Below are 57671 nucleotides of genomic sequence, written 5' to 3' on the forward strand. Positions count from 1 at the left end.
TACCGTTCGGCTTGTATTTTTAGAATCAGGCTGTGCATTGATAAATGTACCCGACACTTGGAATTTATTATTCTCTTTCACTTCATAAGCAAGTGCGATTAATATCGACTGGTCTTCAAGAACCGTTGATCGTTGACAGGCGCATAATGCGATCAGAAGAATCAGAGCGGCGCTTAATCTTAATGTTTTCAAGATGCACCTCCTCCTCTGTCTCCAGCTTTGCGTGCACGAACTTTGAGCACTATCAATGCGATTAAGCTTAATAAAAAAGGATATAAGAATGACAGCACCGAACTACCTAGCCCGACCCACTCCCCTAGTTTATCTATGTTTTTACGCCCCTCCATCATAACGGTAACCGTTGACGCTATTAGAATGACTGTAAGAAGCACTAACTTCTGATTCCAATTCCACATGCGTTTAAACCCTCTCGAAATTGCCCAAGCATTGATTAATATCCCAGTTAATACCATCAACATCCATATCGAAATGACTATAAACTCCAAACGTTCTGAAAACGGAAATTTCAATATTTTCAACATATTAAATGTTGGCCAAATTGAGCGCTCTAACTGTGACGAGGAGAAATACGCTACGGAAAGAATCATGATTATAAGATAAATCAAGTTCCCAGTTAATAAGGAAAACTGAGAGTGATACATCGCTCTTTCCTTATTTCTAACATAAGGATAGATGAGCATAATAAATTCAAACCCAGCCAACGTAAAACTCATTCTAAAGGCACCTCTGAGAATATCTTTCATGTTACTTTCCATGATCGGTAACAATTGGGTCCATATGGAATATCTTAAAGTCACCAGACAAAAAATAACGGTGACTAGGATAACAACAAAGCCCAATAAACACATTCCTATAATAACCCGAACACCACCAAATCCCGCATAGATGATAAGAATAGCCAGAAGTGAAACAATCAACCAACTGCTCATATCCGGAAACATCCACACCTGAATAACCAGTACATAGGATCTCATTATTAATATTGAGACTAGTAGATAAAATATTATGTAAATACAGTTGAATAATGTCCCTATATACTTGCCAAACAAATCATATTGAATTCCAAATATATCGGCAGATTCGTATTTATTAAGCATACGAATGATTAACCAAAGCACCGCATGGGCACATAGGCAGGCAATCAATACTGAGATCCATGCATCATGCTTCGATACATGAAATATATAACGTTGAAAACTGAAAATTCCTACGCCGATCTGCACATTGCAAATAAAGAAGAACAGGAGATAAGCATGAATTTGACTATTCTTTGGTGGATATGTTTGAACCTTCATAAGCTTAACCTCCTGTTATTCTTCTTCACTGTCTTGGAACCATTTCGACAAACGTGATTTGAGATTGATGCTATTGACACTCGTCAGATCCGTTGTAAATTCTGTCTCTGAATGCTCAGTCACAAGCATGGTGTTAAGAAGCCCTTTACGATCTGGTGGATATAAAGGGTACATATACGGTTTTCCATAACTTGTCATACGTAACAAGTGAATAAGTATAAACCCTGTGAAGAAGGCAATTCCCGGAAATCCCAAAAGTCCTGCTGCAAGAAGCATAGGAAAACGGACAAAACGTATGGTCGAACTCATCATATAATTAGGTGTTGTAAACGAGCCGAGTGCCGCAAGTGCCACAAGCATAATTAATATGTTACTGGTGAATCCGGCTTGTACAGCAGCTTGTCCGATTACAATACCTCCTACAATCCCCATCGTTTGTCCAACTTTCGTTGGAAGCCTAGCTCCAGCTTCTCTTAGCAATTCAATTGAGACCTCCATGATCAAGGCCTCCATTAATGGTGGGAATGGAACACGGAACCTTGATGTAATAAGTGGCTCCAGTAAAGGCATTGGGATCATTTCATAATGATAAGTTAACGCAGCCACATAAATAGGCGTCAAAAATATCGAAATGACAAGCGCTATTGCCCTTAAGAATCGATTAAACATCCCTATTCCCCAAGTGGAATAACGATCTTCTACCGATTGAAAAAAGTCCACAAAAGAATTGGGCCCTATAATAACCTGGGAATTCCCTTCAACCATAACGACAACTTTTCCTTCCAATATAGCTTGTGCCGTACGGTCAGGACGTTCAGACAAACTCATCTCAGGAAACAATGAGTACTTGTTATCTGCCAGCAGCTTCAGAAATAAAGGGCTTCCGATAAGCCCCTTTATCCTGCGGTTCCCTACACGCTTACGAATCAGTTCAACAAATGGATTTTTCTCATGCTTATCATCTAAATATAATAAACTAGCGGTCGTATGCGTTTCAGAGGCAAGCTGCACTTCCTCTTGAATAAATTTTTCACTCGTAATGTACGCACGAAGTAAAGCGATATTACTCTCCATAGATTCTGTAAAAGCAATTTCCGGTCCATATATGGTGGATTCAATATCTGCATTCGAAGGAGAACGAGAAGGGATATTGGCGATATTAACAACCAAGCCACCATCTACTCTATCCAATAGTACAAGAGCAAATCCACTGATCAATTGCTGAATGGCATCGGGTAGTTTATCAAATGGTTTACAATCACCAATGGCTATCATTTTAGATATTTGATCTAATGACTCATATTGATCATTCCCTGCCAACCGAGCTAACACATTCAAATTCAACTGAGCTTGATCAATCATTCCGGTCATGTAAGCGACAACCAAACGATCACTTAGTGCTTTTATGACAATACCCTCACTACCATGTAAAAGCGATTTGAGTTCACTCTCTATACGATGACTAAAATCAGACATGATGAACCCACTTTCATCTTTAATAGGATATTACATAACTAATGACCTAATCTTCTCCAATTAAGTTGTAAAATTAATATGTCCTTTAGCTATGAATTCAATGCATAAAATAACCACTTTAAATAGGTTTTTCGGATTGTTGCGATGAAAAAACACTTGTACTTCATAGACCTTTCCGATTTAATTAGATCAGAGAAAGGAGCAAATTCAAATGATAAACGAGAAACAAGATTCTTTGTCCAAACTATTTGAGGGCACACGAGCAAATCTAACGGCTGACTGTACAAGTTGTTTTGGTCTTTGCTGTGTTGCACTCCCCTTCTCAGCCTCTATAGATTTCAGCATAGATAAACCTGCGGGAGAGCCTTGTACCAATCTGCGCTCAGACTTTCGGTGCGGTGTACATAAAGAACTTAGAGAAATCGGATATCGAGGATGTACCGTATATGATTGCTTAGGTGCAGGACAGAAGGTTTCCCAATTTACCTATGCAGGACAAGACTGGCGTCATCATCCTTCTTCTGCGAAACAAATGTATGAAGTGTTTCCAATCATGTGGCAACTCCACGAATTATTGTGGTATCTTTCAGAGGCGATTACACGAAGCTCTGCATTCCCCATCTTGGAAGATCTTAAGTTGTCTCTCCAAGAAACACTTGATCTTACTGATCTTAGTCCACAGGAACTCTTGGAACTTGATGTATCCTCTCACCAAGCAAACGTCAATTTACTTCTTCTAAGAACGAGCGAACTTGTTCGTGATGAAGCTAGACATAAGCATAAAGGTATTGGTAAGCAGCCTAAAGTTGAAGGTCGAGGGTTAGATCTGATAGGAAAAAACTTGAAAGGTGCTGATCTCCGTTGTGCCAATCTTAGAGGAGCTTATCTGATTGCAGTTAATTTAAGAGGAGCAAATCTTCAAGTCGCTGACTTCATTGGAGCTGATCTTCGAGATGCAGATTTAAGAGGAGCAGACCTCTCAAGCAGCCTCTTCCTCACCCAAGCTCAACTAAATTCGGCTAAAGGGGACCATACTACCCGAATACCAGACTCGTTAGTTCGACCCGAACATTGGAATGACCATGGCAAACACAAGTGATCATTCAGCAACATGAAGTACATGAAAAACAGCCAACACTCAAGTCGTGTCGGCTGTTTATGGTCAATCTATTAGGTCTTCTTATTCACTGCTCATCCTATCTTGATAGAAATGAATGCGGTTACCAAAAGGGTCAACCACAGAGAGCTCCATCGTTCCCCATGACATCATCTCCAGACCGGGACGCATATACTTGTACCCTTTGGAATTTAATTGTTTATGTAACTCCTCGATATTCTGAGTCTGAACTCGAATAGCTGAACCTGGGCAGCAATCACCATGGTGCTCAGAAAGATGTATGACACATCCACCTAAAGATATTTGCATATATAAAGGCATATTGTCTTCATATCGATGTTCCCAATCTATAGTAAAGTCGAGGAATTCTAAGTAAAACTCCTTCGCTTTATTCTCGTCAAAAATCCGAAGAATAGGTGTAATTGCATTCATGGATATATCAGATGAACCCACTTGCTTCATCTCCTTTTTATCAAATGTGCTGCAAATTTCTCCTCACTTGTACTAAGGCAGCCTCAGATTCATTACCAGTAGCCCTTGATTCCTTTATCCATACGTACAAGTGCTTCCAAATAATAATAATCGCCCCAGATCATATAATTGTCGGGAGCCTGTCCCCCTCGAACATGATAGGACCCGTGCTGAATTAAGCCTTCAGCTTCTTGCATATTACGAGTTGAGTACTTCTCCACTAATGAACTCATCATTCGATGCAGCGCATCATTCAAGTATTCACGTTCTGGATCATCAGGAGTCATCAGATCTAGAATATCTAATATTCCACAGGCTGTAATAGCAGTAGCAGAACTATCACGCGGTGTATCAGGTTCAATAGCAACATCGAAATCCCAATACGATACATAATCTTCAGGTAGATGCTCAATGAAATATCGTGCCATTCGCTTAGCGGTATCTAGATATATCTCCTTCCTCGTATAACGATAGCTGAGCGCAAATCCGTAAACTCCCCATGACTGTCCCCTACTCCATGTAGAACCGTCCTCATAACCCTGATGTGTGCCACCTCTCAGAGCATTTCCTTGTATTCGATCAAAATAGAACGTGTGATAGCTAGATCCGTCACCTCGAACTAGAAAACGCAAGCTTTTCTGAGCATGTTTCTCTGCAATTTCATAGTATCTGCTATCGCCAGTCTCTTGATAAGCCCAGTGTAGAAGTGGCAAATTCATTAGACAATCGATAATAATTCTTCCACCGTTCTCTGGATCATTTTCCATCCCCCAAGCTTGAATCGCCCCAAAGCCGTCACGATATCTGTTCATAAGCTTGTCTGCTGCTAAGAGTGCTAATTCTCTAGCCTCTACATTTCCTGTAACTCTCCACTCAGCAACAGCAGATAAAGAATACAGGAACCCGATATCATGGTGATCCATTACGATATGATTGTCTAGTCGATGCTTAAATGATTTTAGCTGCTCAGTGGCTAGTTGTTTATAAGATTCATCTCCACTGTACTCGTATGACAACCATAAGAGCCCTGTGAAGAATCCGTCGATCCAGTCATTGTTTTGGCCCCAGTCGTATTTCAGTTCATTAGAAATATGCGGGAATAACCCAGGATGATTGGTCGCGTTACGCTTTACTGTCTCCATTGCAGATTCAATCGCTTCTTTCCACATGAATAACACCTCATATTCAGATTTAGATGATTTTAGCCTACAACTACTACTCACATAATTACGGAGTCACCCTCTATATATAACAGATTGTGGAACTACTTGCGTGTGCTTTTTTATTTTTTGTGACCATTTATGCAAAAAAAAGCGCCTGGCTCGTTCCTCAGGCGCTTTTTGATACAATACTCGTTGTTATATCTTAAACATTCCAATCAGTGGCATGATTGTCTTGATCATATTCATTCCGACTTGAATATGAGGGATCATTTTCCCGAACATTTCAAAAAGGCCCGGGCCTCCTCCGCCGCCCTCTCCTCCAGCTGCTCCAGACAAACCACCCAGTCCACCAAATAGGGAACTTAAAAACCCTGATATTTGAGCTCGATCCTGACTGTCGGCAATGGATTCAGGAAGTCTCATTTCAGGTCGTATACCCGAAAGGGTTACGGCATCCTTCTCCATTCTATCCATGATTCCAATATAATAACTTCCATCCTTTAAGACAACCATGACGGGTTGGCCGACAAGGTGAGCATTTTTATTAGTCTTTTTTCTTTTCTTGGTAGGCATGTTAATCACCTCACTTTTCATGTTCTCATATATCAATTTATTCAGCACTTGTTCGATCTCCTGTGCCTTTTGTACATGACTTATAAATAGGGCACAAAAAATGGTGACTTCATCGACACTCGAAGCCACCAGAAGTCACCTTTTATAAACTCTCCCGTCTCTCTATGGATTGCTGTCTGAATTGTTGGGGAGATGCATGATATACTCGCCTGAACATTTTTGAAAAGTGTGAAAAATTAAAATATCCTAACTTTTGAGCAATATCCGATATCGGCATACCTGATCCCGTGATGAGCTCCTCAGCCATAGACATTCGAACATGCAGAATATAATCTGTGATCGATTCTCCCACTTCGCGTTTAAATAATCGAGACAGATAAGCAGGGTTAAGATGTACATAACTTGCGAGCTGTTCTCTCGTAATCGTTTCATTTAGATGATCTTTTATATATTCTTGGACTCGTTGAATCACCGAATGATGGGGCTGAATAGCCAGGTTGTCATTCAGTGTCGTTACCCTTTCATTTTCTTCTTTTTCCGTTGTATTTCTTAGACTATGATACTCATGCTGTAAAAGTTTGTGGTACGTGTCTGCTATTTCGTATAGGGAGGAACGTTCTCCTATATAACATGAAACATTACAACTGAAATAGCTTTTACATGATTGAATATATTCCACACACCACCTCTGCAGGTCATCGATCTCGACTAGATCATCCCCATACTCATAAAGCACAACGACGTTTACACCTTGTTTCGTTTGAATGACATTACCATTCCTATTACGTAACAGGAGCTCTGAAGCACCTTTACGGATGGCATACTCGATCATCTCTTCATCCTTCGTACTAAATTCACGTAGCCATGATTCCACACTGACCAAGATTGGAAGGCATATCACACCTTGAAGTGCAGTCAATTCATGCTCTTCAAGTATTCTTTCAATGTTGTCTGGCGTACACACAATTCTTCGAGATAAGATATCATTCCAGAATTTATCAGTTATTAACGTTTTCTTTCTGAGCCAGATTTCATAATAAGGCTTATACTGTTCACGCAGTCTATTCACTTCACGCTCTTGCTGAATGGATTGAAGAGCTTTCGCTATAGTATCTTGTAAAACATCGAATTCAACTGGCTTTAGTAAATAATCAAATCCATCCAACTGGATCGCCCGCTTCATGAAACTAAAAACAGAGTGAGCTGTTAAGAATATCGTCTCTGTATCGGGTGAAATTTCATTGACATGTTCGAGTAGCTGAATACCCGTTCCTTTCGGCATTTCGATATCACAGATCATAATATCAATCGACGTTCGTTCAAACACCTGTAACGCATCTCGCATGTTGTAAGCCTCATATACTTCGGATATCTGCAGAGCTTCCCAATTCACTCCACTCTTTATCCCCATCACAGCGTATATTTCATCATCAACAATTAATACTTTAAACATGCGATTACCTCCATGAGTTATGAATATGAAGTCAATTCTCCAACGGTTCGGAGTGGCATTACGATCCTGATCCTAGCTCCTGAATTCGGTAGATTATCAAATTCTAGCCGTGCACGTTCTCCAAAAATATGTTTGAGCCGATACTTCACATTGGATATGCCTAAATGCTCTCCATTGTGGTTCTCCATAAAAGTACCTTCTTGCAGTTGAGGTAAGATATCATCTGCGAATCCATTCCCATTATCAAAAATTTCTATCTCTAGCAGATCCTCTTCAGATAGTCGGACATCTATAGTAATGTGAAAAGGGTGGTCCATGAAGTCGAATCCATACTTAATGGCGTTCTCTATAAACGGCTGTATGAGTAGTGGCGGTATAGCCGCCTTTTCGGCACCTTCCGAAATCCGAATCTCGTAGGTAACGTGTTCTGGAAATCTCACTTGTTGGATTTTGATATAACTCTCCATATGCTCTATTTCTTCTGCAATCGTAACTGCGATCTGATTTGTTTTCGTCATAAAACGGAAATAATGAACCAGATTCATACACATCAGTTGGATGACTGAGAAATTCTTAATCTCCGCAAGATTATATATAATATTAATTGAATTTAGTAAGAAATGCGGGTTGATCTGCAGTTGTAAATGTTTGAGTTCTGCCTTATGTGCTTTGATCTGTTCTTCATACACACTAATCTTCAACTCATGAATTTGTGCAGCCATGCTATTGAAGGTTTCATTAATCATTGTAAATTCCTTAGATTTCGATTCATGAAGACGAATATTCCAATCCCCATACTTAATCCTACGCATACCTCGAACTAGATCGTTCATTGGCCTCAGAATGATATCATTCAGATAGAACAAATATAAGAAGAGTACGAATAAAATCACAATCGATATCAAGATAATGCTTCTCCGAAAGTGATTCAGATTTTTCAGCATTTGAGATTCGGGTACAACCGCACTGAGAATCACATTTGTATCTTGAACGGGACTCATAACGACGATATAATTCTTGTCCCCCTTCTTTACAACCTGATATGATTCTGAAGATCGTGAAGGATCCAAGTGATCTGAATCGATGGATGCTGAACTTGTTATTAATTTACCTTCTTGACTAACAAAGCTAGCAAATCCTTGTTCTAAATGAATTAAATCTAAAGGGATCATCAAATTTTCAAGCTGGACGAAAGCACCCAGATAAAAGTTATCCCCTGTATCTACTAAACGAATTAATGCATATTTATTAGCACTATATTCGACTGCTTTCCATTCTCGGAAAATGTCGCTGTCAGGCTTTACACTCTTCACTAACTTCTCGATGGATGTCTTGATCGATAGCAACTCTTCATAGGACTTCGTCTTGATTGGGGTATTGAATAAATCTTGATTCTTTAATGAATAGATGAATTGAAAATCTACACTATTATCAAACCGATGGTACCGCATCAATGTATTTACGATTCTAGCTTTAGCTAAATAGTATTCATCCGGATCTTTTAACAACTGCGAAAGGGCAGCAATATCCGGATCTTCCACGGTGAAGTTATATAAGAAATTCGTCTCCTTATTAAGTGCAGCTTCGATCTGGTGTGAATAGAGTATCATTGAATTTTTATTGGATTCTGCCACCTGCTCCCTTATCGTGTTTGAAGCATAGTAATTATTGTAGATCAACAATAAGACTAGTGGTACAGCGACCGTAACGAAACCAATAATCAGCTTGAAACGAAGTGTACGTTTGATATTCATTGCATGCATCATCTACCCCGGCTCTATGAGAAGGTTCTGTTTCTTTGTTTTCACTGCTCTCTTGAGTATATTACATAAGAGTTAAAAGGGAATCCCTTACATAGGACCTGTAAATAGAGTCCCAGCTCAGAATTCCCTTATTTGTTACTTTCTTTGTTTGTATCCTAATTCATTATTATGTTGTTATTGCTGCATTTTTGCCCACTCAGCTAATTGTTTCTCTACTTCTGCTTTAATCTTATCAAAACCTGCTGCCTTTCGTTTTTCTCTCCACTTGGCTAACACTTTCTCGGGGTCTACCGCACCCGATCTTAACGTAGCTCCGAATTCCTTCTCTACATTCGCTATAGATGCCATTTCTGATTTTACAGGCTCTTGATTAAACGCGAATCCAAGGGCAATCGAGCGCTCAGCTCTCTCATTAAACTTCTTGAACTCTTCCCATTTATTCGGATCCTCATTGACCCATAGATAGGAGTTGAATTGATTACCGAACATCCATCCGCCCGGATTTGGGTAAGTTTGTGTATCAGCATTCATGCCCTCAGGGAAGTCAATGACCGTATCCGATTTCTTCACATAATGAATGCCTTCAATTCCCCAATCTAGCATATTTAATAGTTTAGGGTCACTATACAGTAGATTCAGAAGCATCATAGCTCGAGCAGGATCCTTTGAGGTCCGAGAAATACCAAGCATCGCACCTTGAGCATCTCCTGTTGTTGTAAAAGGCTCTGCTGTTTCCACTTGGATGACTTCAACACCCGAGCTGAGACTCATTTCTTTGTCTTTACCAGGCTTCAAAGATTGCGCTACGGCAAAAGCTTTACCTGCCTTAATCATATTCATCCCTTGGTCTGCATCTGATGTGAGGATATCTTTATCGAACCAGCCATTTTGGTTCCATTGATACATACGTTTGTAGAAATCGATAAACTTAGGGTCTTCTAACGTATCCACTGCTTTTACTTCTGTGCTATCCCTTGGAATGGATAAGTTGGCAACAATTCCATCGTAATTGGAAGCTTCCCAGATGTTCGTGAATTTACTAGAGACCACAGGAATAACATCAGGCTCATTTTCTTTAATCGTCTTAAACATGGCTTCCATATCTTCTAGAGATTTCACACCATTCGTATCAAACTTATATTTATCTACTAATTTCTTATCCAAGAGGAATCCAAAGCCCTGTCCGAACTCCTTCTTCGTCGGCAGTGCATATAACTTACCGCCAATTCTTGAACCCTTGATAAAATCGTCACCAAGTATTTCTGGGATGTCTTTACCGTACGTAGCCATTAAATCATCCAGCTCTAAATATTGTCCCTTTGCCACATCCTTCGGATAGGAGAACCAGCTAGCTGTAAACATTAAATCAAATGGCTCATTCGATATTTTCATCAGGTTTGTCTTATCATCCCAGGAAGCCCATTCAATGGGTTTTAGCTCAATGGTTGCGTTAATTTTCTCGGTTAAATATTTACTCATCTCATCTTGAACGAGCTGTAAATCTTTTGGAGCTGTAGCCGGATAAACAATAGTGATTTTATAAGGACTTAGCTCACTTGAATTCCCTCCTGCTGAACTTGGCGGAGTCTGTGGCGTTGCCGATTTACCCGACTCACCTTTTGCACAACCTGCTAACGCGAGCATTCCACACAGCATAATCATAAGTACTACATGATGTGGTTTTTTCATATGTCGCTATTCCCCTCTCTATTTCTCAAGTTTCATTCATGATTCATCAAGTTCATGGCTGTATTTATATCTGTTGAGTGGCCCACCTCCTCTTACGTCCTCAACTTGAAGGTTATATCAACCCTTCACTGCTCCGCTTGATATTCCGCTAATGTAATACTTCTGAAAGAATGGGTAAGCGAACAATAAAGGTGCAATCCCAACGATCGCTAGAGCCATTCGAACCGTCTCTCTTGGCATTTTGGCTAGCAGATCACCCACTTGTGCTGAACTGTTCGACTTCATGAGGAGGTATTGAATATTTGTCAGTGTCTTGGTCATCAAATACTGAATGTTATACAGTTCAGGTTTGTCAATGAATAGCATACAGTTGTACCAATCATTCCAGTAAGCTAGTGTGTTAAATAATCCGATCGTAGCCATGATGGGCAGCGAAAGTGGAATGACAATTTTGAAGAAAATTTTGAGCTCACTTGCACCATCGATCGTTGCTGATTCAATAACGGCTTCCGGAATGGTAGAGGAGAAGAAACTTCTCATTAGAAGCACGTTAAAGGCACTTAAGAGGAGATTGGGAATAATCATCGCGAAGATCGTATTTTTCAGATCAAACATATTAACATAAGTGATATACCATGGGACCATACCTCCACCAAACAACATCGTGAAGAAAATATAGAATGAAAGTGTGCGTCGGAACGGAAGATCTGCTCGAGATAACGGGTATGCGAACAATGCTGTTATCATGAGACTTACAATGGTGCCTATGAGTGTCGTCAATATGGTTACACCGTAAGCTTTGGCGATCTCTGAGAAATCATTAAGCAAGAATTGATAGGCTGCAAAACTGATATCACTTGGAAATAAAGAATATCCATTTTGGAGTATTGAATCTTCACTCGATATCGAAACCATAAACACGAGAACGAAAGGTAGTAAGGATACAATGGTAAAGCCCCAGAAAAATAGATGGATTAAGGACGGGCCAATATGCTGTGTCAGATTCGTTTTTTTCACCATTCTTTGCCCCCTCGATTCAAAATAAAGCATCCCGTTTATTAATCCGTCTAACTGCTGCATTCGCTACAAGAATAAGAACAAAGCAAACGACCGATTGATAAAAGCCTGCTGCTGTTGACATGCCGATATCACCAGATTGGATCATCGCGCGGTAGACAAACGTATCAATCGTATTTGTAGTAGGAATGAGTGCTCCTGTATTCATCGGAACTTGATAGAATAATCCAAAGTCAGACCGAAGTATTCCACTTACAGCCAGAAGCGTCATGGTAGTAATGATCGGAGCAATTAAAGGAATCGTTATTCGAGTCATCTGCTTCCACTTCGAAGCTCCATCGATCGTTGCAGCTTCATAATACTCCTTATCAATTCCAATAATAGATGCAAAATAGATGATCGATAGATAACCGACATTTTTCCATGCGTTAACGATGACTAGAATATAGGGCCAATATTTTGGTTCTCCATACCAGGAAATAGCCTCACTACCGAACCATTTAATTAAGAGACTGTTGATTAACCCGCTATCCACATTGAGGAAACTATATACCAGATAAGCGACAACGACCATGGAGATGACATGCGGTAACAGAAATGTACTTTGATAGAATCGACTGATTACCTTATCCCTGATTTCATTAATCAGTAGAGCAACTAGAACGGCCAATACGAGATTCAAAATAATAAAAACAAAGTTGTATAAAAAGGTATTGCGAGTAATGACGTACGCATCTTGTGAGTTAAACAGAAATTTAAAGTTATCTAAACCAGCCCAGGCACTCCCCCATATTCCATCAACATAATTATAATTTTTGAATGCAAGGATCACGCCATACATCGGGATATAGTTGTTAATAAATAGATAGACAATGCCTGGCAAAGTCATCAGTAACAACCATTTATACTTGTTCAGACTTCTCTTTAATCGCATCATTTTCTTCATAATCCAGCCCCTTTCTTTCAAGTCTTGTAAGCCTTCACAACCCAATTCTATAATGTAGGCTTTAGACGCAACCACTATCCTAGTGACTTTCTGATACCATTATGGTGACTTCTTATAACAATCAATATTTGTATTGACATCAACAATTGATCTTATTATGCTAGGGACTTAATCATCAGAAATATCACTAGAATGAGGCTAATCATATTATTAAAGGAGGTTTTCAATCGTGAACAATGTAAGCGAGATTCAACGCGTTTTTATTCTGGGGATGGATGGCGCCGGTAATTTCATTCAGAATACCCCAACACCTTTCATAGACGCGTTCTTGGCCAAAGGAGCAGTAACTTACAACGCACAAGCACAATCACCAACGATCAGTGCAGAATGCTGGGGGTCTGTACTTCATGGAGTTGTCCCGGAAAAACATGCGTTAAATAATGAAATCGCTGCCAAAACAGCGTATCCTTCTGATTCCCCTTATCCATCGATATTCCGACTTGTCAGGGAGGCTTCACCTGAAGCGAAACTTGCTGCATTCTCATGCTGGACTCCGATTAATTCTGGGATTATAGAGGATAATCTCGGAGTACATAAAGAGTCGAAGCCCGATGCAGAACTTGTTGCTGCGATTGAAGCTTATTTAGAACACAATGCTGATGTGAAGTTACTGTTTATGCAATTGGATGAACCCGATGGCGCTGGTCATACCTACGGCTATGGACCTGACTCACCTGAATACTTGAATGCGATTACAATAAATGATGAATTATTCGGTCGTGTGATTACATCCATTGAGAATCAAGGGCTCCTAGATCATAGTCTAGTAATCTTGTTAACGGATCATGGTGGCGGTGGAAGCCACGCATACAGTCATGGAAGTGATCATCCGATGGATAAGAATGTATTCTGGGGATGTGTAGGACCGGGAGTAGCTGCTGGGACTTCTCTTCCTGAGCTATTCATTGTGGACACTGCCGCTGTTGTGCTTCATGCTCTGGGGCTCCAACAGCCGGCATCGTGGGATGCTAAGGTTCCGAAAGGATTATTCAGCAAAGTGAATGTCATTTAGGAACAAAAAAAGACGACCTCGGAATCGAAATCTTCCGATGGTCGTCTTTTGAATTTGAATTAAGCCAGTTCCTTAGCAAGTGCTGCTGCGGCTTCTTTTACCTTTTCCATGCCCTCATTAATGATTGCATCTTTACGCTCTGGGAAGGCATTGTGACCTTCGATCACTACTTCATTGATGATTTCCATACCGAATACGCCACCTACAACATTGCGCATGTAGTTTACACCCATTTCTAGTGGAGCTGCTTCAGGAGTGGAGTAAATTCCACCACGTGCAGATAGGAAGATGGCTTTCTTATCATTCATCATGCTAACCAGTTGGCCTTGCTCATTATATTTGAATGTGAATCCAGCTTGATATACATAGTCAATGAATGTTTGAAGTTTCGCAGGAATGGTCAGGTTCCACAGTGGGAACGCGAATACAACAACATCAGCTGCTGTAAGAGCATCCATGGCTTTCTGTTTAGCTGCCAAAATACGTCCTTCTACATCTGTCAATTCTGCACCGCTTTGAACTTTACCGAATGCGTTGAACAGATCTTGGCCGAAGTAAGGCATATCTTCTTCATATACATCGTAAGTGGTTACGTTAAGACCTTTCAATTCTTCCATGAAAGTTTCGTACATTTTGCTCGTTACAGCTTCGGAAGCTGGACGGTTATTTGCTTTTACAACTAGAATATTCATTTAATTAAAATCCCCTATCATTATGTTTTATATCGATAATATAAATAGCTAACAAACATCATGTGTTTACTATAGCACCTTTTCTTTTGTTAGTCACTATTTTTATTCAATCTCATTCCAAAATGCAACATCAGAAAGAGGCATTCTCACAGATGGGAAGGCAGGTTTAGCCGCTTTACCTATCGCGATAAGCATAATGCTCTCATAATGCACTCCTGCTTGAACTTCTCCCGGTTAAATCCACCCATAGGAGTCATTTAATGTGTTAAATTCCGCACAGTTAAAGGTGGATAATACTGTGTTTGCATTCGCACAGTATAGATCATCTGAAATTCCGTTGTCAATACACTAATCCATCTTCTTTACAATATCCGCAATGGTATAGGATTTGAGTACTTGAAGCGTGCTCTCTTCTACTTCGGCCAAGACATCTGAAAATGCATTTTTCATCTGGCCGCCAACACAGTTCTCTCTAGCAGCATCCAGCATACTTTCAGCGATCGTTGTATGGATTTGGAGTGCACTATATACATCAGCAAGTGAGATCATATCTGCACTTTTGAATAAGCGGTAGCCTCCATCTCTTCCCTCACGAGCTTCGATAATATGTTCATGGGCTAAAGCCTTTAGAATTCTTCTCAACAATGTAGCATCTGTGTGTAAATGAGATGCCATATCGCCACTTGAGCACTTTCCTGCATGTTTCTCTAGGACAACAAGTGCTTGCAATGCTAAACTAAAAGTTTTATAGGTGGATGGGCAGGCCATAGCCGGTCTCTTAGACGATGAATTAGTCACTTTTGTTATACCTCCCCTTTTTGACAGTGATCATGTGATCATTCTAACCCACATTATAACACAGCAGCAACACATCACTTCATAAGCTTACCCAACTCAAACAGTCTATCAAATATAATCTGTGAAACTTTGGATACTTGATCTCTTTTCTCATAGTTTAGCCATGCCAACTCTTCGATCTCTGAAGCTGGACTTAACTCACCTTCAAAATCCGCAATGTAGCATGACATATTCACTATTGTCCCTATTCCTTTTCCATGTGCCTCTGCTTGGAATTTACCGAAATGTGAGATCGTATCCTCCTTTATATGTACGGACAATTCTTCTTCGATCTCCCGCTTTAGCGTGTCGATATCTGATTCGCCTGCTTCCCTCTTCCCCCCGGGGAAATAATAGGTGTCCTTTCCTTTGGAACGAGCGCATAAGACTCGTCCATCCTCGATGTGTATCCATGCTATTTTATCGATTATTTCTGTCATATTGATTCTCCTTTTTTAAATACGATAATGCCTCCAATGATGATCAGCACACCTAACAATTGATTCATAGTAAACGGGACTTTTTCAAGGCCAAGCCACCCAAGCGAGTCCCACAAGAGCGCGAACCCAAGCTGTGATGTCATGACAATCGATATTGCAAATGTGGGGCCGAGTATTTTGGTTCCTTGAACTAGACATATTACAACGCCAACACCAATGAGACCACTGAACCAGTACCAAGGCTGCATCTGATGAAGAATGCTGAAAGTATTCTTCCCCTCAACCAGTAAACTCATCATCAATGAAGCTACAAACCCCAGACCCAGAACTAGCGCCGTTGTCGACCAAGAACCGGAATGTTCATTCACCCTATTGTTAAAAATATTCTGTATACTTACTAGCGATCCTGCCACAAGTGCTAACAAAAGTCCTAAAATCATGATGTTTACTCCTCTAGCTGTTCTTATTCATTCTACACAAAACTAACTATTCGTAAATATTGTTCTCTGCCCGTTCGCTTAAGCCATCTCGATCTAGGATCTGAATGAACCCTTTCCTTCGCTCAATCAGCCCCTCCTCACAGAACTTCTGAATGACTCGGTTTAAATGTCTGTAGCTTGTTCCAATTAGATTCGCTGCATCCACAAGACTTGGAGTACTTACTTCTCCTTTTATTAACGCATCAGAATCATCATATGAGATAGACATCAAATAACTAGCCAGCCGAACTTCTACGGGATGCATAAGATTAAAACTTAAGAAATTGGATTTAATATAAAACTTCTTGGTAACGATCTCTAATAGAAATTGTAAAAAAGGCGCATGCTCTTTACCAAATTTGTTCAACAAGTGGTGATGTATACCGATCGTTTCGACAGATGACACAGCCTCTACGGTATTAATCATGTCATAACCTTGGACATACTCTATATCTCCGATAACTTCAAGTGGTTTCTTAAAAGATAAGATCAGTGCTTTCCCTTGCGCTGATGTAGTATAGATCTTTACCTTACCCTTCACAAGAATATATAACATACTTGCTGGCTGTCCTTGAGAGCATATTAGCTCCCCTTGGTTGAAATAGGACAGAGACACATGCGGTAACCATTCCTCTGTAAAAATATGTTCTAATTGATATGCTCGAAGATATGACTCTAATCGATCTCTATCTTCTTTCATGTACCACATTCCCCTTCAAGTTTGAATTTCACCTGCAAGTTTCTAAATGTATACTTTCTCGCTTCAATTTGACCTAGCGGTTCATAATTTGAGTACGATGACACCCACAATCATCATCCCAATGCCAATAAACTGCGGAATCCTCATCTTCTTCTTCACAACTCCGAACCAACCATTAATATCGATTAAGAACGTAAGAAATAGCTGTGCGATCAGCAAAGTGGCGATCGTGAATGTAACCCCTATTTTCTGAATAGCGGTAACCTCACCAAAAATAATAAGCGCAGCCAAGGCTCCGCCTGTCAAATAGAGTGGTTTAACTTTCTTAAAACCTTTCCAGCTTCCATCTCGGACAAACATGAGGATTACCAGTGCCATGATAAACCCTGTTAACTGTGTTATTGTTGCAGCCTGCCATGTTCCAATATCCTTACTTATTCGGGCATTAGATACACCTTGTAATGTAATACAAGCCCCTCCTAATAATGCAAAAATAATTCCTCTCATTGCCTTAACTCCTCATTTACTTGTTATGACTATTATTAAAAAGCATTTACAACAGCTTACGATAGGACATATGTCCTCAATCTAATTAAAAGAAAGAGCCCATCACAGTTATCGTAACCTCTCTCTATAATAATCTCCATGAATCAAGACCACTAATCGGTATTATAATGCATTGTATTTATTCTAAAGCCAGAGTACCTGGATATTAAAACAAGCTGATACCTGCGAAATACAGGTATCAGCTTGTATGAAAAATAAATGAATATTCTAATATTAAAGAATGATTCCTTTTGAAGTTCTAACACTCGGTAAGGAATGCCCAGATGTTCTAGCTACGAAGATCCGATCTACATCTGGACCAAAAGTAATTCCTTCAAACACGACATCCATGTCATCTGCAGCTTTTTCGGATACAGCCATTGGAGTCATTTCATCCAAGCTGCGATATAAAGAAATTACATCGCCTTTATTCACATGTTTAATGGTGATTTGACTGGATTTATCGATCTGAATATCTGATGTTACTACCTTTGGAGATTGTTCAGGATAACGTTCATCGAACAATTCAAATCCATAGATTCGTGTATGGCCACTTCCGTCAATACTCGTCTGTGCTGGCTCGATGATCTGTAGTCGAATATATCTTGCTGTTACTTCATCGAGAGGAATGCGATTAATAACATCTTCCCGATTATCTATGACTTCATCCACCAAGGTGAAGTGTTCGCCATCATTACTTGCAAGGATCTGTGCATGACGTGTATTCCAAACCTTTGTCTCTCGAGCTTCCGGATGCCCACAGTTCACAATTCGATACTGTTTAACAGTCTTCGGTTCCTTCAGATCAATTGTAAGATGTGGACGATGTTCTTTCGAGCACCACTTCCCACTAATAATAACTCCATCAATCGCTTTATCACCATTCTCATTGTCATTGACACTGCTAGATGCTGTTGCTGTTACACCATCAGACTTCAGAGCAATATTCTTCATCTCATAATGAAGTTTAAGTGCCGGTTGTTCCGTTCCTGCTTTAACTGCAATAAGTACGATCATCTCTGAAATAAACGGCTTGATCACATGTATACCTACGTCCACGGTGAAGTCCTGCGGAACGCCGTCTTTCAGACGATGTACCTTACATTGTTCCATCGCGTTTAAGCATTCAAGCGCAGCTTCATTATGACGCTCCATACCTATGAGGTCATCTTGTTGTAATGCAGTCACCGCTTGGATCACATGCTGTGAAGATTGTGCCATCAATTTGAAAGCATCAAGGAATGGACGTAATTCTTCAACTAAATGCGCATTCTTACATTCATTAAAAATACGATCAGCCGCGATTTCCATGCGCTTGAACTGAGCCAATAGTTTATTAGCCGCATCGGTGACATCAAGTCCTTGTTCCAGACCTGCTCTTAGTTCCTGAATATCCTCTTTCAGGTACCAGGACTCATCAAACAAGAAATCACCACTAACACCACCATCATCTAGAAGATAACAACTATTTGATGCAAAAATCTCTAAATCTTCAGCTACTTCAGGAGCGAGCACTTTAAAAGATGCTGAGAAGCTGCGCTCACTATCATAAGCTGCAGTATTCCAGTTATGATCTGCAATGCAGACCAAAGCCTGTTTCGATGCTTGAGGCTGGTTCATCGGATTCGAGAAGAAACCGTTAACGTTATCCAAATCCGAACTTAAATTTTCAATTTTGCCCATTAATATTTTAGCGTCACAATAATCGTTAACCGGATAGTTCCACCACACAGATAAATTACGATCGGATTCAATAGCACGCTTCGGAGAATCATACTGTTCTTTAGATATGTTAGACATCGTAGCTGCGCCAGTCCACATGATCTCAACATCTGAATGTAGTGTTTCGACGAAAGGCTTGAAGTATTCAGTCATGGATGGACCCCACGCTTCGCAGTATCTCGTACCTACGGTGATCAGAGGTCTAATATCATGATGCGCTTTAATAAATTCAGTATCAATTCTATTGATAAACGCTGCTTGCTCTAATCCATTCGGTATACCTACAAGATCATCGAACAAGACACCAAATTGGCGTACACCCAGTGTGTAAAGCTGTTCTAACTTCTTAATAGCAGATTGAAAATCTTCTTCTAATGAAAGATCAATAGAATCACCAGGGTGAATCGTCCATACAAAATTAAGATTGTTAGCATGGCCAGCTGCCGCTAGTTCAGCTATTTCTTGTGCTTTTTCAGCGGGGTAAAAGTCTCTCCAATGACTTCTATGATAAGGGTCATCCTTAGGCGCATAAATATATGTATTTAATTTCTGCTGCCCACCGAACTTCATCAGATCCATCCGATCGTCATGACTCCATGGATAACCATAAAATCCTTCAATATATCCACGATAAAGGATATCTGGATAGTCTGTAATCTTACACTTTTTGGCTGTTCGGTCTGTTAGCTGACTCAGAATGGAATCTAACGTCACGACACCATAATGGATTCCATCGGCATCGTAACCAATAATGGTGATATTGCCCGTTGATTCCCCATTAATAATGAGCTGATACCCTTCTTTATGCTCGATGTCAGAAAGGGATTCGGTGTGAATACTACGCAACCAAGCTGAATTCTTCTGCTCTTGAGTGGAAAGATAGATATTCGTTTTGCCTTCAGCATATTCATCTGACACGGTAAACGTATAACCGTTTACAGTAAGTGTTTCCTGCAGTTTAGGCAATGTAGCTTCTTTCAGATTGCTATGAATAACGATATGAACATGACTTGTTAAGCTGATCTCTTCCCCGTAACCTATTATTTCTTGTGGAACAGGGGTAATGTCATACATGGTGTTCGTCGTTTGATTCGTTTGCATTATAATCTGTCCTCTTCTCTCCTAGTGAAAGCCAAGACTTCTATCTAACACTTCTGCCTTTCACGATGTGGTAAAATAATAATATTGCACTTATTCTGACATCACGTTATAACACTCTTACCAAGGTGTCAATTCATTAGGTTCGTAATGATCATTGTTGTATAATAAAAAATAAATAATCCATAAAACACATATGTCCGGAGGATTAATGAATATGAAGCAAAATATTTACGACGACCCTAACTTTTTCAACAATTATAGTCAAATGCCCCGCTCTGTTGATGGACTGAAAGCCGCTGGTGAGTGGGATGAGCTTCGCTCCATACTTCCAGATCTGCAAGATAAAAGAGTGCTGGATTTAGGATGTGGATTCGGTTGGCACTGCCGCTATGCTCGCGAACAGCTTGCACGCAGCGTTGTCGGCATAGACCTCTCAGAAAATATGTTGGCACGTGCCAAACAAATAACAGAAGATCCTGCTATTGAGTATCGTCAGTTAGCCATCGAAGATATTGATTTCCCCGAAGGAGAATTTGATGTTGTATTAAGCTCACTCGCCCTCCACTATGTGGAGCAATTAGATGATGTAATTCAAAAAGTCCATCATTGTCTTGTTCCTGGAGGAACTTTTGTTCTCTCTGTAGAGCATCCGGTGTTTACAGCTCTTGCTGCACAAGATTGGCATTATGATTCAGAAGGTCAGCGAATGCATTGGCCAGTCGATAACTATCAGGATGAAGGATTAAGACAAGCTAATTTTCTTGAAAATGATGTCCTAAAATACCATAGGACGGTTGCGACGTATATGAATACATTAATTGAGACAGGTTTTACGATCACGAAAATTTCCGAACCTAAGCCTTCGGCTAAGATGTTAGACGAAATTCCCGAAATGCGGGATGAGACCCGCCGTCCAATTTTCCTCATTATCGCGGCAGTTAAGAACTAAAATTAATAACAACATGTAAAAGGGTTTGTCCTGAAAGGTCCAATGACCTACGGACAAACCCTTTTGTATATTCATGAGGTATTATTCTAAGATCACATCTTTATCCTTAATCTGCACTGTACCATTCGTCATAGACGATTGATATAACTGTTCTTTAAACTCGTTCAGGGATGGAGGAACATCAGATTTATCTTTTTGAGCAGATTGTATGTCCTGTTGAATTTTAGCAGCTACATTTTGCTTACTTAACAATTTCTGATATTCAGGTGGAGCGATTTTCTCCCAATACTCCTTTTCAGTGACCCCCATGGTATCAATCAATTTGTTATGTGTATCCTGAACTTCTTGAGGCTGCTCACTTAATAGCTGTTTCATTCTAACTGCTTCTTGTCTTCCTTCTTCTAAAGAAGCAGAGACCCCTTCTTTATCCGCAAGTTGCAGGAACAACTCTTCTTTAATCATATGTTTCAAAATTTCTGAGTCCGTCAATGTCGCAGGAGAAATGCTGTTATATTCCTTATAGTTTAATAATTGAATATTAGTAATTGTATTTGAACCTACCTGCACCAGGACCTTTTCCTCGGACTGTTTATTAACTTCAATATTTCGGGTAGGCTGTGAAGTTAGGGTATCCTTAGCAGAAGATGATAATACTCCTAAAGTAACAGCACCTATCAGCAACAAGCCTAAAGCAACGAGCACTTTCATGTTTGTTCTCAAATCTAATATATCCTCCTTTCAAGAACAGTCGATTTGTTCCCCCATCTATATAAACGCATCCCATCCAGAGAAAGTTACGGAAAATACGCTGGGAAGCACAACAGCGATGGGAGGAATGATTCGTACGCGTAGCGTCTAACAATAGGAAAAAGAAGCTATACCGCAAGATCTTGGATCTTTTGGGATAGCTCCTATCCTGTTTAATACATTATTATTTCAAGTTCGATATTTCATAAAGACCGCTTTGAAGAACGATTCTACCGAGATTCGTCCCTTCCATAGTAACTTTGGTTTCGAATATCCCAGGTGTGCTTCCATCAGGAAACCATAGCCGCTGCTTATCCACCACTATCAATAACCCCTCTGCGTCGCCAAGTGCTGCGAATTGCACTCCGTCCCCACTCCAAAGTTCAAGTCCAAAGTTATCTTTCAGATCTTGTGCGGCCTGCGAAACGTTATCGGAAGGAAGACCAATCTCACTGATCCGAAGCAAATGCTGTGGTCCGAAAACTTCATTCGTCGAATTGTTTAGTGTATGATGAGCTATGAATTCGACCAGATTACCATCTGGATCGTAGAAATACATCGCTGTTGCATTCCAATTCTCGAATATGAACTCATTCTGTCCATCCTTGGAGAATAGTGAAATCCCCCGTCCATTTAACCACTGCTTCGCTTCTGAATATTTATTGGTAGGAATCGTAAATGCAATATGATAATGCGTTTGTTCATTCATTGAAGCTTTGCAAAAAGTGAACCTCGTACTGCCCGCCTGAAAAGATATTTTTAGAGGTTGATCTTCTAACACATCCAGCCCAAGAAGCGTACCGTAAAAACCTTTGATCTCTTCCAATTGATGTGATCTTAATATGACTTCAGATAATTTCATACGGTTTCCTCCTGTTGTAATATTTCTCTTTCTTTTCTCATTATAGATGAAGATCAGAGACTTGTCCGATCGATTGTGGGAATTCTGCTACAGCCCATCTCTCATCAGAATCGGATATGAAAATAAAATAAAAAGCTGTCCCAGAGTAGAAAAGATCTACTATTGGGACAGCTTCCATAATTCGCTTACCATCTGTTAATTCATTTCCAGGCGAGTATTTATTTCTTTTCTATTTCTTAGGCAATGGAGTGAACAACAGGTTAACAGGCAAATTACTTCCTGGTGCAGCTGTCAGTAAAATCTCAACCTTTTGCTCGTAGTCGCCAGTTCGATACAAGACCGCCATTTCATCTGGCTTAACTTGACCTGCAGAGTAAATCGGCGTAATTGCACCGTTCACCATTGCATAACCGGAATACTTACCACCACGCGGATTAAACGAAACAAGTGTGTTCGGTGCAACACGATCTAAAGTGATTTTGTACAGCACTCCAAAGTTTCCTGTGTTCGAAGCTACTTCTCCGTACATTGGGTCCATACCTGCCAAATTCGGATCATCAATATTATCTCCCAGAGCGAGACGTTGTGCTACATTCCCTACCTGCTCCATATAACGGATCACACGCGTCGAATTTGGGTATGTTCCACGGTTGTGGACCCCATCTCGATCCAGTAAAGGCAGCTGATCAAGCACAGCTAACGGATCTGATTTCTCATCAATCATAATCACATCAAACTTCAATGGAGAATCACTATATAAGTCAGAGAATAAAGAGATAACATCCCCTTTCTTCATTCTCGTCTTGCTTAGCTCCAGCATCACCAGTTTACGTTCACCCGGCTTCAGTGTTATTGTTGATTGCTTGGAACCATCCTGCATGGATTGGAAATAGTTAAGAACTGATTTTTTACCTGCTGCAGTAGCTATGTATGAAGGCCCTGCAAAACCTAAATAATCCGTTCGCAGCGTTGCATCTGTTTCATTAATATTTGTTGCTACAACATACATCTTCACATTCTTCTCAAGATTGTTAACGTGGTGAATCATAAACCGCATATCACCGGCAACCGTTTCACGATAGACTACACCTTCTGCATTCACGGTTTCTGGGCTGTTACTACGTACCAATGTGCTTGTTTCATCTTCAAATGCATAACTGATCTTGGGTCTGGAAGGAACAGATCCGCTATCAAATGTGAACTTCTCCCCTTCGGGAATAAAGAGCATATTAAAGTCATTTTCACTATAAAGTGTTTCATTCGTAATGTTGATCATGGTTTCATATGAAGCCGTTAACCCTTTGTTATCTGTTACGGTTAATTTGATCGTTTTAGGTCCTGGTGTGAAAAAAGCATACGCTCTGTTCTCCCATTGATGGTTCGTAATCGTGCCATCATCATAACTTTCATCGGTGATCTCAATTAACTCACCCATCTTGTATTCAACCTTATCCGTTGTAAATGAAGCGACTGGAGGTTGATTCGGCTGAACGACCGTTATGGTCTGAGAGTAAGGTTCACTCCAAGTACCGCTTGCATCTTGAACAGAATAAGTAACTATGTATTCTCCTGCCGTATCATAAATATCTTGCTTACCTTCCCACCGTTCATCCACAATCTCTAGACCAATCGGCGACTCTGTTTCTGTTTTAAAGGTAACCAAAGTTTCGCCCGCCAAAATCTCTTTTTGCTGAACCGTAAATTTAGCTACCGGTTTGGTTTCCAGGGTCATAATCACCCGCTTTCCAACGTTATCTGCTTTGTATGGGATATTAAGAGCTTGAGTGATGGCTGTTAATGGAACCATAAAAGTGCTTTTAGTCTGAAAAGAAGTTCCTTTCATGGTTTTCGTAACACCATTTACCGTATAATTGCTGCTGTCCGTTTTGAAACGAAGTTCGTTACTTCCTTTAATAATAACTGTTTCTTTTGTTTTCTTATCATAAGTCACTTTGAACCCAACACGGTCTACGAGTGCACGAATTGGAACATAAGATACACCTTTCTTAACTTGCATAGGCTGAGGTGAGTTATAGACTTTTCCACCGTGTTCCATCTTAGTGCTGTTGAAGTAAAGAATAAGTTCATTCATGTTAACTGGTTTCACTGGCGTTACTGGATCTGGTTTCGAAGGAATTGCTTCCTCTTCTGTCGCTCCCTCACTCGTTGTTGGAGGCGTCGTATCTGAAACGTCTTCTTTATTACCTTCCGTTGCTGTGGAAGATGTTTCTGCTGTTTTTGGTGTCTCCTCAGTAACTTCTGTTGGTTGAGATTTCGTATCTACAGCTTTTTTAGTTTCTTCTGTTGTTTGAGGAGTAGCTTTTGGTACTTCTTGAACAACCTTCTCTTGTGGTACTTCTGTGTTAACTGCTTCCGCTCCGACAGGTATAGCTATAGCAACTTGCGATAATGCTAGAACCGTTACAATCGATAATTTCTTTAGTTTCATTCTCTGACTCCTTCTATCTCTAGTTTTGTTTACCATTTCGTCATATTATTAAACGTCAAAGATAGGAAATAGTTTCTATAATCAGTTAATAAATCTCCAATCGTGTCAATTTATCGAACTTTTTAAAATGAGTGACGTTTGATAAGGATGAACATAAAATGCTTTATCCAGGGTCAAACACCTATTTCTCTTCAAAGGAAGGCGGACATAAAGAATGAACTCCTATATGGATTTTACTTCACCAAATGTACAGTACTCCTACGATTTAAGTCAGAATCAGTTTTTTAAAAAGGATGATCAGAACTACATCAATGCTCTTTCCATTAAACAATTAAATACATTAGGCAATGTATCATTATTAGATATTTTTCTTAGTAAATCTAATGTTGTTGAACCTCATACGCACCAAAATGCATCAGAACTTGTGTATTGTATATCAGGGGCAGCTATCGTATCCTTAATTAATCCATTTACTAAGACACTAATTAATATCCCAATTCAACCCGGCCAAGTAGCGAATGTCCCCCAGGGTTGGTGGCACTATGAGATTGCGACCGTAGATCATACACATCTCTTGGCCATCTTTGATGCTCCTGTTCCCGAATTTATACCAGGCTCGGATGTCTTACGCTTAACCCCTGCAAGTATCCTTGCACATACGTACTGTTTAAATGAACAAAGTGTACAAGAAGCCTTCGCTCCTATTCAGGAAACTGTCGTTATTGGACCACCCAATACATGCAAGCCTTCACATCGGCAACCATCAAATCCAGATCATTATCAAGGGCAACAGAACATATATCAGCAAAATAACAATTACCACGCACCGACCTGTCCTTACCATTCCACAAATACAGAGCAGCGGCCTCAACAATATATTGGTAACGGATGGCAGCATAGATAAATAAATAGATGAATTAGAAGGGCGTCTTTCAGTTAGCTGATGGATGCCCTATTCTATTCGCCTTTCAATTAATCTTCGTTGTCGTAATTTTTATGATATAACCATATATATACTAAACAGAAATGTGGTGCTCATTGAACATATGGATATCCAACCGAATGTACAACAATACTTGAAGCGAATCGGTTACAACGGCCCTTTGAACCCAAACATAGAAGTACTCTCGCAATTACAAGAACTTCATGTTCACACCGTTCCCTATGAGAACCTTGATATACTAGGCGGCATTCCTATTTCTCTCGACATACCACACCTATTTAATAAAATCGTGACTAAACAGCGCGGAGGTTTCTGTTTTGAACTGAATGCGTTGTTTGGATGGCTATTGCAAGAGCTTGGCTTTAATGTTACGCATTATTTTGGACGTTTCTGGCGGGGAGAAACGAATACGCCTTCTAAACGTAGACATCACATTTTACATATTGAAATCGATAACCGACGTTTCATCGCCGACGTAGGCGCCGGAGCATCCCCTCGGCAACCGTTTGAATTAATTGAAAATATAGAGCATATACAAGGAGATGAGATCTATTTAGTTCAAAAATCGGCTCCATATGGTTGGATGTTATACGAACGAAAACATGGAGAACTAGACCCCATTTATTCCTTTACGGAGGAGCCCAATTTGCCACAAGATTATGAAACGACTTCTTATTGGTGTCAGTATTCTCCTGAATCCGTATTTAATAAAGGAGCCAAGGTTTATATACGTACCAAAGACGGCCGTAATACGGTAGATGACCAAGAATTTCGGATTTTTACATCTGGACAAGTCCACATCTTCTCACCATCAACACCTGAAGAGTACGCTCAGGCTCTTATAGAACATTTCGGCATCAAGCTTCCTTTCGAGTTGAAATAATCTGATTATTCTACTTACCATCCTATTTATGGAGAAGCTTTTATCTTATAATGGAAATGGTTGTAATGCGAGAGGAGATCATGTCTATGAATACTAACGATGTCATGAGTAATTTGTTTTCGAAGGAGTTCACAGATAATCCTTATCCGATTTACGACAACTTAAGAAAGAACGACCCATTACTCAAAATGAGGTTTCCCGATGGTAACGTTGGTTGGCTGGTCAGTAGTTATGAAGATGCTGAAACGGTTTTAAAGGACCCACGCTTCATTAAGGATATTACAAAAATTTATGGCGAAGAATCAGCAAGTGTATTTTCAAGTAACATGTTATTCTCCGATCCACCTGATCACAAGCGGCTGCGTTTACTGATGCAGAAAAGCTTTACTCCTCAGTTAATCGCAGGCATGAGAGATCATATTCAGGATATTGCTGATGATCTGCTCGATGCAGTATCCTCACAAGATCATATGAATCTGATTGATGATTACGCCTTCTTATTGCCAATCATCGTCATTAGTGAATTGCTAGGCGTCCCGCTTGAAGATCGAGATAAATTCAGAATCTGGTCGAATTCTATCATTGATACTTCCAATCAGGATACTAGTGAAGAAATTGTCATTCAGCATATGGACGAATTCGTTAAGTATCTTGGAGAATGGTTCTCAAAAGTACGTGAAAATCCAGGGAATGACTTGATCAGTCAGTTGCTTCTTGCTGAAGAACAAGATGATCGTCTAAGTGAGCAGGAGTTGTACGGAGTCGTTATTCTGATGATCATTGCAGGCCATGAGACGACCGTAAATTTAATTGGCAATGGCGTATTAGCCCTACTTGAACATCCAGAACAACGTAAGTTACTTCAAGATCAGCCTGAACTGATTCATGGCGCGATTGAAGAGATGCTAAGATTTAACGGCCCGGTTGAATTTAGTACTTCTCGCTGGGCAAGTGAAGATTTCGAGTTTAGAGGGGTGCAGATGACTCGGGGGGATTTGGTCATTGTTTCGCTTAATTCCGCTAATCGTGATCCTCGGCAGTTTAATGATCCTGACATTTTCAATATTACTCGAGAGAAAAGCCAGCATCTCGCGTTCGGAAAGGGTATTCACTTATGTCTAGGTGCACCACTTGCTCGTCTAGAAGCAGAAATTGCTATCAACACCTTATTACAGCGTTTTCCGAACATCCAGCTTCGAGACAACATACAAGATCTTGAGTGGAGACCTGGCATGCTAGTTCGAGGTGTGAAGGAACTTCCGTTATCTCTCAACAATTAAGAATACATGTGTAAACTAATTCTTCTAGCTCATAAAAAGAACGCCGCACTCCAACTACAGAGTGCGGCTTTTCATAATTTCAGCGCAATGATCGAGTAAGTAACAGAACGTTCGGTTATGACCAATGAAGAATGATGATACATCATATCGATTTCGATCAGACTCATAAGTGAGTAGAGCACGATGTTTCATCACATCCCGTATGATCCAGGTAAATCGTTCAGCAGCTTCTCCATCCAAGAAAGTGACATAGGCATATAACGAATGCTCTATAGGTTCATCTAATGGACTCACACCGGCACACGAAAATTCAGTCTGAACTCCGATCTGGTTGAGCTTATATAGGGCCGAATAGATCTCAACATCCACCTCGACCCCATTAAACATTGTAGTTCTTTTCGGATGTTTACGTATTTTAGGTGCACGATCCCATTCTTTGAGTTCTCTCTTCCGGCGTCTCCAATATTCTTCGGTGTGTGAGCTAAGAAGCACTTCACCCGTTGTATCTACCTGATCATTAATCATGTGAAATCTTCCCTCTCGTTATTAACCGTTATATTATTATATTCCTGCTCTTGATGCACAGGATGCGGAGCCCAACCATGTATGTGGATTACCTGCCCAACACCAGCCAAGCTTAGGTTTCCCTTCGCTAATCCACAAAGCTGTTACCCTCTTATCTCCACACCGTGATCCAAGCAGAGAGAATCCTTTATTTTTCATTAACATATCCGGATAATGCGTTATAACCGCAACTCCCTCTTCCAGTGTCAATGGGGAGCGATTCTCGTTAATGATTATTTTAATAGAATCGTTGGGCGTAATATTACGAGTGGACTCCCCAGTATCGATATCCAAGACCAGATAAGCCATCCCATTCGGTAATTGAATGCCCTCAATCGGCTTGAATCTTTCAACCTCTTCTGCTTCCATCACGCTAAAGCCCTTTTTATTATTTCGCTCTACGAGCCCCATCGCTAATTCCCCATTCACCCAATCCCCCTTGATGACAATCACAAAGGGAATACGTTCTTCTGATTCTTCCAAAGTATTAGAGGCATCGATGACAGCTCGAAGTGGTTCTAATCTCTTCTTGAACCCTTCAGCTTCAAGACCTATTAGAGCAGGATATCCTTTATTTATTAAATTCTCAACTTGACGGTCAAATTCTTTATTCAACATATATTGCGTATCCCTTCTTTCCATAGAACAGCTCTAGGTAGCATAGGTCATATGTCGAAGGACTACCATTCGAGCTCAATTAATTGTACTATTTCATCTTACAACATTCATGCTAATTGTAAACTTGATGAAGTAAATCATTGATGTTATCCATGTAATGTCGTAATAGTTTAGAAGGGACTTTAATGTAAATTATAAGTGGATTGATCGTTTGTGCATCCAATTGTTGAAAATCTAGGATGATCTTTCGGATCAACAATCCCATAACCTTTGAACTGATATTAACTGTTTATCTTCGAATTCAACTTCATAAATATCTGGTTTTGAAGTCTGTTGCCAGAAGTTGAATCCGTAATTCGAGTCGAAGTAATTCATAATAATCGTCATGATATTACCATGTGTGCCAATGACCATTCTCTTCCCTTGGTAATCCGATAGTAATTTAAAGATGACAGGCATAGCCCTCTCCTGAGCTTGTCTAGTTGTCTCTCCTTCAGGCATACAATAATCTTTATCCGTAAATGACCGTTCGATAGCCTTAATTAACTCCTCTTCAGATATTGCTTCATTTAGGGTAGCGATAGGCCTTTCAATAAGCTCATTGTACAAAATGATGTCTTTATGTAGCAGCTCAGCAAGTGGTAAAACCGTTTCTCTAGCCCGATGGTGGGAACTGGAGACAATAACATCAATCCGCTTATCTTCTAACAAGGTTGCCACTCTTTGCGCATCTGCTTGCCCTTGCTCATTAAGTCTTGCTCCGCCTGATGTTTTCTCTTGTTCTAATGAAAATGGAGCGATGCCGTGCCTGACAAAATAAATTGTCGTTTTCATTTGACCACCCTCTCCTAAATCCCCAATATTATATTTATTTTCCATGAATAGATGATCAATGTAAAGATCGAAAAAAGCCGTGGATCAGCTATTCTATACAGCTAACACACGGCCCTTATACTTTTTTAATTCTAATATCGTTAGATGAAATATGAATTAAGCCTCTTCTACAGCAAGCCCATCAAGTGCTTGCTTGGCAAGAATACGTGCTTCTTCAACCGTATCAGCCGTGGATAACGCAACGGCCATTCTCCGACCCAATTTACTCACAGGCTTACCAAATATACGTACCTGGGTGTTTGAAACAGATAGTGCTTTCTCCACACCGGTAATTTGATAATTCTCCAATTCCTTATCTGCTTTCAATGGGCGACTGGCACCCGGTAATAATTGAACAATTTCCGGAATAGGATAGCCTAGAATTGCACGAACATGAAGAGCAAACTCGGATAGATTTTGAGTGACTAGGGTTACTAATCCTGTATCATGCGGGCGAGGGGAAACTTCGCTAAAATACACTTTATCTTCTGTTAAGAATAATTCAACACCAAACAGACCATATCCGCCCAATTCATCCGTAATCGTTCTAGCAATATGCTTAGCTTCTTCAAGTTGTTCATCAGTCATATGATGTGGTTGCCATGATTCAATGTAATCTCCGCTCTCTTGAACATGCCCAATAGGTGCACAGTAGCTCGTTCCATTCACGCTGCGGACCGTTAAAAGTGTAATTTCAGATTCAAAACGGATGAACTCTTCAATGATGACCCGACCATTCTGAACCCGTCCTCCCTCCATGGCAATGCTCCAACATTTCTCGATGTCCTTCTCCTCACGGCAAACGCTTTGTCCTTTACCTGACGAGCTCATTAGTGGCTTAATGACACAGGGATAGCCCATCTCATGGACCGCTTGAACAAATTCTTCATATGTATCCGCAAATTTATAACCTGCTGTTGGCAGACTAAGCTTCTCTGAAGCTAGTCGTCTAATCCCCTCACGATCCATCGTCAGTTTAGCTGCCCTTGCGGTAGGAATAACCCGATGGCCTTCCTCCTCAAGTTTCAACAATTCAGAAGTCGCTAAAGCCTCAATTTCTGGAACGATTAGATCCGGATTTTCCAGTTCAATAATTTCACGTAATTTCTGTTCATCTAGCATATCGATCACATAGCTGCGGTTCGCTACCTGCATAGCAGGTGCATGTTCGTAACGGTCAACGGCAACCGTCTCCACCCCTAATCGCTGCGCTTCAATAATGACTTCCTTCCCCAGCTCACCAGAGCCGAGTAATAACATTTTTTTAGACTGTAACATTGGCTATCCCTCACTTTTTCGGATTGATCTACAATAAAATGTAGATAAAAAAGAGGCAAGGAGAAAGAAACTCCTTACCTCTGCCCAGGCGTACGGCACTGCCAACAATGTGCTCCCTCATGGTTGCCCATGTTCCGCCAGTTACACATTAGCATTTCAATTGTCATGTAAATCATACTGAAATAATCGTCTATTTGCAAATAGATTCAACAAAAAAAGCCGCTATATAGCGACTTTTTTTGTATGTATGACCCAAAAGGGTTACTCTTCAGAGTCAACATTATGGAATACTTGCTGAACATCCTCTAAATCCTCAAGTGCGTCAATCAGTTTCTCAAACTGTGGCATTGCGTCTTCCGGAAGCTCGACATAATTTTGTGGAAGCATCGTTAATTCAGCAACCGTAAATTCTGTAATACCAACATTTTTGAACGCTTCTTGAACCTCGTGGAATTGATCTGGTTCCGCATATACAATAACAGAATCTTCTTCTTCCATGATATCACGAACCTCAACATCAGCTTCCATCAGCAATTCGAATACCTCGTCCAATGTTTTGCCTTTTACACCTATTACAGCAGTCGCATCAAACATATATGCTACCGATCCGCTCACGCCCATGTTTCCGCCGTTCTTGTTAAAGGCAGAACGCACATCAGAAGCTGTACGGTTTACGTTATTCGTCAATGTATCAACAATAACCATTGCCCCGTTAGGTCCAAATCCTTCATAACGAAGCTCCGTATACGTTTCTTCTGAACTTCCTTTTGCTTTATCCATAGCACGATCGATTATTGCTTTTGGTACGTTATACGTTTTGGCCCGTTCAAGAACGACTTTCAAAGCACGGTTTGATTCGGGATCCGGCTCGCCTTTTTTGGCTGCTACATAGATTTCAACTCCAAATTTCGCATAAATACGACTTGTATTTGCATCCTTTGAAGCTTTCTTTTCTTTGATATTATTCCATTTACGACCCATGATGTTCCCGCTTTCTTTATAAATTTTACTTTCCTATTATAGCATCATACTCGGTTATGAAAAAACTACTGATCTGAAACATTTTGTTTACCATCACCACACATATATTATAGTTGTTCAGTTTCTACATATACAAATATGTTAATCTCGTTACCTTCGACTAAGCACTGCCTGCTCATGTACCCGTTCGGTATTTTTAAATAGTGGAGCCAGCACAATGGAACCTATAATAAACAGTATTCCACTTGCGCTAAACACGATGAATAAGGAAGACTGTTCTTTAAGGAACCCTGAAAATGACATACCTAGAACCATCATCCCCATAAAAATAGGTGTAATCGCTCCTCCAACTCTTCCTATATAAGCGGTCTCCGTATTTTTCATAATAAGTGTTTGAATCCCCACTTGAATGCATGGGTAGAAAAATCCACTGATCATCTGAAGTATTATCGTCACCCACACGACGCTCGATGCCCCAATACCTACTGTGACAATTGCACTTACAACAAGACCGAGTGCAAGCATAAGTTGAGGTTTCATTTTGGCAGCTAAACTCATAATGACTGCTCCGCCTACTAGCATAGCGCCACCATTTGCCATAAGAAGCCACTGTAAGAACTCTTTATCCCTTCCTAACTTCTCGATCGTGATAAATAGCATCAAAGGCTGAATCATTCCAACCGCGAGCCCGCTTGCAGCAAATGAAACACTTAATGTTCTCAAAGATACATTATTCCAAAGATATTGAAGCCCCTCTTTCATCTCACCCATAAAGCTGCTTTTCTCTCTAGTTACTCCCTGCTGATCACGTGGAAGTCTGGTCAGAATAAGTGCGGACACAAAAAACATAAGAGCTGTCAAACCAAGAGAAACCTCTATTCCATAATTCAGGAAAATAAATGTACCGATTACAGGACCAAGTACCATGAAAATAGCCATTAATGATTGAGATAGTGCCATAACACCTTGAACCTGGTCACTGGGTACATGCTCTTTATAGAACCTCATAGCCGACGGCTGCCAAAATTGAGACAAGCTAGATGAAATCAAAGTCCCCAAGAGCAGCGTGTACCATCCACCAAAATTCAATGCGAGCATCACGGCAACGACAGATAGTCCCGAAAGTATATCACACCATACCATCGTCCTTTTAGGCTTCCAACGATCTGCAAATGTCCCTCCTATAATAGCAAAGATAAAGATTGGGGCATATTCTACCACCGAAATAAGAGATACATATAAGGGGTCGTTATTCGTGAGGTTTGTAACATATAACAAAATCGCAAAATTTCGTATCCATATGCCAAGCTGGAGAAACACACTCGAGAGCATGATGGTTTGCACATAACGATTCTTCAACATACTTGATCAATCCTTTTCTTTAAATTGGACTTGCTACAACATTCTGGGCTTCCTGATGTCCATATATTGCTCGTGTCATCTTGCGTAACCTCCTCGTTCAAGTCTGTAGTCATTATATGGTGCTAATTAATGAAAAGCAACGCTTTTTTGGTTATTTTTATAAACAATTTAAGTTTATATCTATTATAAAATAAACAATTATATAAATTGTTTATTTATTAAAAGTTCTATGGGTTTGATTATATATGCTCAATGAATTTGATCTAATCTCAGTCGGAGGGTAAGATATATACACAATAAAGAACGAGAGGCCTGATGAAAACATGATAAAAAATGAGAAGATTAAAGCACTTGAAGTTGAGCTGACGGGTGTCAACGGAGAAGCTCTGGGGATCGTCCCTACGGAGCAAGCGCTTGAAATGGCTCGTAAAATGAAAGTAGATCTAGTCTGCACATCTTTATTTAGCAGTCCTCCACCTTGTCGCCTAGTGGCTTCCGGAGCAATTAAAGAAGAGCGCCAACAAGCACGCAAGAAAGAACAACCCGCGAAAACAAAAGAGATCCGACTTACACCGAATATCGAGGAACATGATTATGAAACAAAGAGAAATCAAGCTGAGAAGCTGCTTCGTGCAGGAAATTCCGTATCACTCGTTGTCCGGATCCAGGGGAAAGAAGGAGCAAAAGCTAAAACTCTCCTTGAAGAACTCATACAAGACTTGAAAGACGTTGGGCAGAAGAAGACAGGTATTCAAGTAAGCGGTAAACAAGCAATGGTTGAGCTTGAAGCCAAGTAGTTTTTCCTATTTCTTAAGTTTCTTCACGTGGTGAAAGATCGTCATGACTGCAGACAAAAGGGCAGCCTACTAGTCTTTCGACCTTAGAGACTGCCCCTCTATAGAACGGGATACACTACGTAAACATATTCTAGAGATACTTCCTGGAGGCCAAACTATTGCACGTACAACTGAAAGAACAGAACAACCATCCAGAAATCACCGTCATGGATACGCAAGAATTATATGGAGAGAAGGGGAATTTTCGAGTATTACAGTTCTCGAATGAAGCCATTCAAGGAGCACTCGACTTGGATCAACCTAAGCGTATACTATTCGAATATCCTAGAGCGATTATCCATCTAGTCGAATGGAACGATCCAACTTTTGAAGATATATTCATTATCGGCCATGGGATTGGGACCTTACCAGGTTATTTCTCGGATAAACGCTGTAAAGTAGCAGAACTCAGTGCTCCGATCGTTCATCTTAGTCGCCAATATTTTGGCTATAATCAGGATAATATTATCATTGGCGATGGACGTGCCATACTCGAGAGCGAACAGAACGAGGGTCTAGATTATATCGTCGTTGACGCTTTTACGGATAAAGGGACACCTCATCATCTTGTGTCATGGGAATTCTTCCGAACTGCATCAGAAAAGCTTGATGAACAAGGTTCAATTATCCTAAATCTTATAGGGAGAAGTGAGAACGACTCTTTCATTCATGCCATCCATACCACAGCTTGCGATATTTTTCCTTATGTAAGATCCTTTTCCCTTCCTGTTCAGGATTCTACTGATACCCAAAATATACTGATCATGGCCAGCAAATCCCCAATTATGTTTCAATCTAAACACCTAGCGGGATTCACAGAGGTACAATTCAGTGAAGGATATATCATTTGGGACTAAGTCTCACCTCCTATTATTCTGAAATGATTCCTTTTGAACCAAACAAAAAAACATCGCCTTATCGGCGATGTTTTATAGTTAAGGTTAATTGATGTTGTACCCTAAAGATTACGCTTGTTCAACTGTACTTGGGTCCATATAGACTACTTCCCATAAATGACCGTTAATATCTTCGAAACTCCTACTGTACATAAAGCCGTGATCCACTGGATCATTAGTTGGTTGTCCACCCGCTGCCAGAGCTTTATTTACAATCTCATCCACCTGTTCTCTGTTCTCCGCAGAAATTGCTATGATCACTTCAGTAGAATTTGATGAATCAGAAATCTCTTTTTTCGTGAAGGTTTTGAAATAATCTTCAACTAATAACATTACATAAATATGTTCACTGATTACCATACAAGTTGCGTTCTCATTTGTGAACTGAGGATTAAACTCAAACCCGATCTCCGTGAAAAATTCAACCGTTTTATTAAGATCTTTTACTGGTAAATTCACAAATATTTTATCCGCTTTTAAAGCCATAATACGTTCACCTCTTCATTAGGATGTGTTATTCACGCCTTGTTATTTCGTTGTTATTTGCATCATAACATAGGATTCATCATATTATTTCTTCTCGATTGCTATTTCCGAATACTGCGGTGAAATTCGATTCAGAAAACTGCTCATAAGTAAAGGAAGTGAAATCAAAATGGGTGGATCATCTAAACGAGGTGGATACAGCATAATCTGCTGAAATGGCACACGATTTTCATTATTCACAACAATTGGCACTCTAGACCTTGTTCGAAGTGTAAATTTAGGAAGTAATATATCCGTTAAGTTTGTGCTCCAAGCTAGAGTCGTTGCCATTAAATAGTATGTACCTGGTTTAACATTTGCAAATGAGAAATAACCTAAAGATGATAGTAACGTTCCGTGGATCGGTATTCCTTCAGGTATTGGTTTAGGGAATAATCCAATCAATATGACACCTTCAAAGTGTTCCGTTGCATGAACCATACCTTCAACTTGGCCACAAGGATCGGCGTTCATATTTTCAGGTACCCAAGATTGAATCTGCTGGAGTGAGGAGAAAAAGCTTGAAGCATGTTCGGCTGAATTTCGAAACTGAGAAGGAGACATACCCACTCGTTCCGTAAATCTTGTAGTAAACGTTCCAAGACTCTGTTGACCTATTTCGAGTGCGATATCACGCACTGTCAAATTACTCTGCAAGAGTAAGTCCTTCGCCTTCTGTAACCGAATAGAAGAGACATAATATAATGGGGATAGCCCTACCCTCTCCTTAAATATTCGAGAGAAATGATAAGGACTATATGAGATATGCTGAGCGAGATGAGACAATGGAAGCGGATCATAGATGTGCTTATGGATATAAGCAATCACTTCATCGATTTCTGAATATAAATCTGACATCGATTCCTCCTACTTGGACTTAGATTCCAACAACCAAGAACAATCGTTCCCTAAAGATACTAGCATAAACTTGAAACACCGAAAATACTTAAAATTGATTTTCAAATAAAAAAAGCCCTGATCGCTATTCAAGCGTCAGAGCTGTAGTCTGTATTGTACTAGATCCCGAAGTTATTCAAATCGATAAGTCCAAAATGTTTCTCTAGCAAATCGTTTGTTAATTTCTTCTGGGCTCATTTGTTTGCTACCTAATAATTCAGCAGCTTGGAACTGTGACCGATGAGATTTAATAGAATTCATCTTCGCTTCAATATAAGCAGTCACATCAATAGACACATCTGCTTTGCCTAATGCTTCCTCACAATTTCGAGCGAAGGCAATACACAGAACCGTTGGTTGCTCTTGCTTCGGTAACTTCTGTATTGTCCGGACAACAGCCGCACCAGTGGCATCATGGTCTGGATGCACGCTGTATCCTGGATAAAAAGTATATACAAGTGTCGGTTGAATTTCTTTTAATAATTGATCAATGACGCCATCCAGAAATTCAGGATCCTCAAATTCAATCGTTTTATCATGAAAACCTAGCATTCTCAAGTCTTGGATGCCAATAGCACGACAAGACTCTTCCAACTCGACTTTACGAATTGAAGGAAGTGTAATACGATTCGCAATCAGAGGGGTTCCCATATTGCGTCCCATCTCACCCAATGTTAGACATGCATAAGTAACATGGTCTCCTTGATCTATATGCTTGGCCAGCGTGCCTGAAAGGCCGAAAGCCTCATCATCTGGGTGGGGTAATACAACCAGTATGCGTTGATTCATTCTTTCTCATCTCCTGTTCTTTAGAAGGGTTCCCGGCTTAATTGCAATGCAACAACGAGCTTACCTTGACTATCATGACCTGCCATGACCAGTCGTTCAGACTCATTCTTGTCATAATGGGTCAAACCTTCTGCGTAAATCCAGCCATGCTCCATCTTTAATCCAACCCGAAATGTTCCATTTCCTGAAATAGATCCATGAGTGTAACGGATTTGGGCATTTGTAATAAAATTGGCAGCAGGATGTTTGGAAATATCGTGATGGGAAGCATAAGCTCCCGTAGTAAGCTCAAGATGTATATAAAGATCTTGATCTGTCAGCTTATCGATCATGTTTTGAACTTCTGTTTGATGAATGAGCTCCATAATTCCCTCCGTATTTAAATCGTAGAATACATACATATTAGTTATCACTAATATGATTATTTTAGCATACTTATTTATAAAGAAAAAACGAAACTTCATATTTGTATGAATGTTACTTTAAAAAAGAAAGAGAGAAAACGATTACATTTTTTTGTGTTTATTCAAAGAATAAGGGCACGGAAAATGAAGAGAACTTCATTTTTCATGCCCTTATTCGAAAGCTTATCTAATAGATATTAAATTGATTTTAAACCGTTCTTGACCAATGTCTATGCGCTGTGATGGCTTCTAGCAAGCTTTTCCCGAAACTTTGAATATCGCCGTTCATTTCAGAAGTTACAATTCCCGGACCCTCCGTTTTCGGTAACAGCTCAGCCCCTTCACCAATAGCTCCAATGGGTTTGAAATGTTGATAGGCTTCTTTTACAAAATCAATGACCTTAGGTTCGGTAAGCAGGTTATCCACGCTCTGTCTGCCCCCTGCTACAAGTACTGCATCAAATAAAACAGAATCTGCGCCGAGAAGTGAGTGCTTCACTTCAAGTCTGTTTACACCGTCACTTGTAACATAACCCAGTTTTGGACTCACGATTTCAGCTTGTACTCCCGCTTCCATCAACGTTTGAAGCACACTTGTTAACGCCTCATCCTGATAACCATCTCCAACAAGAACAGCAACTTTACGTGTGACCGGTGTATGGATTGTGTTCATGATACTTAACGCAGGAGATGACTGCGTAGAAGCAGATCCCTTCGCCTCGGGAGGAATCGTTCCAAGACCATCTGAAATACGAATAGCCAAATCTCCATCCACATTTGCGAACATATCTACTACATTCTGACGAATCTCTTTGCTCTGTACCTTCCCAAGTTCGAACTGGAATGCAGATACAATATGTTGTTTTTCTACATCGGACATGCTGTTCCAGAACAGCGCGGCCTGACTATAGTGGTCTTTGAAGCTTTCACTCCGCTGACGAACCTTGCGTCCCTCTACTTTCTCCGTATAATGCTCATATCCCCCTTGATCCGCAGGAACCGGACGTGGAGAATTATTGGCAATACCATTCTTATGATAGCTTACCTGCCCTGGATTAATCGTCATACGGTGCATACCGTCCCGCTGATTGTTATGAACAGGCACGATCGGTCGGTTGATCGGAATCTCGTGGAAGTTCGGACCCCCAAGTCTTGACAATTGCGTATCCGTATATGAGAATAGTCGTCCTTGAAGTAGTGGATCATTGGTAAAATCAATACCAGGAACCACATGACCTGGATGGAAGGCAATTTGCTCCGTTTCTGCAAAGAAATTATCTGTATTTCGATTTAATGTCATTTTACCGATGATGCGAACTGGAATCAATTCTTCCGGCCACAGCTTCGTTGGATCAAGAATATCAAAGTCGAAATTAAACTCTTCATCTTCTTTAATAATTTGAATCCCTAGTTCGAACTCAGGATAATTACCCGTATCGATGGCGTCCCACAGATCGCGGCGATTAAAGTCCGGATCTTTACCTGCCAGCTTTTGTGTCTCATCCCATACCAAAGAATGCGTACCAAGTGTCGGCTTCCAGTGGAACTTCACGAAATGTGCTTCGCCCACTTCATTAATAAAGCGGAATGTATGTACACCGAAGCCCTCCATCATTCGTAAGCTGCGAGGAAGAGAGCGGTCAGACATAGCCCACATCACCATATGTGCACTCTCTGTATTGTTAGCAACGAAATCCCAGAATGTATCGTGTGCCGATTGGGCTTGAGGTATCTCATTATGCGGTTCAGGCTTTACGGCATGAATGAAATCAGGGAATTTCATCGCATCTTGAATGAAAAATACAGGCATATTATTTCCGACTAGGTCGTAGTTACCTTCTTCTGTATAGAACTTCGTAGCAAAGCCTCTTACGTCCCTAACCGTATCCGCTGAACCTCTGGAACCTGCTACGGTTGAGAACCGAACAAATACAGGTGTTTGAACAGAAGGATCTTGAAGGAACTTGGCTCTTGTATATTCTTTCATCGATTCATAAACTTGAAAATATCCATGTGCCCCGAAACCTCTAGCGTGAACAATTCGCTCAGGTATACGTTCATGGTCGAAGTGAGTCATCTTCTCTCTGAAATGGAAATCTTCCATTAATGTAGGTCCACGGTCTCCTACCTTCAGAGAATGTTCATCCTCAGACACCGTTAACCCTTGATTCGTCGTCATCTTCTTCCCGTCATTATGAACCCGAAATTCTTCCAGTTGTTCATCTTTGCTAGTTCTGTTCTCGTTGTTTGAATTTTCGCGATTGTTCATTTGTGTTCAACCTCCAGTTCAAAAATAGGTGAGCATCCGACGATGTGAGTTTTGATTATTGCAAAGAGTACATCAGCTCGCTGAGTTATTACCCGACTAAGGAAGTTACGAATCCATCTTCACGAATTCTTCATGAGATAACGCAAAAACACGTGCAGACAAGCTGCACGTGTTAAATAATCAATATCTCGTATTCGATTAAGCTTTCTCCCATCGCTCTTTGAAAAATCTGGCATACACGCGTGTTACTACAATTTTGATTACCATATATACAGGAATAACGACGATAATCCCGACAATACCGAACAAATCACCACCTGCAAATACTAATACAATAGTCGTTAACGGATGAATATCCAGCTGTTTTCCGAAAATGTATGGCGCAATGAGATTATCTTGAATTTGCTGAGCCACAAGTATAATTACAAGTGACCAAATAGCTACTGAAGGTGATTCCACCAATCCTATAATCACAATAGGTACTGACGAAAGGATCGCACCTACAAACGGAATGAAGTTCATAATTACCGCGATGACGGTGAGCAGAAGAGCATAAGGCAGACCGATGATAATAAAACCAATATACATAAGCACACCAAGTGCCAAGTTCACGAGCACTCTACCTACAATAAAGTTACTAAGTGCCTTGTCAATATCATTCATCGTTTCAGTTCCCTCTTCACGAAACCGCTTTGGCATAAAGCTAACAATTTTCTGACCAAACTTTCCGCCTTCTTTTAACATATAGTAAAGGAAGATTGGGAAGGTGAAGAGGATAATTGCAAAGTTCGATAATACTGAGAATAAACTCGTTATATAGTTGGAAAGTAAGACAAACCCTTTGTTAAGATACTCTGTAATTTGCGTGAGCATACTCTTATCCTCAGGGAAAATACTCGAGAGGAATGGGTAATCTTCCAGCTTCTCTAATTGCTTCGCAAGGGCATTAAACAGATAAGGTGCGTTCCGCTCCAGAGCATCAATCTGTTTGCTTAGAGATGGCCATACACCGAGTATAAACCCTGTCAAAATAACAGCAATCACGACATACAGTAGAATAATCGCTAAAGATCTATTCAGTTTCTTCCTCTCCAGAAAGTTAACCAGCGGCCTCAATAAATAGTAGAAGAAGCCTGACAGCAATACGGGAACAATGATGAGTAAACTGAATAAGGCGAGTACTGGTTTGAATATGAAATCAACCAAGGAACCCAAGTAAATAATAATCAAGACTAAGATGACACCAATACAAACTTTATAGAACTTATTCATGCTAATCTGCGCGGCCCCCAACTTCAATTTATGTACATTTATTATGTCTGCATCTTGTATAACGCAGTATTCAAATATTATAGCAGAACATTGCTTTCATCCAAAATCAAGACTCCTATGTCATGAACATTCATTCTATAACATATCTTTATTCTTTCTTTAAAATAACAAAAGATACGAAATTAATCGTATCTCTTGTTCTATCACTATATAGACGGCATTATATTGCCACCACATACCGGGATATACGCCCCTGTTGTAAAAGATGCAAGATCAGACGCTAGGAATGCAACCATATTCGCTATTTCCTGATCCGTCCCTCTCCTCTGTAGGGGTACAGATGACTCGTATGATTCACTATGCTCTGTCCCATTCTCACGATCTCGATCACTTACAGTCCACCCGGGTGCCACTTGGTTGACCGTTATCCCATGTTCCCCAATCTCTTTTGCGAGCACCCGGTACACACCATCCATGCCGCGCTTTCCAGCTACATAGGCAGACTGTGATGGGAGGTTCTGCATCGAACATTCCGTATTAATGCCAATCATTCGGCCACCTTTTCGTTCAATCATTGCTGGAACAAAAGCCTTTGCAAGATACACACTCTGCATCACACACGAATTAAACTGGCTCTCGTAATCGGATGGAGATTGCTCCAATACCGATGTCCAAGCATATTGCTCCACCGCGTTAGCAACAACAATATGAGGAAGATATCCATAATGTGCGAATACTTCATCCTTCATCTGAAGAACAGATGATTGCTCCGTGATGTCTGCTTGAACGATTAAAGCCTCTCTACCCAGTTCTTGAACTTCTTTCTGAAGTTCATCCGCTTTTTCACGGCTACTTCGGTAATGAATGACCACATCTGCGCCACACTCAGCAAGCGTCCGCACCATGACCCGACCAAGTTGTCCCCCTGCTCCCGTTATTAAAGCAAGTTTATCTTTTAAATCGATGTTCATTATGATGAACTCCTCTCAAATATCTCTTTCATGTTGTATTCGATGGAAAAGATGCTCACCCTTCTTAAAGGCTTATATTATTTTGACCAAGATATATTGCTATTCTGACAGCTGATTGTTCAGTAGTGTTGTCTCCTCATCTATCCGCTTAACATCAATTCGTTCAAACAGTATTATAAGCCCGACTATTCTCTGTTGAGACGATACAAACACAGGCTTCCATGTAGGCTCTTTCAAATTCAGAAATCCTCTAACTTTCTCACATGAAAAAGGAATAAACGGGTTTAGCAACTGAGCGAGATTAGCAATCGTCTGCACACATGTATACAAGGTTTGTTCGCATGCATCTCGTTGCTCCTTCAATTGAAGCCACGGCTTTTGTTCGTCAAAGTATTTGTTTGCCTTGCGAATACTAGAAAAGATTAACTCTAGGGCTTCCTTAAGTTGACCGCTTTCAATAAGTGTCCCTGCTTTCAAGTAAAGTTCTTCAATGTTATTTCGCCATGTCTCAGATATTTCACCTTTTGGTATTTCTCCGTTAAATGACTTTTCAATAAAAGCTAATGTCCGATTAACGAAATTACCATAAGCACCAAGTAACTCTCCGTTGTGGCTGTGTATAAATTCCCTCCACGAGAAATCAGCATCCCGCTTTTCTGGTCCATTAGCTATTAGGAAGTAGCGAATCGAATCTGGATCATACCGCCTTAATAAATCTGGAACCCAAACAGCCCAATTCCTACTGGTTGAGAACTTCTGTCCTTCAAGAGTCATGTATTCACAGGAAATAATTTTATCAGGGAGATGAAATCCTCCGATTCCCAGTAAAATCGCTGGCCATATTAAAGTATGAAAAGGTACGTTATCTTTGCCGTGTACATAATACGATACGATATCACCTTTTCCCTCAAGCCAGAATGACTCACAGTTTCCACCAACCTCATCAGCCCACTGTTTGCTTGCCGATAAATAACCGCATACTGCTTCTATCCAAACATAGATTTTTTTATCCTCGAAACCGCTCACTGGAACATCGACTCCCCAAGATAAGTCCCTTGTAACTGCCCGGTCTTTAAGCCCCTCCATAAGATACCGACTCGTCAACAGCTTGGCGTTCTCCCTCCATCCTTTCTCACGATACAGATAATCCTCTAGTTGACTCTGAAAATGAGATAACGAAATGTAGAAATGCTCTGTTGGACGTTCTACTGGTGTCGATCCGCATAATTTGCACGATCTATCCCTCAGATCTAAAGGATCTAGCAAGGTAGAGCAGAAATCACACTGATCTCCACGTGCACGATGTCCGCAAACCGGACAAGTTCCTTCCACATAGCGGTCCGGCAAAAACTGACGATCCGTCTCACAATAATTCTGCTGTATTGTTTTTCTATACAAATATTTGTTGTCGAGCAACTTTAAGAATAACTCCTTCACCACATTATGGTGATAATCCACATCAGTTCGGGTGTACTTATCATATGAGAATCCCAACTTCTCAAAGCACTCAAGAAATTCCTTATGATATCTGCCCGCATAATCCGAAGGTGATACACCTTCTTTCGCAGCTTGAACAGCTACGGGTGTGCCGTGACAATCACTTCCTGAAACAAACAGTACGTTATCACCTTTAGCACGGAAATAACGTGCCAGCACATCCCCCGGAAGTAGACTCGCTAGTCTTCCCAAATGTAACGATCCGTTAGCATACGGCCATGCACCACCAATAAAAATGTTCGTCATAAGTGATTCCTCCTTATATTTTTAGGCAACAAAAAAAGCCCTCATCCCAAAGGGACGAGAGCTTTGCTCACGTGGTACCACCCAATTTTACAAATGTCTCGCGACATTCACCTCTTCAGGTACGACGCATAAAAATGCGTGTATACCCTAGCACGTTAACGGGTGCGGGTTCCGGCGCAGCCTACTCCCTTATAGGGTTCGAAGCGCAGCTCAGAGACCATATTCCCACAGATATTCTTTACTCCTTTTCAGCTACCGGAGCTCTCTGTTTAAAGAAATCACCATGGTACTCTTTCTCTTCTCAGCTTTTTACAGAATATTCAAGTTAATGGATATTATACGGAATAGACTTATAAAGTCAACCCTATGTGTATGAAGAAGGGCGCATTTTTATTCACATTCATGATTTCGATGAATCGATATATTGTTTCAATTCTTTATTCAACTCAAGCAGTTTACGATAGTCATCATTCTTATTAATGTCTAACGTAACTTCTGCGCCTTCCAAGGAATCGGGAACGTAGTAAACCTTAGAGAGTGATGATATTAACATTTCTGATTGCTTCATCATCTTGGAGTAACTCGCCTGATCGTCTTCTGTTAATTTCCCATTCTTCGCATAACTTCTCTTGATTCCATCTGCAATCTGCTTCATATTCTTCGCAATCGGTGTCAATACTTGTGCATGAACCGCTTCATCTACGGTTTGAGAGTGAGCTTCTATCACAGATAACGAGGTATAAAGATCTTCAATATGTTCTCTGTCTAGGGAACTTTCTTTATTTTGCAGTATTGTACTATAACCGAACCATACTTGATATAACGATGAGCCTGTCACGCTCTCCAACGTGCCTTTAGCGCTGTACGCTGTGTTCTGTTCCTTCTTAAGGATCGTTGAACACACTAGGATAACAACAACCAACCCGGCTAAAATCAAATAAATACTGCGGCATTTAATCAAAATGCTTCACTCCGTATATTGAACCTGATCATTACATCTCTCCTGTTCATTCCATGGAATTTTACACCATATTATTATAGATTGAATTAGCTTCTATGCCAATCCTGTACATTCCACACATCAGTTACCCAATCTTTATAAAATTCAGGCTCATGGGAGACTAATATTATCGTCCCTTCATATTTCTCAAGCGCACCTTGTAATGATGCCTTCGCTTGAACGTCGAGATGATTCGTAGGTTCATCCAGAATAAGCATATTGCTAGGTGTAATCATTAATTTACTCAACCGGACCTTGGCTTGTTCACCACCACTCAATAGAGACATGGATCGACGAATATGCTTATCGGTCAACCCTGCGCTTGCGAGCGTCTGTCTAATTTCTTTTTGCGTCAGATCTGGACGAAAGCTCCATAAATACTCTAGAGGAGTCTCTTGAGGCGTTTCAGATTCCTGTGCAAAATATCCTGCCTTAACTCCGTCACCGATCTGTATTGAACCACTAAGCGGGGAAATGTCGCCAAGTAATGTTTTTAACATTGTAGATTTTCCGATGCCATTATGACCAGTAACTGCAATCTTTTCTCCTCGTTTTACTAGTAGATCCTTAGGTCCAAATAAAGATTTGCTGTAACCGATATGAATCTGCTGTGCCTCTATAACCTTGTTTACAGGCTCAAGATGTACCGAAAACTTGAAACGAGGTATTGGGGCAGTCTTTTGAAGTTCAATGCGCTGCATTTTCGACAATACTTTTTCCCGGCTTTTCGCTTGCTTTGCATTACGATTTCGGTTCTTCTGCACGAAGTTTTCGAGCCTATCAATTTCTTTTTGCTGCCGGACATAGGCTTGTTGAAGCTGCTGTCGATTAAGTTCATAACGAGTTTTAAAAGCATCATAGTTACCTGAATAACGTTTGATAACCTGGTGCTCTAAGTGAAATATCGTACTCGTCACTTCATTCATGAACGATTCGTCATGGGATACAACGAGGTAAGCTGACTCATAACGCTTAAGATAAGAAATAAGCCACTCGATATGAACATCATCGAGATAATTTGTCGGTTCATCTAGCAGAAGGACTTCGGGCTGAGCGAGTAATAGCTTACCTAGCAACAGCTTTGTACGCTGACCACCACTCAGTTCACTTACATCCCGCTCCACACCCAGATCTAGTATGCCTAATCCAGCTGCTACTTCTTGAATTTGTATATCCAATTGATAAAAACCGCTAATCTCTAAATTATTTTGAAGTTGACCGTACTGGGTTAAAAGAGTCTCCAAATCTTCTGAGCTAGAAGCCATCCGTTCAGCTGCAGCTAGCATTTGACGTTCCTGATCATATAGATGACGGAATACGTCTTGCAGGGCTTCTATCACAGTAGTTCCAGCCTTCAAATCCTGGTGCTGCTGTAGGAACCCAACTTTAATACCGGGGTGCCACGTGACAGATCCAGAGTCCGGCATAATCTCTTCTGTCAAAATCCGAAGAAATGTAGATTTCCCAGCCCCATTACTTCCCACCAAGCCTGCATGCTCTCCCGGCAATAACCGGAAATCCAATCCATGAAATAGCTGTTTATCACCAAATGTATGTGTAAGCTGCTGTACATTAACAATACTCATCTCTATTCTCTCCTTTAGGTTTCAATTCTGAACCCAACCGAATAGAGCAATAGAAAGAACGATATTCATTTTTCTCAAGCAGAAATAAATTCGCCGTCCTACGATATAGAGCAACGAAATAGAGCAACGAAGTCTCTCTGCTATTATTTTAGTATACAAAAAATGGGCAAGGTGAACTTACACCCTGCCCATTACAATATAACACTGTAAAGTCATGGAAGAATGACGTTCTCTTAGTCTACTGTTCTTCGGTTGGAATAGCATAAATGGGCAGACTTCTCCCGTCTATCCCAAATTCCGAACTAAAACAGTAGATAAAAAGAACATTTATCCTTCCTCCTCGCCTCTTCGTGTTGATGAAATCATTATCTCGCATTTTTAATAATGCTTAGTAAAAAATACAAATAGAAGTATAACTTCTCTTTTCAAATTTTGTCAACATGTAAATACTACGGTAACTATCCTAATTCATTAATCTCCGGACCAGACGTCTTTAGCAAAGCGACCTTCGTCCTGAAGCTGTTGCATCCAATTAACCGCCTCTATATCTTCCACACCATGTATTGTCTTATATGCTTCTTGAAGCGTGGCTTCAACCTCTGGAGCCATCTTTGTACCATCTCCGCAAATATATAGATGTCCACCCTGACGTTCCAACATATCAATGATGTGCTCGGATTGTTCTTTTAGCAGGTGCTGTACATATGTTTTTGGTGTCCCGTCACGTCTAGAACATGCAACATGAAGCTCGACTAGTCCATCCTTCTCAAATTGCTCCATCTCAGATCTATAGATGTAGTCCATATCATTTCGGCACCCATAAAACAGATGTGCTTCTCCTACCGCTATACCCTTCTGCTTCATCCTACTACGTGACTGTAAAAATCCACGGAATGGAGCAACTCCGGTTCCCGGTCCAACCATAATAATCGGAACTTCTGGATTGTCCGGCAGTCTAAAGCTTGATTCCGGCGTTCGAATGAATATCATAATCTCTTCTCCAGGTTGGAGATCGGTCAGATAGTTTGAAGCGACTCCGTAGTATTCCCCTCTACCTTTCCAAGCAGAACCATGCACCACTCCTACCGTAATTGAAGCTGTATTCGGACTAACAAGAGGGGAGCTTGAGATGGAATAATATCTCGGTTTTAATGGCGGAAGCAACGCTAAGAACCGCTCAAATGGCATTTCACAAGCCTCGTATTGCTCAAGTAGGTCTAGCATACTCAAGCGTTTATTCAGAACCTGACTTGTATAGACCGTTTCCTCAAGAAGTGCTTCCAATTCTCGCTTATGCGGAGGACACGTTGTATAAGCTGCAAGCTCTCGTATTTGGGCACGGCTAGCTGATTCTTGTACCTCAACACTATGACTAAGCAAATCATATAAGCTTACTGGGCGTTCCAGAGGAAGGTGAGCTTCACTCCGACCACTGGACGAGAGAACTAGCAATTCATTTCCGTTTAAATTAAAACGATTCAAAATCCGCTCCACATTCAAGTGACTATTCGCAGGCAAAACGCCAAGATGATCGCCTTCTTCATAGGTTATCCCTTCGGAAAGTGCAATCTCAATATGAGTGGTACGGCGGTCGCTTTCAGGTCGTTGAAGCCCACGATTCTCTGTGATTGTAGCATTGAAAGCGTCATAGGCTTGTGCAAGCGGAGCTCCGGCTACACCATGAACAAACTTTACATTGAGTGAGTTTCTTTCTAATTCCGCCTCTTGATTTAGGGATAGATCAAACTCTTTTATCAGATCTGTCCACAATTGGCTTTTCCACGCATCTAGATGCGATTCGAAATCCCCACTGGCATCCCCCTCGCCCCGCTTCGAGATTCGGTCAGCTCCCTTCTTCTCCAGTAACTCGTCTATCATTCTAGGTACTGCCTGATACGTAGTTGACCAAGTCCGATCCCCGCATCCAAACACCGCAAATTTTACCCCTTTTAGTTCACCCTTCTCTAGTTGCTCCATCCATTGTACAAACTCTCTGGCGTTACTAGCAGGCTTACCATTATAGGATGCGGCAACAATAACGACAGCACCTTCCGTTGGAAGATTGTTGATTCGACTGTTTAATGAAGCAGCTTCCGCTTTAATTCCTTGAAGCTTCGCAATATCTGCAATTTCTCTTGCAATACTCTCAGCTGTTCCAAGATTAGAACCGTATAGCACAAGTAGAGGTATTGAATTTTCTTCTGTCACCGATACACCTTGAATAACATCGTTTTTCTGTGAGCTTTGATTTTCAATTGGATCGCTTGACTGCAGTGGATTTTGAATCACTTTTTGCTCACGAGCACGAACTTTTATTTCAAAATCATCAGGTTTCAACGTTAATGTTTCCTTCACCTTTAGTTGATAATGATGATGATCGATAAATTCGAAATGCTTCAAGATCATCCCTAATACCAAGGTAGCTTCATGTAGAGCGAACTGTTGTCCGATGCAAGCTCTTTGACCGTTTCCAAATGGTTTATAGGCGTGAACAGGCACCTTACTTTGATCTTGGAAGCGTTCTGGGCGGAAATCATCTACATCATCACCCCATGCTAGCGGATCTCGATGAAGTTTAGGAATCAAGACATTGACACTCTCACCTTTATGCAGCTGAAACTTACCTGCTAACATTGTATCTTCTTTGGCATATACCGAAAATGCCGGTGCTGTCGGCCACAGACGCAATGATTCATTCAGAATCATTCGTATGTATTTCAGGTCGAGAACTTGTTTATACGTTGGGATGGGTCCGGTCAGAATCCGATCGACCTCTTCATAGGCTTTTTGCAGTACTTCAGGATTATTCATAAGATAATAAACCGCAAAGGATAAAAGTCCGCTCGTAGTTTCATGACCCGCAATTAGAAAAGTGATAATCTGATATCGTATATTTTCATCATCCAAGCCTTCCCCGGACTCAGGATCTTTACTTGATAGCATTCGAGAGAGTAAATCCCCTGTCCCCTTATCTTCACCTGATTTACGTTCAGAAATGATTTGATCCACTAAGGAGAACATCGTTTCAACATCTTGAGTAAACTGCCGTTTGGTCATTACCATCAGCTTATCTTGAATTCCAAGCCGACTTAATTGGCTCATCGCTTCATCAAGCGCCCTAACCATGCTTGTTATGAACGGATGGGGCTGTTCACGATAAAAACTATTAAAGCGGTAATTAAATCCGCATAGCCCGATCGTATCCAGCGTAAGCCTGGTCATGTCTTCTGGTACATTGACACTTTCATCCGGATTCAAACGGGTCCACTTTTGAACTAGCTGAACGCCTATGTCTACCATCATCGAATGATAGCCCTGCATCGCTCTTTGACTAAAGCTGGGGATGAGGATGTTATGTGCTTTTTGCCAGTTTGGCTCTTCCGTCCAGCTGGTAAATAGACCATCTCCACCAAATGAACGTACTTTTTGAAGTGGCGCCCATACTCTCTTGTCAAAACGGTCTTCATCACAAGCATCTGCCACAAGTTCCTCGCTTGAAATATAAACATCGTTCCGCCCTTTTGGATACTGCATCCGAAATATGGGACCTAGATCATAGGCAAGTTTTGTCAAGGATTGAATAGGCTTTTCCGTATCTAATAATGGTAAATTTCCTAAAGGACCATACGTCTTGGGTTGCGGAATTTGAAATCTCTGATTGATTGACATGATTAATCTCCTCCTTTATTTCTCACGTGAATGACTATCGTTTTTAGGATCCAATGGCTTACTTAGCCATTGAATGAAGTGCAGCACCTCTCTCCAATATCATGCGTATATTATAATTTTGAGTTTTATATAATCTCTTAAAATAACAGTAACATATGTTAATTGCTCCATAAAATGTACTAAAAGTACACATGACTCAACTTTGAGTTCAGTAAGTCGAATAGTCATATCTTGGAAGCTACTAAATTTGACCATGCACATGAAGGAAACTATACTAAATATTCAGGAAATAAATAGAATGAAGGATTAACTTAACTACAAGTATAGTGAAAGAGGAATCTTCATGAATATTGAACAACTGAAATATGTTAGGCGAGTCGCGAGTAGTGGCTCTTTTACCCAAGCAGCTCAGTCATGTCATGTTACGGTTACTGGCATCAGTCGTGCAGTTTCACAACTGGAAGCTGAATTAGGAATCAAAATATTCACCCGCTCACGCAGCGGTGCCGTTCCAACACATGAAGGAAAAATGATCATAAGTAAAGCGAATCTTATATTAAATCAATTGGACGAGTTAATTTCTGAAGCGAATAGCTATAAAGAAATGAATGAAGCGAAGCTGCGTATCTCTACAATCCCTGGTCCAACATCCATTCTTATCGATGTATTAACGGGCTTACGCAAAGAATTTCCAAGTATTCGTCTCCATATTTCTGAACAAGGTACGACTACAGTATTAGATGATGTTAGGTCAGGTCGGAGTGATGTAGGGTTCGTTCTGTTTAGCGAGGAGATGATGCTTAAGCATCGAGGTTTGCACTTCGAACAACTTGTGAACGGTCAATTAGCACTTGGAGTAAGTAAACACTCCCCGCTTGCATCCTTGAAAAGTGTCACGGTCAAAGACCTGCACTTAAGCCAGTTCGTATTGTATAACGATCCTTATATCATCGATTACGTGGAGCATTTAGGTGATTCTGTTGATGTCCTATTCACTAGCAATAATATCGAATCTATTATGAAAGCAGTTAACGAAAATATAGCAGTCACGTTAGGAACGGATTATTCGTTTCGTGCGAACCCGCTCGTAGATCAAGGTGATGTCCTCCCTATACCACTAGAGATGTCTCATCACGAAATACCCTACCTGTGGTCAGTCTCATCCTTAGATAACCAATCGTCTAAAGCCGCTCAAATATTTGTCAAACGAATGATTAACTTACTGCAAAGGTATCAGTGATCAAACATGATTATTTCAAAAAGATATATTAAAAAAAACACCTAGGCTGTAAAATGGCGTTGGTCTAAGGCATGCACCATTTTGGCATCAAAAAAAGAAACCGTACCTCAATTATTACCGAGGGACGGTTTCTTTTTCCATTCAGATAGCCACTTTAGAAAAAAAGTACTAGACCACATTAACACTAAACGTTTTCTATTTGTCGAACAAAGTTATAATTAAATCGAGATGTCTAATAAGGGTTTAATATGCTGATCAGCTGCATTTAGTTGATTAGAAAACCTCTTAGAATTCTCGTATTCTTTAGGTAAAACACTTAGAAATAATTTGATCTGGTCGACCACTTTTAACAGCACTTCGGGATCAACATCATCACTAATAATTTGTTGTCTAACAAGAGATTCATAACGATGCCTAAATATCATAAAATCATTTACTAATTCATCCAACTCACTAAAACTTTTAGTATTTTCTTTAAGTTGAGTTAATCGGTCATTCACAAAAATAATGATTGTGTACACATCAAACATTTGCGAAACATCATCAAGTTTTGCCCCATTTGTTGGAGAAAGCGTCCTATCTAACGTCTGTACACTTGAAACGAAGCTAGCATAATAATCCGATCTAGCCTTAACTTCCTTCTTACTACTTAAGCTGTTAATTGATATCATGATTGAAGTGATGGTCAAGAAAACGACAACAACTATGATAACTTTAGAATGTCTTTTTTGCATTAAATATAATCCACCTCATGGTTACCAAATATTTAGCCATAAATATAATCCTAGCAGCGTGATAAACAGGGTTGGGACAGTCAGTATCACACCTATTTTAAAATAAGCGCCCCATCCTATCTTCAATCCTTTATTGGAAAGAACGTGGAGCCACAATAAGGTGGCAAGAGATCCAATTGGCGTAATCTTCGGACCCAGATCTGATCCGATTACATTGGCATAGATTAAAGCTTCCCGAATTGACGCTGAGGTATGTGTCGCATCAATAGCAAGCGCATCAATCATCACCGTTGGTAGATTGTTCATTACCGAAGACAGAATAGCCGCTATAAAGCCCATACTCATTGTAGCTATAAACATACCTTGGTTAGCTGCAGCCTGTAGTAAATCAGTAAGGGAATCCGTTAATCCTGCGTTCCGCAGGCCATATACGACAACATACATACCTATAGAAAAGAATACAATTGTCCAAGGTGCCCCCTTGATCACTTCATTCGTTTGAACAGCAGGGCTTTTTCGTGCCATCAGAAGGAAGAAGATCGTAACTATGATCGCTACAACGGAGACAGGGATATCAAAATACTCACTGATAAAATAACCGATGAGAAGCAGTATGAGGACAATCCAGGACATTCGAAACATCTTTTTATCCAGAATAACACTGGATGGTTCTTTTAGCTGACTCCCATCATACCGACTCGGAATACTCTTTCGAAAGAATACATATAGAACTAATATACTTGCGCCTAAAGAAAACAAGTTAGGAACAATCATATGGCCTGCGTATTCCATGAAACTGATGCCAAAGAAATCTGCAGACACAATGTTCACCAGATTGCTTACAACAAGCGGTAGTGAAGTCGTATCGGCAATAAAGCCGCTTGCAATAATGAACGGAAATAGTTTTTTCTCATCGAATTGAAGAGCACGCACCATAGCAAGCACGATCGGGGTCAGAATCAAGGCTGCTCCATCATTCGCAAAAAATGCAGAGACTACCGCACCCAGAAGTGATATGTAAATAAACATTCGTACACCATTGCCTTTGGCTGCATGAGCCATATGTAAAGCTGCCCATTCGAAAAAGCCAATCTTGTCAAGAATTAATGAAATCAGAATAATAGCAACAAAAGTTAAGGTGGCATTCCATACTATTTGTGTTACATCCCATACATCTTGAAAGTCAACCACGCCAGCGATTAGTGCAACCGCTGCTCCGCCGCAAGCAGACCAACCAATAGATAGGTTTCTGGGCTGCCAAATAACGAGTACCAGTGTCACTATAAAAATCAACCCGGCAAGATTAAATGAGTTCAATGCAGTAACCTCCGCGTAAAATTAAGCTATCTGACATGATAGTCCGTTCGTAATTATATAATCACTTACTTATATAGGCAACATAAATTTTATATAGCTAATATTTCAAGCAAAAAGCCGCATCCTATGAAAGGAAGCGGCTTTTTTCGTTGTTTTATTTTACAGACACCGTCACAGTAACTGTCTTCGTACCTACCTTTGCTTTGATCCGGGAAGTTCCTTTTGCGAGTACCTCAATTCTGCCTTCGGAAACTTTAGCTACGGAAGGATTACTGCTTGTCCATTCAGCATTACTAGTAACATTGCTTGTCTTTCCAGTGTCGTAAGTTGCTGTCAATACTAAAGTCTTGATATCACCAGGCGATAAATTCAACTTTTTCTCGTTAGCAGCCACCTTCATCAATTTCGGAACCACATTCACTTTCAGACTTACTTGAATCTCCTGATAAGAACCACTGATCGTTGCTGTCCCTTCACCAACGGACTTGATGGAAGATCTAGTTACAGTGGCTACAGATGTGTCTGAGGAGACCCAGTCAATCTTCGTAGACAGGGATACGGTCTTTCCATTCGCATAATAACCTGTTGCCTTAATAGACTTCGTTCTCTTAAGGTTCAGTTCGATCGTCTCAGGGTCAACAACAATTTTCACGACTTCTTGCTCAACGGAAACAGGGATTTTGATACTTTGATTCAGATAAGTACCTTTCAGTACCGTAGAACCCCTTACCAGTCCCTTGATTTCAGTATCCTTAATGACAGCTGCTGTACCAGTTAATGACCATTCTACTTTGCTCGTTACATCCTCTTCTTCACCATTCTCGAGCACTGCTGTAACTTTAGGCAATTCAGCCGCTTTACCAGTTACAATTACATAATTCTCTATAGAAGGTAAGAGAACAAGTACTTTCTCATCTACGATAACCGTTACCTCAGCAACTTGCTTATTGCCGATTTTACCCGTTAGAATAGCTTTACCTTCGGCCTTAGCGTTCATCTTCCCTTCATCCACAGTAACGACGGTATCGTCACTAGTTGTCCACTCCACTGATTTTGTGAAATCCTGTTTCTCATCATCCAGAAGTATCCCTGTTACCTTAGGTACGGATTGAGAATCGCCTTTAAGTAGTTTGATCTCCTTCTCTTCAACGGTAAATTCCTTAACGCTTGGGAACACCGTCACCCGGAATTCTTTCGAAATGCCGCGATAGGATACTTTAATTGTTGAAGTTCCCGTCGCTCTTGCTGTGATCTTACCTCCATCCACAGTTACTGCTAGCGGATTGGATGAAGTCCAGGTTGCTACTACGGGCTCAGACTTTGTCGCTGCATTACGAACAGAAGTCTTAATTGTTGTTGTGTCATTTAAAAACATAAGCGGATTCTTAACGAAATCTGTCTGATCCAAGATCAACGCTTCGTAAGGATTTCTAACGTAAACATCGATCGTTGCCGTAGTTCCCAAGTAGGTAGCAGTAATCGTTGCCTTACCCAATGCAACAGGCTCCAGCTTACCATCTACAATCTTGGCAACAGCGTTATCGGAAGACTTAAGTTCCGCTTTATCTGTTACTAGCGTACCTAAACCCGTTTCTGATTCCGAAGTTTTAGCGTATACCTTAAGCTCTACAGCATTATCGCCTACAAGAAGCTCTTGATCCGCACTTGGAGAGATTACTAGTTTCTCATAAGGTGAGATGACTTTTACTTTAAAAGAAGCACTAAGACCTTTATAAGTAGCCGTTATCGTTGCACTACCTCTTCCGATCAGCTTCAACTGTCCTTTATCAACAGTGACGACAGCTTCATCAGAAGAAGTCCATTTGGCTTCTGTACTCACATCATTCGTGCCGTCAGCCAGCGCTTTTACAGAAAGGCCTTCGGTACCAAGCTTGTACTCCACCTCAGCTGCTTGGTCGATCTTGAACTCTTCAGCCGCATATTTAGATACAACTTTAATAGTCGCAATGGAGCCTTTGTACTTCGCAGTAATCGTTGCCGTACCTTTGTCAAGCGGAGTTAGAAGACCTCCATCAACTTTAACGATTTTAGTGCTAGATGACGTCCACGTTGCCTCATTTGTCACATCTTTCTTGGTGCTAGAACCTTCGATATTTGCCAGCACACGAAGCTGTCTGGTCGTTTCCGTAACTGTAAGATGAATCTCACTCTCTTCCGTGTCAAACGTGATCGATGTTAAATCCCCATTCGCAGCGAATACACTGGTTGGAAACACCATAGCCAACATCATCACAATAACTAGAGATAACTTGGTTGTTCTCCTGTTAGCAATCATTCATTTCTCTCCTTTGTTCCTCTGTTACACAGGTATTTTCCAGTACTATACCAGTTTATCGACATTAATCTCATCGATTGTTACCTTTATGATAAAAAATAGGTAGAAAGTCGTGATAGGAAATAGAACTTTATACCGGATCAATCTACATTTTTTCAAAATATTACCGATAAATCTTATACACACGTTGTTACGTGATACATATACATAAAGGAGATTATTTCACACATGAAAAGAATTACCGCTTTAGTCCTATTAGCCATGCTCACCTTTGTTACACCACTCTATGGTGCCGCGAGTGCACCTAAAATGTTAGCTTTTACGAATCAGAGCAGCCAATCTTTCATTCCAGTCGGAGTCCTGAAGGGCTATGATGGAATCAAGGTTCAATATACTTCTGCTCAGAAAAAAATTGATATTACAAAGAAAGACACCAAACTTTCCCTTTATCTCGGTTCAAAAACAGCTTATGTCAATGGCAAGAAAGTTGCTATTAAAGGAGCCCCCTTCAAAGAGGCAGGTAATACATATGTCCCACTTCAATTTGTCAGCCAGTATCTAAGTCTTAAGATCACATGGAATAAGGATACTTCTTCTGTTGTCATTATCGAGGGAGATATCGCAGCTTCTCTCCCTGTTCTTTCCGGGAGTTCGATTGCAGCAGCGAACGGTAAACCGATCATCACAGCTCGAAAATCCTTTAAAGTAGGGTCTCGCACCTTCAGTGCACAGACGGTCACAATCTCTCTACTTCATCCTAATGTGGAACTGGATGTCGCTCTAGCAGGTAATCAAGTCGGTAAAGTTGAAGATTTACGTAGTATAGCTAAACGTAATAATGCTGTGGTCGCCATGAATGGTACAT

The 57671-nt window shown here is 40.5% G+C and carries 51 protein-coding genes, 1 riboswitch and 1 other annotated feature (2 of these 53 running past the window's edge); of the genes, 10 read left to right on the forward strand and 41 right to left on the reverse strand.

The window, feature by feature from the left end:
- The 3 genes in view from ACK8P5_RS14240 to ACK8P5_RS14250 are tightly spaced (at most 15 nt apart) and all read right to left on the reverse strand, a layout consistent with a single transcriptional unit that may run on beyond the window.
- On the reverse strand, window positions 1-192 hold the 5' portion of the coding sequence (locus ACK8P5_RS14240) for a Ger(x)C family spore germination protein (RefSeq protein WP_422656938.1). 942 nt of this gene lie to the left of the window's left edge; the window shows 192 of its 1134 coding nt (coding positions 1-192); the start codon lies at window positions 190-192; its stop codon lies beyond the left edge, outside the window.
- The gene (locus tag ACK8P5_RS14245) at window positions 189-1316 is read right to left on the reverse strand and encodes a GerAB/ArcD/ProY family transporter (RefSeq protein WP_422656939.1); all 1128 of its coding nucleotides are present in this window, start codon (window positions 1314-1316) and stop codon (window positions 189-191) included. The genes ACK8P5_RS14240 and ACK8P5_RS14245 overlap by 4 nt, the downstream gene beginning before the upstream one ends.
- A 15-nt stretch (window positions 1317-1331) precedes the next feature.
- Window positions 1332-2792, reverse strand: coding sequence for a spore germination protein (locus ACK8P5_RS14250; protein ID WP_422656940.1), 1461 nt, complete (start codon window positions 2790-2792; stop codon window positions 1332-1334).
- Window positions 2793-3003: 211 nt separating this feature from the next.
- Here ACK8P5_RS14250 and ACK8P5_RS14255 point away from each other — a divergent pair, with 211 nt between their 5' ends.
- Window positions 3004-3891, forward strand: a complete 888-nt coding sequence (locus ACK8P5_RS14255; protein WP_422656941.1) for a pentapeptide repeat-containing protein — start codon at window positions 3004-3006, stop codon at window positions 3889-3891.
- An 81-nt stretch (window positions 3892-3972) separates the two neighbouring features.
- Here the strand turns inward: ACK8P5_RS14255 and ACK8P5_RS14260 are convergent, their stop codons facing one another.
- From ACK8P5_RS14260 to ACK8P5_RS14295, 8 genes are all read right to left on the reverse strand, one after another.
- The gene (locus ACK8P5_RS14260; RefSeq protein WP_422656942.1) at window positions 3973-4371 is read right to left on the reverse strand and encodes a glyoxalase superfamily protein; all 399 of its coding nucleotides are present in this window, start codon (window positions 4369-4371) and stop codon (window positions 3973-3975) included.
- A gap of 62 nt (window positions 4372-4433) precedes the next feature.
- Window positions 4434-5549 (reverse strand): glycoside hydrolase family 88 protein, encoded by a 1116-nt coding sequence (locus ACK8P5_RS14265; protein WP_422656943.1) that lies wholly within the window; start codon window positions 5547-5549, stop codon window positions 4434-4436.
- 189 nt (window positions 5550-5738) lie between these two features.
- A complete protein-coding gene (locus tag ACK8P5_RS14270; protein WP_422656944.1) occupies window positions 5739-6245 on the reverse strand; it encodes a hypothetical protein in 507 nt (168 codons plus the stop codon).
- Between the two features lie 13 nt (window positions 6246-6258).
- The gene (locus ACK8P5_RS14275) at window positions 6259-7569 is read right to left on the reverse strand and encodes a helix-turn-helix domain-containing protein (RefSeq protein WP_422656945.1); all 1311 of its coding nucleotides are present in this window, start codon (window positions 7567-7569) and stop codon (window positions 6259-6261) included.
- A 17-nt stretch (window positions 7570-7586) separates the two neighbouring features.
- Complete coding sequence (locus tag ACK8P5_RS14280) at window positions 7587-9323, reverse strand: sensor histidine kinase (protein WP_422656946.1); 1737 nt, start codon at window positions 9321-9323, stop codon at window positions 7587-7589.
- Between the two features lie 183 nt (window positions 9324-9506).
- Entirely contained in the window at window positions 9507-11021 is a 1515-nt protein-coding gene (locus ACK8P5_RS14285) for an ABC transporter substrate-binding protein (RefSeq protein ID WP_422656947.1), read from the reverse strand.
- Window positions 11022-11138: 117 nt separating this feature from the next.
- On the reverse strand, window positions 11139-12038 hold the full coding sequence (locus tag ACK8P5_RS14290; RefSeq protein WP_422656948.1) for a carbohydrate ABC transporter permease: 900 nt from the start codon (window positions 12036-12038) through the stop codon (window positions 11139-11141).
- A 19-nt stretch (window positions 12039-12057) separates the two neighbouring features.
- Window positions 12058-12984 (reverse strand): ABC transporter permease, encoded by a 927-nt coding sequence (locus ACK8P5_RS14295; protein ID WP_422656949.1) that lies wholly within the window; start codon window positions 12982-12984, stop codon window positions 12058-12060.
- A gap of 229 nt (window positions 12985-13213) precedes the next feature.
- Here ACK8P5_RS14295 and ACK8P5_RS14300 point away from each other — a divergent pair, with 229 nt between their 5' ends.
- Entirely contained in the window at window positions 13214-14056 is an 843-nt protein-coding gene (locus tag ACK8P5_RS14300) for an alkaline phosphatase family protein (protein WP_422656950.1), read from the forward strand.
- Window positions 14057-14115: 59 nt separating this feature from the next.
- Here ACK8P5_RS14300 and ACK8P5_RS14305 read toward each other — a convergent pair whose 3' ends face one another.
- The 7 genes from ACK8P5_RS14305 to ACK8P5_RS14335 form a co-directional block, all read right to left on the reverse strand.
- Window positions 14116-14748: an FMN-dependent NADH-azoreductase gene (locus ACK8P5_RS14305; RefSeq protein ID WP_422656951.1), complete on the reverse strand. Its 633-nt coding sequence runs from the start codon at window positions 14746-14748 to the stop codon at window positions 14116-14118.
- Between the two features lie 348 nt (window positions 14749-15096).
- Window positions 15097-15546, reverse strand: a complete 450-nt coding sequence (locus ACK8P5_RS14310) for an RrF2 family transcriptional regulator (RefSeq protein WP_422656952.1) — start codon at window positions 15544-15546, stop codon at window positions 15097-15099.
- Between the two features lie 74 nt (window positions 15547-15620).
- The gene (locus tag ACK8P5_RS14315; protein ID WP_422656953.1) at window positions 15621-16025 is read right to left on the reverse strand and encodes an NUDIX hydrolase; all 405 of its coding nucleotides are present in this window, start codon (window positions 16023-16025) and stop codon (window positions 15621-15623) included.
- Complete coding sequence (locus ACK8P5_RS14320) at window positions 16022-16465, reverse strand: DMT family transporter (RefSeq protein ID WP_422656954.1); 444 nt, start codon at window positions 16463-16465, stop codon at window positions 16022-16024. Before ACK8P5_RS14320 ends, ACK8P5_RS14315 begins: the two co-directional genes overlap by 4 nt.
- Before the next feature lie 46 nt (window positions 16466-16511).
- Window positions 16512-17204, reverse strand: a complete 693-nt coding sequence (locus ACK8P5_RS14325) for a Crp/Fnr family transcriptional regulator (RefSeq protein WP_422656955.1) — start codon at window positions 17202-17204, stop codon at window positions 16512-16514.
- Between the two features lie 81 nt (window positions 17205-17285).
- Window positions 17286-17711 carry a DMT family transporter gene (locus tag ACK8P5_RS14330; protein ID WP_422656956.1) on the reverse strand — a complete coding sequence of 142 codons (426 nt, stop codon included), beginning with the start codon at window positions 17709-17711 and terminating at the stop codon, window positions 17286-17288.
- 273 nt (window positions 17712-17984) lie between these two features.
- A complete protein-coding gene (locus tag ACK8P5_RS14335) occupies window positions 17985-20573 on the reverse strand; it encodes a beta-N-acetylglucosaminidase domain-containing protein (protein WP_422656957.1) in 2589 nt (862 codons plus the stop codon).
- 214 nt (window positions 20574-20787) lie between these two features.
- On the opposite strand from ACK8P5_RS14335, the gene ACK8P5_RS14340 reads away from it, so the two are divergent.
- Complete coding sequence (locus ACK8P5_RS14340) at window positions 20788-21522, forward strand: class I SAM-dependent methyltransferase (RefSeq protein WP_422656958.1); 735 nt, start codon at window positions 20788-20790, stop codon at window positions 21520-21522.
- Window positions 21523-21603: 81 nt separating this feature from the next.
- On the opposite strand, the gene ACK8P5_RS14345 is transcribed toward ACK8P5_RS14340, so the two are convergent.
- From ACK8P5_RS14345 to ACK8P5_RS14355, 3 genes are all read right to left on the reverse strand, one after another.
- Window positions 21604-22242: a hypothetical protein gene (locus ACK8P5_RS14345; RefSeq protein WP_422656959.1), complete on the reverse strand. Its 639-nt coding sequence runs from the start codon at window positions 22240-22242 to the stop codon at window positions 21604-21606.
- 211 nt (window positions 22243-22453) lie between these two features.
- Window positions 22454-23131, reverse strand: coding sequence for a VOC family protein (locus tag ACK8P5_RS14350; RefSeq protein ID WP_422656960.1), 678 nt, complete (start codon window positions 23129-23131; stop codon window positions 22454-22456).
- A gap of 229 nt (window positions 23132-23360) precedes the next feature.
- Window positions 23361-25580, reverse strand: a complete 2220-nt coding sequence (locus ACK8P5_RS14355) for a stalk domain-containing protein (protein WP_422656961.1) — start codon at window positions 25578-25580, stop codon at window positions 23361-23363.
- 214 nt (window positions 25581-25794) lie between these two features.
- Between ACK8P5_RS14355 and ACK8P5_RS14360 the strand changes: the two genes are divergently transcribed.
- The 3 genes from ACK8P5_RS14360 to ACK8P5_RS14370 all read left to right on the forward strand — a co-directional run bounded on the left by ACK8P5_RS14360 (window position 25795) and on the right by ACK8P5_RS14370 (window position 28686).
- Window positions 25795-26484, forward strand: a complete 690-nt coding sequence (locus ACK8P5_RS14360) for a cupin domain-containing protein (protein ID WP_422656962.1) — start codon at window positions 25795-25797, stop codon at window positions 26482-26484.
- Between the two features lie 142 nt (window positions 26485-26626).
- On the forward strand, window positions 26627-27406 hold the full coding sequence (locus ACK8P5_RS14365) for an arylamine N-acetyltransferase family protein (protein WP_422656963.1): 780 nt from the start codon (window positions 26627-26629) through the stop codon (window positions 27404-27406).
- A gap of 86 nt (window positions 27407-27492) precedes the next feature.
- Complete coding sequence (locus ACK8P5_RS14370; protein WP_422656964.1) at window positions 27493-28686, forward strand: cytochrome P450 family protein; 1194 nt, start codon at window positions 27493-27495, stop codon at window positions 28684-28686.
- 54 nt (window positions 28687-28740) lie between these two features.
- Here ACK8P5_RS14370 and ACK8P5_RS14375 read toward each other — a convergent pair whose 3' ends face one another.
- From ACK8P5_RS14375 to ACK8P5_RS14400, 6 genes are all read right to left on the reverse strand, one after another.
- Window positions 28741-29211 (reverse strand): hypothetical protein, encoded by a 471-nt coding sequence (locus tag ACK8P5_RS14375; RefSeq protein WP_422656965.1) that lies wholly within the window; start codon window positions 29209-29211, stop codon window positions 28741-28743.
- A gap of 36 nt (window positions 29212-29247) precedes the next feature.
- A complete protein-coding gene (locus tag ACK8P5_RS14380; RefSeq protein ID WP_422656966.1) occupies window positions 29248-29868 on the reverse strand; it encodes a DUF5701 family protein in 621 nt (206 codons plus the stop codon).
- A 252-nt stretch (window positions 29869-30120) separates the two neighbouring features.
- Window positions 30121-30702 carry a histidine phosphatase family protein gene (locus ACK8P5_RS14385; protein WP_422656967.1) on the reverse strand — a complete coding sequence of 194 codons (582 nt, stop codon included), beginning with the start codon at window positions 30700-30702 and terminating at the stop codon, window positions 30121-30123.
- 156 nt (window positions 30703-30858) lie between these two features.
- Window positions 30859-32019, reverse strand: a complete 1161-nt coding sequence (purT, locus tag ACK8P5_RS14390; RefSeq protein ID WP_422656968.1) for a phosphoribosylglycinamide formyltransferase 2 — start codon at window positions 32017-32019, stop codon at window positions 30859-30861.
- A gap of 75 nt (window positions 32020-32094) precedes the next feature.
- Window positions 32095-32174, reverse strand: a riboswitch (ZMP/ZTP riboswitch).
- A gap of 106 nt (window positions 32175-32280) precedes the next feature.
- The gene (locus ACK8P5_RS14395) at window positions 32281-33000 is read right to left on the reverse strand and encodes a YebC/PmpR family DNA-binding transcriptional regulator (RefSeq protein WP_422656969.1); all 720 of its coding nucleotides are present in this window, start codon (window positions 32998-33000) and stop codon (window positions 32281-32283) included.
- 150 nt (window positions 33001-33150) lie between these two features.
- Entirely contained in the window at window positions 33151-34362 is a 1212-nt protein-coding gene (locus ACK8P5_RS14400) for an MFS transporter (protein WP_422656970.1), read from the reverse strand.
- A 323-nt stretch (window positions 34363-34685) separates the two neighbouring features.
- Between ACK8P5_RS14400 and infC the strand changes: the two genes are divergently transcribed.
- Together infC and ACK8P5_RS14410 are read left to right on the forward strand one after the other, a co-directional pair.
- Window positions 34686-35159 (forward strand): translation initiation factor IF-3, encoded by a 474-nt coding sequence (gene infC / locus ACK8P5_RS14405; RefSeq protein ID WP_422656971.1) that lies wholly within the window; start codon window positions 34686-34688, stop codon window positions 35157-35159.
- 158 nt (window positions 35160-35317) lie between these two features.
- Window positions 35318-36055, forward strand: a complete 738-nt coding sequence (locus ACK8P5_RS14410; protein ID WP_422656972.1) for a spermidine synthase — start codon at window positions 35318-35320, stop codon at window positions 36053-36055.
- Between the two features lie 108 nt (window positions 36056-36163).
- On the opposite strand, the gene ACK8P5_RS14415 is transcribed toward ACK8P5_RS14410, so the two are convergent.
- From ACK8P5_RS14415 to ACK8P5_RS14465, 11 genes are all read right to left on the reverse strand, one after another.
- Window positions 36164-36580, reverse strand: a complete 417-nt coding sequence (locus ACK8P5_RS14415; RefSeq protein WP_422656973.1) for a VOC family protein — start codon at window positions 36578-36580, stop codon at window positions 36164-36166.
- Between the two features lie 84 nt (window positions 36581-36664).
- The gene (locus tag ACK8P5_RS14420; protein ID WP_422656974.1) at window positions 36665-37477 is read right to left on the reverse strand and encodes a helix-turn-helix transcriptional regulator; all 813 of its coding nucleotides are present in this window, start codon (window positions 37475-37477) and stop codon (window positions 36665-36667) included.
- A 171-nt stretch (window positions 37478-37648) separates the two neighbouring features.
- Window positions 37649-38305, reverse strand: a complete 657-nt coding sequence (bshB2, locus tag ACK8P5_RS14425) for a bacillithiol biosynthesis deacetylase BshB2 (RefSeq protein ID WP_422656975.1) — start codon at window positions 38303-38305, stop codon at window positions 37649-37651.
- 20 nt (window positions 38306-38325) lie between these two features.
- On the reverse strand, window positions 38326-38670 hold the full coding sequence (locus ACK8P5_RS14430) for a YojF family protein (RefSeq protein WP_422656976.1): 345 nt from the start codon (window positions 38668-38670) through the stop codon (window positions 38326-38328).
- Window positions 38671-38917: 247 nt separating this feature from the next.
- Window positions 38918-40978, reverse strand: a complete 2061-nt coding sequence (locus ACK8P5_RS14435) for a catalase (RefSeq protein ID WP_422656977.1) — start codon at window positions 40976-40978, stop codon at window positions 38918-38920.
- Window positions 40979-41176: 198 nt separating this feature from the next.
- The gene (locus tag ACK8P5_RS14440; RefSeq protein ID WP_422656978.1) at window positions 41177-42250 is read right to left on the reverse strand and encodes an AI-2E family transporter; all 1074 of its coding nucleotides are present in this window, start codon (window positions 42248-42250) and stop codon (window positions 41177-41179) included.
- Window positions 42251-42456: 206 nt separating this feature from the next.
- Window positions 42457-43221 (reverse strand): SDR family NAD(P)-dependent oxidoreductase, encoded by a 765-nt coding sequence (locus ACK8P5_RS14445; protein WP_422656979.1) that lies wholly within the window; start codon window positions 43219-43221, stop codon window positions 42457-42459.
- A gap of 99 nt (window positions 43222-43320) precedes the next feature.
- Window positions 43321-44964 (reverse strand): methionine--tRNA ligase, encoded by a 1644-nt coding sequence (gene metG, locus ACK8P5_RS14450; protein ID WP_422656980.1) that lies wholly within the window; start codon window positions 44962-44964, stop codon window positions 43321-43323.
- 47 nt (window positions 44965-45011) lie between these two features.
- Window positions 45012-45276: a binding site (T-box leader), on the reverse strand.
- 88 nt (window positions 45277-45364) lie between these two features.
- Window positions 45365-45925, reverse strand: a complete 561-nt coding sequence (locus tag ACK8P5_RS14455; protein WP_422656981.1) for a hypothetical protein — start codon at window positions 45923-45925, stop codon at window positions 45365-45367.
- Between the two features lie 86 nt (window positions 45926-46011).
- Window positions 46012-47550: an ABC-F family ATP-binding cassette domain-containing protein gene (locus tag ACK8P5_RS14460; RefSeq protein ID WP_422656982.1), complete on the reverse strand. Its 1539-nt coding sequence runs from the start codon at window positions 47548-47550 to the stop codon at window positions 46012-46014.
- Between the two features lie 471 nt (window positions 47551-48021).
- Window positions 48022-51219: a bifunctional cytochrome P450/NADPH--P450 reductase gene (locus tag ACK8P5_RS14465; RefSeq protein WP_422656983.1), complete on the reverse strand. Its 3198-nt coding sequence runs from the start codon at window positions 51217-51219 to the stop codon at window positions 48022-48024.
- Window positions 51220-51562: 343 nt separating this feature from the next.
- Here ACK8P5_RS14465 and ACK8P5_RS14470 point away from each other — a divergent pair, with 343 nt between their 5' ends.
- Window positions 51563-52459 (forward strand): LysR family transcriptional regulator, encoded by an 897-nt coding sequence (locus tag ACK8P5_RS14470; protein ID WP_422656984.1) that lies wholly within the window; start codon window positions 51563-51565, stop codon window positions 52457-52459.
- 218 nt (window positions 52460-52677) lie between these two features.
- On the opposite strand, the gene ACK8P5_RS14475 is transcribed toward ACK8P5_RS14470, so the two are convergent.
- From ACK8P5_RS14475 to ACK8P5_RS14485, 3 genes are all read right to left on the reverse strand, one after another.
- Entirely contained in the window at window positions 52678-53193 is a 516-nt protein-coding gene (locus tag ACK8P5_RS14475; RefSeq protein ID WP_422656985.1) for a hypothetical protein, read from the reverse strand.
- Between the two features lie 21 nt (window positions 53194-53214).
- The gene (locus tag ACK8P5_RS14480; protein ID WP_422656986.1) at window positions 53215-54510 is read right to left on the reverse strand and encodes an arsenic transporter; all 1296 of its coding nucleotides are present in this window, start codon (window positions 54508-54510) and stop codon (window positions 53215-53217) included.
- 154 nt (window positions 54511-54664) lie between these two features.
- Entirely contained in the window at window positions 54665-56806 is a 2142-nt protein-coding gene (locus ACK8P5_RS14485; protein WP_422656987.1) for a hypothetical protein, read from the reverse strand.
- A 228-nt stretch (window positions 56807-57034) separates the two neighbouring features.
- Here ACK8P5_RS14485 and ACK8P5_RS14490 point away from each other — a divergent pair, with 228 nt between their 5' ends.
- Window positions 57035-57671, forward strand: partial view of a phosphodiester glycosidase family protein gene (locus tag ACK8P5_RS14490; protein ID WP_422656988.1) — the 5' portion only. Its footprint extends 506 nt past the window's final position; 637 of the gene's 1143 nt are visible here — the first part of the coding sequence; its start codon is at window positions 57035-57037; its stop codon lies beyond the right edge, outside the window.

It is taken from the genome of Paenibacillus sp. EC2-1 (assembly GCF_049311625.1).
Taxonomy (GTDB): domain Bacteria; phylum Bacillota; class Bacilli; order Paenibacillales; family Paenibacillaceae; genus Paenibacillus_AQ.

What these genes read in the sequence shown, in the direction of transcription:
- ACK8P5_RS14245 (WP_422656939.1), bottom strand. Translation starts at nt 1,316, where the DNA reads ATGAAGGTTCAAACATATCCACCAAAGAATAGTCAAATTCATGCTTAT.
- ACK8P5_RS14250 (WP_422656940.1), bottom strand. Translation starts at nt 2,792, where the DNA reads ATGTCTGATTTTAGTCATCGTATAGAGAGTGAACTCAAATCGCTTTTA.
- ACK8P5_RS14255 (WP_422656941.1), top strand. Translation starts at nt 3,004, where the DNA reads ATGATAAACGAGAAACAAGATTCTTTGTCCAAACTATTTGAGGGCACA.
- ACK8P5_RS14260 (WP_422656942.1), bottom strand. Translation starts at nt 4,371, where the DNA reads ATGAAGCAAGTGGGTTCATCTGATATATCCATGAATGCAATTACACCT.
- ACK8P5_RS14265 (WP_422656943.1), bottom strand. Translation starts at nt 5,549, where the DNA reads ATGTGGAAAGAAGCGATTGAATCTGCAATGGAGACAGTAAAGCGTAAC.
- ACK8P5_RS14275 (WP_422656945.1), bottom strand. Translation starts at nt 7,569, where the DNA reads ATGTTTAAAGTATTAATTGTTGATGATGAAATATACGCTGTGATGGGG.
- ACK8P5_RS14280 (WP_422656946.1), bottom strand. Translation starts at nt 9,323, where the DNA reads ATGAATATCAAACGTACACTTCGTTTCAAGCTGATTATTGGTTTCGTT.
- ACK8P5_RS14285 (WP_422656947.1), bottom strand. Translation starts at nt 11,021, where the DNA reads ATGAAAAAACCACATCATGTAGTACTTATGATTATGCTGTGTGGAATG.
- ACK8P5_RS14295 (WP_422656949.1), bottom strand. Translation starts at nt 12,984, where the DNA reads ATGAAGAAAATGATGCGATTAAAGAGAAGTCTGAACAAGTATAAATGG.
- ACK8P5_RS14305 (WP_422656951.1), bottom strand. Translation starts at nt 14,748, where the DNA reads ATGAATATTCTAGTTGTAAAAGCAAATAACCGTCCAGCTTCCGAAGCT.
- ACK8P5_RS14315 (WP_422656953.1), bottom strand. Translation starts at nt 16,025, where the DNA reads ATGACAGAAATAATCGATAAAATAGCATGGATACACATCGAGGATGGA.
- ACK8P5_RS14320 (WP_422656954.1), bottom strand. Translation starts at nt 16,465, where the DNA reads ATGATTTTAGGACTTTTGTTAGCACTTGTGGCAGGATCGCTAGTAAGT.
- ACK8P5_RS14325 (WP_422656955.1), bottom strand. Translation starts at nt 17,204, where the DNA reads ATGAAAGAAGATAGAGATCGATTAGAGTCATATCTTCGAGCATATCAA.
- ACK8P5_RS14330 (WP_422656956.1), bottom strand. Translation starts at nt 17,711, where the DNA reads ATGAGAGGAATTATTTTTGCATTATTAGGAGGGGCTTGTATTACATTA.
- ACK8P5_RS14335 (WP_422656957.1), bottom strand. Translation starts at nt 20,573, where the DNA reads ATGCAAACGAATCAAACGACGAACACCATGTATGACATTACCCCTGTT.
- ACK8P5_RS14340 (WP_422656958.1), top strand. Translation starts at nt 20,788, where the DNA reads ATGAAGCAAAATATTTACGACGACCCTAACTTTTTCAACAATTATAGT.
- ACK8P5_RS14350 (WP_422656960.1), bottom strand. Translation starts at nt 23,131, where the DNA reads ATGAAATTATCTGAAGTCATATTAAGATCACATCAATTGGAAGAGATC.
- ACK8P5_RS14355 (WP_422656961.1), bottom strand. Translation starts at nt 25,580, where the DNA reads ATGAAACTAAAGAAATTATCGATTGTAACGGTTCTAGCATTATCGCAA.
- ACK8P5_RS14360 (WP_422656962.1), top strand. Translation starts at nt 25,795, where the DNA reads ATGAACTCCTATATGGATTTTACTTCACCAAATGTACAGTACTCCTAC.
- ACK8P5_RS14365 (WP_422656963.1), top strand. Translation starts at nt 26,627, where the DNA reads ATGGATATCCAACCGAATGTACAACAATACTTGAAGCGAATCGGTTAC.
- ACK8P5_RS14370 (WP_422656964.1), top strand. Translation starts at nt 27,493, where the DNA reads ATGAATACTAACGATGTCATGAGTAATTTGTTTTCGAAGGAGTTCACA.
- ACK8P5_RS14375 (WP_422656965.1), bottom strand. Translation starts at nt 29,211, where the DNA reads ATGATTAATGATCAGGTAGATACAACGGGTGAAGTGCTTCTTAGCTCA.
- ACK8P5_RS14380 (WP_422656966.1), bottom strand. Translation starts at nt 29,868, where the DNA reads ATGTTGAATAAAGAATTTGACCGTCAAGTTGAGAATTTAATAAATAAA.
- ACK8P5_RS14385 (WP_422656967.1), bottom strand. Translation starts at nt 30,702, where the DNA reads ATGAAAACGACAATTTATTTTGTCAGGCACGGCATCGCTCCATTTTCA.
- purT (WP_422656968.1), bottom strand. Translation starts at nt 32,019, where the DNA reads ATGTTACAGTCTAAAAAAATGTTATTACTCGGCTCTGGTGAGCTGGGG.
- ACK8P5_RS14395 (WP_422656969.1), bottom strand. Translation starts at nt 33,000, where the DNA reads ATGGGTCGTAAATGGAATAATATCAAAGAAAAGAAAGCTTCAAAGGAT.
- ACK8P5_RS14400 (WP_422656970.1), bottom strand. Translation starts at nt 34,362, where the DNA reads ATGTTGAAGAATCGTTATGTGCAAACCATCATGCTCTCGAGTGTGTTT.
- infC (WP_422656971.1), top strand. Translation starts at nt 34,686, where the DNA reads ATGATAAAAAATGAGAAGATTAAAGCACTTGAAGTTGAGCTGACGGGT.
- ACK8P5_RS14415 (WP_422656973.1), bottom strand. Translation starts at nt 36,580, where the DNA reads ATGGCTTTAAAAGCGGATAAAATATTTGTGAATTTACCAGTAAAAGAT.
- ACK8P5_RS14420 (WP_422656974.1), bottom strand. Translation starts at nt 37,477, where the DNA reads ATGTCAGATTTATATTCAGAAATCGATGAAGTGATTGCTTATATCCAT.
- bshB2 (WP_422656975.1), bottom strand. Translation starts at nt 38,305, where the DNA reads ATGAATCAACGCATACTGGTTGTATTACCCCACCCAGATGATGAGGCT.
- ACK8P5_RS14430 (WP_422656976.1), bottom strand. Translation starts at nt 38,670, where the DNA reads ATGGAGCTCATTCATCAAACAGAAGTTCAAAACATGATCGATAAGCTG.
- ACK8P5_RS14435 (WP_422656977.1), bottom strand. Translation starts at nt 40,978, where the DNA reads ATGAACAATCGCGAAAATTCAAACAACGAGAACAGAACTAGCAAAGAT.
- ACK8P5_RS14440 (WP_422656978.1), bottom strand. Translation starts at nt 42,250, where the DNA reads ATGAATAAGTTCTATAAAGTTTGTATTGGTGTCATCTTAGTCTTGATT.
- ACK8P5_RS14445 (WP_422656979.1), bottom strand. Translation starts at nt 43,221, where the DNA reads ATGAACATCGATTTAAAAGATAAACTTGCTTTAATAACGGGAGCAGGG.
- metG (WP_422656980.1), bottom strand. Translation starts at nt 44,964, where the DNA reads ATGACGAACATTTTTATTGGTGGTGCATGGCCGTATGCTAACGGATCG.
- ACK8P5_RS14460 (WP_422656982.1), bottom strand. Translation starts at nt 47,550, where the DNA reads ATGAGTATTGTTAATGTACAGCAGCTTACACATACATTTGGTGATAAA.
- ACK8P5_RS14465 (WP_422656983.1), bottom strand. Translation starts at nt 51,219, where the DNA reads ATGTCAATCAATCAGAGATTTCAAATTCCGCAACCCAAGACGTATGGT.
- ACK8P5_RS14470 (WP_422656984.1), top strand. Translation starts at nt 51,563, where the DNA reads ATGAATATTGAACAACTGAAATATGTTAGGCGAGTCGCGAGTAGTGGC.
- ACK8P5_RS14475 (WP_422656985.1), bottom strand. Translation starts at nt 53,193, where the DNA reads ATGCAAAAAAGACATTCTAAAGTTATCATAGTTGTTGTCGTTTTCTTG.
- ACK8P5_RS14485 (WP_422656987.1), bottom strand. Translation starts at nt 56,806, where the DNA reads ATGATTGCTAACAGGAGAACAACCAAGTTATCTCTAGTTATTGTGATG.